Genomic DNA, 57,671 nt, shown 5'->3' with positions numbered 1-57,671 from the left:
GGCGGCAGTGTGCTTCACTGCTCCATTGGAAGTTGTCACTCTGTCAGTCGATTCTCCTCGCCCCAGACACAGAGCTGATCCAGCACAGTCATCAGCGTTTTTCCTCGTTCCGAAAGCGTATATTCCACCTTCGGCGGAATCTGCGGATACTCGGTGCGGACGATCAGTTTATCCGCTTCCAGCTCCTTGACAGTCTACATCTGCATTTTTAAAAATATGCGTTTCAAGATTTTTTGAAAGTAAGCGCAAAATAATTCGACGGATTGTGTTGCCCTAAAAATCAATTCATAATAATCATTAGAGAATGCAAGCATTTCACTTCATTTTCTCTTGCTTGAAATGATAGATGCGAGCATTTTACTCTATTCAAGTTATCCCTGTGTGTTAGGATAGTTGTCAGTGAAAGATAATTACTTTTGTGGTAGTATGTAGCTATCACAGGAAGGGAGCTTTCGCTATGAACTATGACGAAGAAGGCGATGGATAAACTGATTACAAGGAAGGAAGCAGCCAGTATACTGGGAATCAGCGTAAAAACACTGGATGCTGTAAGAACAGACGGTTTGATCTCCTATGTTCAGTATGTGGAAAACGGCTGCTGATGCAGTCAGCACAGATTAGGATGACAACGCTGATTGACTATACATCAAAAGTGAAGAACTTGGCTTTGTTGGCAGTAGTCTACCAGAATTTTTCATTACAGTGTTTTGCTAAAGGAATCCGATGGAGCTATACCCTGGATTTTTCTGTATTCTCTGGGTGACATTTTGACTATAGACTGAAAAGCGCTTGAAAATTTCCCCTGGGTTTGGTAGCCTACCTGGGAAGCAATATCCGCGATAGTGTCATTTGTTTCCCGTAATAATTTCATAGCCTGACGCACTCGAAATTCCTTCATATAGGTGGCGATAGGCTGGCCGTAGACTGCCTTGAATATCTCCTTTAGAGTGGAGGTATTTATCAAATACTGTTTGGAAAGTTCTGCGATCGTAAATCGTTGATCCAAGTGCTCTGTCAACTGTTGATGAATTTCTTTTATCAATTCGGTTTGCTGGGAGAAGTATTGAGTCAATTCTTTATGCTCCGATTTCATGTTGCTCAAATAAATCAAAATTTCCAGCACCTTCAATTTCAAGAGGGAAATTCGAACGGATACAGGAGCAGAAAAGAGTGGGGCAAAAATGTGCTCTAAATCGGAACAGGACGGGATTGCGGATGGCTTTCCGGAGCAAAATCGATCCCGTAACTGGTCTGCCTCCACACCGGCATTCTTTAAAACTTCCGGGCAAATGGAAGAGAGCTGTTTCAGATCCACGGAAATGGAAATTCCCTCTGCATATCCTAGGGGAAACATCATGGCGGAATCCGCGCAGCAGGCCATACTGTGTGCTGTCACATCACCTGTACCTAAATAGACGGCAGTACCGTCTTGCATATTCCAACCCACGCGACCACTGCGACAATAGTAAATTTCTAAAACAGAATCCGAAGCATCATGCTGAAACTTGATCTCTGAAGCAAGAAAAACATTGAAGGATACCTCTATTCCAGGAAAAGTTTCATATGCCTCCATAACCCCTTTTCCAGCGGTAACCGCTCGAAACTGTTCTCCAAAGAGTGTGGTACCCGTTCCGCCAGCACGGCAATGCTTCAAGGCGAGTGTGCCGTTTGGAATCTTTTGAAATTTTTGAGCGATAACTTTGGATTCTTCTTTTTTCATGGCGTTCCTTTTTGTTTTTCTACTTGCGACGGACAGGCGATTTTTACAAGCCACTCAATCATGTGATGGAAATTTCGGGCCTGCTCGGTATCGGCCGCTTTATAATAGACCTCTTTTCCGTCCCGGCGGCTAACGATCAGACCTGCTGATTTCAACTGCTTGAGATGGTGAGAAACTGCAGGACTGCTCATATTTACCATGGCTGAAAGATTGATAACACATTCCTCACAGTGGCAAAGCAACCAAAAAATGCGAATACGGCTGCCATCCCCCAGCTGCTTGAAAATATCAGCTACGGTTTGAAAGTTTTCTACGCGGGGCATATGTTCCAGTTCCTGCTCGATAGTTTGTCCGTGGTCGTGTGGTAAGGGGTTCTGAATCATTTAGCACTCCTCCTTAAAGTCTATCTTACCATAGGCTGAAGGAAAAAGAAACTTTACTTCTGAAATATTTCTGGTTCAGGACCAGCGTCATGGGTGTAATCCAAGATACGGACACCATCACCTATCTCTTTCTGCACCAGCTCCCGCATACGTTTGGCAAAAGGACAGGGGTAACCAATGGGAGTCATGTGATATTGTTCCAGCACATCTTTCAACGTGATTCCTTGCATTCTTTGTTCCGCTGTTTTTTGAATGTCCAAGTAAAAATCCCGCAGCACCAGTTGAATATTTACACCCACGCCACAGGCAGGATTGGTGTGGATGTCCTGATGGAGCAGGGGCTTGTTGCCCTCTACTGCCCGATAGGCATCCAGCAGAGTGATTTTCTCCGGCCCACGAGCCAGAGCGGGGCGGGGATGTCCCTTCACGCTGACCAGCAGTCCTCCCTTCCGCAGGGCGGACATGAGCTGGCGCACATAGGCAGGATTCGTCTGAATGCTCTCTGCCAGCTTGTTACTGGTCAGGTCGCAGTCTGGGTACAGAGCGATAAAAGCCAGAATATGAACAGCATCGCTAAGGCGGGTAGAATATTTCATAGCCTGATCTCCTTTTTTACTTTGATGTTATTTTTATTATAACAACATATTGACAGTGACGCAAGAGGATGCTAAAATAATTTGAAGTAAGAATAAAAATAACACCCACTTGAAAGGAATGGTGACAATGAACTTCTATGATGATCTGGTCATGCAGACCCAGATGAATTATTCCAGGCACTATCATATCTATGCTTCCGGCGGTACGCCTTATCAGCTGACTGACAAAAAGCCGCTGCCGTATAGCGAACAGATCCATCGTTTGGTACAGGAGGTAAAGGAAGCTGACTGTGTGGTAGTGGGCGGGGCCTCCGGCCTGTCCGCTGCCGGTGGTGGAGATTTTTACTACGAGGACAACGACTCTTACCGCAAATACTTCCGCCCTTTTGCCGAGAAGTACCACTTCAAAGGTGCTTTTGCAGGGATGATGCACCCCTGGAAGACAAGGGAAGAGTATTGGGGGTATCTCGCCACATTCCTTCACACCACCCAGACCGCACCTGTGCGTCATTCCTATTTGGATTTAGACGCTTTGCTGAAAGGCAAGGACTTCTTCATCCTCACCACGAACCAGGATACCCAGTTTGTCAAACTCTACCCGGAGGAGAAGGTGGCAGAGATCCAGGGAGATCACCGGTTCTTCCAGTGTGCCGCCTGCTGTACCGATGACACCTGGGATGCGGTAAAGCCAGTGGCTGATATGGTGGCCGCTATGGGGGATGGCACGAAGATTCCCACGGATCTCATTCCCCGGTGCCCTCACTGCGGCGGAGAGGCTTTCCCCTGGGTGCGAGGATATGGGAATTTCCTGCAAGGAAAGAAGTATGAAGAACAGTACGAAAAAATTTCTCGCTACGTACTGGAACACAAAGACAGCAAAATTCTGTTCCTGGAGTTGGGCGTTGGTCGAATGACTCCCATGTTTATCCAAGAACCTTTCTGGAACATGACCCTCAGCTTTCCCCATGCTCGATATATTGCTGTCAACAACAAGTATAACTTCCTGCCCAAGCAGTTGGAGGACAAGGGCATGACCATTGTGGCCGACATTGCTCAAGTGCTACGGGATGCACGGGATACCATGGACAGCGGAGATAACGATCGATGAGGGGTGGAAACCAAGCGACGCTTCAGGAACTTGCTGAGCGTATTGATCAAGCAGATGCCGTTGTGATCGGAGGCGGCTCCGGCCTGTCAAGCGCGGCTGGATACGACCACTACCATTGGTCCCCGGCACTTTCGGAGGCATTGGCTCCCTTTCGCGAACAGTATGGCTTTACCTCTCCGCTGGCTGGATTCTACCATTGCTTTTCCAGCTATGGGGAACAGTGGGGGTATTACAGTCAATATATTCGCTTCATGTGGGAAGCCCCTACTGGGCAGCCCTATCTGGACCTGCAGGCGCTTGTTGCGGACAAACCTGCTTTTGTTCTGACCACCAATGTGGATCAGCAGTTTTTTCGAGTATTTCCCCAGAAACAAATTTGCGCCTTTCAGGGAGACTTTAGCTACTGCCAATGCAGTCAGCCCTGCCGGGATGATATTGGGGAAAACCGCGAACTGGTGAAGGAACTGACTGGTTGCCTGGCAGGTGTTCGCCTGCCGGAGGAGGCTGTTCCTCGTTGCCCGGATTGCGGGCGGGTGCTGGTGCCCTGGGTACGAGATGATACCTTTCTGGAGGGAACCTTCTGGCAGGATAGTCTGCATCGCTACCATAGATTCCTGCGACACTGGATAATGGATCAGTCCGACAAAAAAGTCCTGCTGTTGGAACTTGGCGTGGGTGAGATGACACCCAGTATCATCAAATTGCCCTTCTGGGAACTTACTGCCAAAAACGAAAACGTCTTTTATGCATGTCTTAATCGAGAGGCAGCTCATAGGCCAGAGCATCTGCGGGGACGTAGCCTGTATCTGCAAGGAGATTTGGCGGAAACTCTGGCTGCCCTCCGGCAGGAGCGATCCATCGCAGCAACCATAAAATAGAAAGGAGCGAACGAATATGATTGATTGGAACCCTATTGCGAAAAAATTCAGAGAAGCGGACGCTATCCTGATCGGAGCCAGTAACGGCCTGTCCATCACCGAAGGACTGCATTTGTTTGCGGACAATGCGACTTTTGAAAGACTGTTTGGAGATTTCAAACAAAAATACGGCTTACATTGTATTTTGCAGGGCATGATGGCCGGATGGCCCAGCGAGGAGGAAAAATGGGCCTTCTGGGCCCGGCTCATCCATCGTTACTGTGGGCAGTACCAGCCTACGCCGGTGATGAACGATTTGAAGGCCATTGTAGGAGAAAAAGATTACTTTGTCGTCACATCAAACGGAGAAGGTCACTTTGAACTGTGTGGCTTCGATCCGACGAAAATCTATGAGATTGAGGGCAACTGGATTACTATGCAGTGTGCCCGCCCCTGCCACGATACCCTCTATTCAAGTTTAGAGGTGGCCGAAAAATTATCGGCTGCCGAACAGGGCGGCCATGTGCCTACAGAGTTGGTGCCGCGTTGTCCCAAGTGCGGAGGTCCCATGGACATCCACATGGGCGCGGGTCAGAGAATGATCCCGGATGCCGCTGCCCAGGCACGGTTCCAAAACTTTCTGAAAACCTACCACGGAAAGAAACTGGTGGTTCTGGAGCTGGGCATTGGCTGGCGCAATCAGCTGATCAAGGCCCCGATGATGCGCCTGGTGGCCGGCGAGCCAAACGCCACTTATGTGACCCTCAATCTTGGTGAGATCTACATTGCGGACAATATCAAAGAGAAGTCCTTCGGACTGGACGGGCGGCTGGATGAGCTGCTGCCTGCTCTCCGGGAGGCGTGTGAGGTATGACGATTTCGGAGCAGGTTCAAAATGACTATACAAATGCATAAACTCTCATGAATCAGGTTGCTTCCTGAATCCTTTGCAGCAGTAGAGAATGCATAAAAAGCCGGGAAGTTGACTCAAATTGTCAATGCCTCCCGGCTATTATCAGGCAGATATTAATATAGTTAGAATCATGGTATATATTTCATTCCCCATTGGGAAATGGCGTAAAAGACCGGCAGCAGGTCCCGCCCTTTTTCGGTGAGGGAGTACTCCACTCGCAGAGGCATTTCATTATATTGGATACGCTGAACCAATTCGTCCGCTTCCAGCTCTTTCAGCGCGTTGGTCAGAGCTGTGTTGGTAATGGGTTTGAGAACTTTTTTCAGTTCCCCAAACCGCATAGGACACTTGATGCACAGTTCATAGAGAATTTGGAGTTTCCATTTGCCCTGCAGCATTTGAACCACCGGCGTGACCGGGCAGTTTCCCTCGCCGGTTAGAATGACACTGCCAACCTTTTCTTTGAATTCTTCATAAGTCATAATTGGATCGTTCCTCGTCTTTTGCAGTATATTTTTTGATACCAGGTATAAATAATTTGCGTACTTGAACAAAAATTACTATCAGATATAATAAATATATCACTGGTTGGCCATGCAGTCAACGACTGAAATTTCTCAGAAAGGTCTGAATGATATGAAAGAACTGAACATTATGGAGGCTACTGTTCTGACCTCCCCCAATCCGCTGACATTGATCTGCTCTAAAAAGGAGGATGGTTCTACGAACCTGGCTCCCATTTGCTTTGTGTCTTACCTCTCCTTCAATCCGCCTATGGTGGGTTTCGCCACTGGCAAACAGTCCCACACCGGCAAGCGTGTGCGTGAGACCGGCAAAGTCATTGTCACTGTTCCCTGTGAGAGTCTGGCAGGCGCAGTAATGGCCTGCGGAGCATCTACCGGTGCCGAGACCGACAAGGTGGCCGCCAACAACATCGAGATGATGGCTGTGGATGGCAGTGATATCCAGATTCCGGTGGATACTCGTCTGGCGATGGTGGCCACCCTGCAGCAGTCGGTGGAAGTTGGCGACCATATCCTGCACATCTGTCAGGTGGACAAGTTCCTGGGCGATGAGGACAAGAAGGGGCTGTATGCCTGGAACGGCTTCGGGAAAGTTGCACCTGCGGCAGAAGGCTAAATCTTAAAACGGTAAGGAGGCATCAGCGGTGGCCGTTTGTATTAAATTGAGTGGATCGTCATTGGGACTGAGACCGGACATAGGAAGGGCAAAGCCGTATCGAAACCGGAATGGGTGTGGAACCTGACACATCAGGCCCATGAGCTTGGCATCCCTGTATTTATGAAGGAAGATCTGCTTCCTATCATGGGAGAGGCACAGATGGTACAAGAATTTCCCCCCGGCTTTTTACCGGGTATTGGAGGAACAGAAGACGTGGCAGAAGTGAGAGAGAGCAGCATTCTGATTCAGGATGTAGAAACCAAAAATATTATGACAAAATCCACCCTGCCGGTGGGCGGCTATTCCGTCAATCCTTATGTGGGCTGTACCCATGGCTGCAAATACTGCTACGCCTCGTTTATGAAGCGATTTACCGGGCACACCGAACCGTGGGGTACATTCCTGGATGTGAAACATTGGCCAGCAATCAAAAATCCGCAAAAGTACAAAGGGCAACGCGTAGTCATCGGTTCTGTGACCGATGGCTATCTGCCCCAGGAGGCTCAGTTTCAGAACACCCGAAAGCTTCTTGAACAGTTCCGGGGCAGCGAGGCGGAAATTCTCATCTGCACCAAGTCAGACTTGGTAATCCGTGACATCGATCTTCTGAAAGAACTGGGAAAGGTCACGGTCTCTTGGTCGATCAATACGCTGGACGAGGATTTCAAAAACGATATGGACAATGCCGTCAGCATCAAGCGACGGCTGGATGCCATGAAGCAGATCTATGATGCGGGCATTCGCACCGTCTGCTTTATTGCCCCTGTCTTTCCGGGTATCACGGATTTTGAGGCTATCTTCCATCAGGTCAGAAATCAATGCGACCTGATATGGCTAGAAAATCTAAACCTGCGAGGCGGATTCAAAAAAGACATCATGGACTATATTTGTAAAAAATATCCTGACTTGGTTCCGCTGTACGACGCTATCTACAACAAGAGAGACAGAAGCTACTTCCGTGGTTTGGAGGATCAAGCGGAACGGCTGGCGAAAGAAAACAGCTGTCCCTTCGTGGACAACGAGCTGCCCTACGGACGAGCAGAGCCTGGGCACCCGGTCATTGTGGATTACTTTTACCATGAGGAAGTGCGTGGCTCGGAAAACACCGGGCGACGCAACCCACAAAAATAATTTGTGAAATAAATGGGTTCTGACATGGAGCTGTGCTTCAATGTCAGAACCTTTTTTAGCACTGTTTACCCATTCAGAAGTTTTCTTATCCCTCTTGGAAGGACTTGTACTCCGTCCATTGTTTTTCGATTTTCCCCGCTCTACAATGTAGACAGAACGATTAAATGATAGGTGTTTATCAAGTTTTACATAAAATTATATTACCGGTAAGCATACGATGAGCAGATGTTTTTTATTGCCTTTCGAGTATAGATACGTTAAAATATACTTATTAAGCATGATGAATTTGGGAGGTATTTTTCGTGGAAATTAGAGTTCTTCGATATTTTCTGACTGTAGTAAGGGAAGAAAGTATCACAAAAGCCTCAGAAGTTTTACATATCACGCAGCCGACACTTTCACGTCAGCTTGCACAGATGGAGGAAGATATTGGTGTAAAGCTGTTTGATAGAGGGACACGGAAAATCAAATTGACAAATGAAGGAATACTTCTTCGCCGTCGTGCGGAAGAAATTTTGCAGCTTGTAGATAAGACAGAAAAAGAATTAGTGGAGCAAGAGGAACAGGTGGAAGGTAAAATTTCCATTGGGTGTGGAGAAATTGCTGCTGTACAACTTCTTCCTAAAATAATTGAGTCCTTTCGTCGGAAATATCCCCGTGTTACTTTTGACATTTTTACAGCCACAGCAGATTTGGTAAAGGAACAAATGGAGAAGGGACTACTGGATATTGGTTTGCTTCTTGAGCCGGTTGATATGGAAAAATATGAATTTATTCGCTTGAATATAAGGGAAAAATGGGTGGTTCTGATGAAATCGGATGATCCACTCTCCAAGAAAGAAACGGTAAGCGCAAAAGATTTGTCTGTACTGCCTTTGATTCTTCCTAGGCGTATGAATGTGCAGAGTGAGTTGGCAAGTTGGTTTGGCAACTACTATGAGAAACTGGATATTGTTTTTACCAGCAATTTAAGTACGAACAGCGCAATTATGGTGAATGGAGGCTTGGCATATTCATTGGTGATTGAAGGGGCTGTACCGTTCTGGAATCAATCAAAGGTTACATTCAGACCGCTTGATCCGCCACTTACAGCAACAAGTGTATTAGCATGGAAACGTGGTCAGCCGTTTAGCTTAGCAACCACAAAATTCATCAAACATATTCAATGCTTTTTAGGCATGGACAAACCATAAAAACTAAGTATTTGATATAATTCAATTAGAAAATTATAATATAGGTGTAGAGATAAAGCAAACAGCTTTAATTTCTGCACCTATATTTTTTATTGAGGAGGGAGTGCCATTTCATGAAACCGGATTATGATTCCCGTATAAACGCCGGATTAAGCAAAGAAGAAATCGCAAAAATTTCAGGATGCGAAGATCAAGAAATGCAGATAAGGATGTTGCGAAAATATCGGTACAAATTGCTTGATGAGGTACATGAAAAGCAGCAGTCACTTGATGCAATCGATTATATGATCTGTAAAACAAAAAAATAACAATAAGAGGAGGAAAAGGCGTGAATCAGCAAACAACTCTGTTTTCAAACGAGAAGTTGATGGCTATGATTATTCCCCTGTTTTTAGAGCAGCTGCTGATAATGCTTGTAGGGATGGCGGACACACTGGTGGTCAGCTACGCAGGAGAAGTGGCAGTATCCGGTGTTTCACTGGTAAATCAGTTCAATACTATTTTTATTTATCTGTTTACAGCATTGGCATCTGGAGGGGCGGTTGTGATCAGCCAGTATATTGGTAGAAAGAAAAATGATGACGCTGGAGAATCCGCCAGTCAGCTTCTTTCATTTTCTGCGATTTTTTCCATACTGATCGTAGTGATGGTTCTAATTGGAAATGAAGGGATGCTTCGTCTGATGTTCGGTAAAGTGGAAGATTCTGTGATGCACTCTTGTATTACATACCTTAGGATTTCTGCATATTCCTATCCGGCATTGGCGGTTTACAATGCTGGCGCTGCCCTTTTTCGCAGTATTGGAAAAACCAGTGTGACCATGTATTTGTCGGTAATTTCCAATATCATCAATGTTATTGGAAATTTCATTGGTGTACTTGTTTTGCGTGCAGGTGTTGCAGGTGTTGCATACCCTTCACTGATCGCTCGGACATTTTCAGCCGTGATGATTACAGTACTTTGTTTTCAGAGAAAAAATGAAGTGTTCTATCGCTGCAAGTGGATTTTCCGGTGGAATGTGGATTTCATGAAACAAATTCTAAAAATCGCTATTCCAAATGGGATGGAAAACGGTATATTCCAGTTAGTCAAAGTAGCATTAAGCGGTATCGTTGCACTTTTTGGAACATATCAGATTGCTGCAAATGGTGTTGCACAAAGTATCTGGTCATTGGCTGCGCTGGCGGGAGTCGCTATGGGTCCCGTATTTATAACGGTCATTGGACAGTGTATGGGAAATGGGGATGCAGATGCTGCGGAGCATTATTTTAAGAGATTGACAAGAATCACATTGCTGATTTCATCGGCATGGAATCTTTTGATTTTTCTTCTGACTCCATTCTTTATGAAATTTTATGCTTTGCAGCCGGAGACCAAACGGCTTGTAATCTGGCTGGTTTTAATCCATAACGTGTTTAATGCAGCAGCATATCCCTTTTCCGGTGCGCTTAGTAATGGGCTGCGGGCAGCGGGTGATGTGAAATTTACCATGTATGTTTCGGTTATCTCCACGATAGCGGTGCGTCTGCTTTTATCATGGCTCTTGGGAATTGTTTTGAAAATGGGCGTGATCGGGATTGCTATTGCAATGGTTTGTGACTGGAGCATTCGGGCGGTCATTTTCTTCTGGAGGCAGAAGTCCGGAAAATGGAAAACATTTCAGGTGATATAGATTCATTTATAATAAGTTCAATATCGGTATATTATGCCTTATGGTCTTAGCAAGTTTTGCCGTTTTGCTGTGAATGTGTGGGAGGTCAATCCTGCTGGAAAAGCTGATGAACAGGTTGCCAGAGAAGGGCTTTCCTGTATGGAAGTTTGGATGAAAGAACTGGGACTTACAATGAATCTCCATGAGTTGGGGGCAACAGAAGAAATGTTGCATGGTATTGCAAATGGAACCATCATCATGGAAGGTGGATATAAGGTGTTGAATCATGATGAGGTATTGGAGATTTTGAAGAACAGTTTGTAAGCATTCAAGTAGGAGCTTTTATAACGATAATATAATAGAAAAAGGCAAGTGCTGTGAAAGAAATTTTTCTTTGATGTTGCTTGTCTTTTTTTAATTCATCACTTGACATTGTGGCAAAGAAATCCTGAAAGGGGACGAGTAGAAAAAAGAGCAGCTGCATGAGCAGGAAGAAGAAAATAGACAGAGCAGTTGATGATGTGGAATGTCCGGTGCAGTGTGGGTGTAATGCTCATGCTACATCGGACTTTTTTCGAAAATGATTTTTAATAATGTTGATTTTCAACTACTTTTAACTCAAATATTGCATCTTAACTTAAAAAGAGTTAAGATTGCAAGTAATGACATGGAATATCTCGATAAAGTTCCTGGAGTCAAGAATCAAAGTGTTTTTAAAGAAGCTTATGTTATGGGATATTTTATTTACTAATGTTGATTTTCAACTGCTGGACGAATGGGAGGGGTGCTTCATGCCGTTGCAAATGATCAGAAACGATATTACAAAAATGAACGTTGACGCAATCGTCAATGCTGCCAACACGTCCCTTTTGGGCGGCGGCGGTGTGGACGGTTGCATTCATCGTGCGGCCGGACCGGAACTGCTTGCAGAATGCAGTACGCTGCATGGCTGCGAAACCGGCAGTGCAAAAATTACAAAGGGATACCGCCTGCCCTGCAAATATGTGATCCATGCAGTCGGTCCGCGCTGGAGGGATGGCAGGCATCGGGAGCAGGAGCTTCTGGAATCCTGTTATCGGACATCTTTGAATCTGGCGAAAGAAAATGGCTGTCAGTCTGTAGCTTTTCCGCTGATTTCTTCCGGTGTTTACGGCTATCCAAAAGACCAGGCTCTGAAGGTTGCAGTCGATACCATCAGCGAATTTCTGCTGGAAAACGAGATGATGGTCTATATCGTTATTTTTGACCGAAAGACATATCAGATTAGCGGAAAGCTGTTTGATGACATCGCAGTGTACATAGATGACAGGTATGTGGAAGAACATACCGACAGGAGGGCAGAACAGAGTCGGTGTTCCGAAGCATGGCAAGAGGAATCCTGCTTTGAAGCTGCATCTGTCCCGCTGCCGCCCGAAGCAATCTGTAAATCCTGCAGCAGTCAGTCTCTGGAAGAGGCGCTGGGACAGATGGATGAGAGCTTTTCAGAAATGCTGCTTCGAAAGATTGAGGAAAGCGGTATGACGGATGCACAGTGCTACAAGAAAGCAAATATTGACAGAAAGCTCTTCTCAAAAATCCGTTCGGATAGATTCTATAAGCCATCCAAACCTACGGTGCTGGCATTTGCCCTCGCTTTGGAGCTGCCGCTTGCCCAGATGCAGGAGATGCTCGGCAAGGCAGGATTCACATTGTCCCATTCGAGTAAATTCGACATCATTGTAGAATATTTTGTTGAACGGGGAAACTATAATGTGTATGAAATCAATGAAGCACTGTTTGCCTTTGACCAGAGTCTGATCGGAGCATAAGAACAAAGAAATGTCGCTTTCCATGCGACCACTCCACAAAAGAAAATCGCTATACTATGACTGTAAGGTACAAAACCGAGCAGCCATATGCGCGTGTAATGAGCCAAAGTTCGAGCTTGCTCGAAACCTTGGCGAATACCGCGACAGCGAGCCCGCAAGGGCGAGATCTTTTTGGAGGAGGACAAGCATATGAGAAAGAATTTAACAGAGATCGTTTTTATCTTAGACCGTAGCGGTTCCATGAACGGACTGGAACGGGACACCATCGGCGGATTCAATTCTATGATTGAGCAGCAGAAAAAAGCAGAGGGCGAAGCATTGATCTCAACGGTACTGTTTGACAATGTGAGTGAAGTCCTGCACGACCGTGTAGATGTAAAGAAAATCCGACCGATGACCGACCGGGATTATACAGTTCGCGGATGCACAGCGCTCTTAGATGCCATCGGCGGTGCGATTCATCACATTGGAAATGTTCATAAGTATGCACGACCGGAAGATGTCCCGGAGCATACCATGTTTGTAATCACTACGGACGGAATGGAAAATGCCAGCCGCCGGTATGACAGCGAAAAAGTGAAGCAGATGATCGAGCGTCAGAAAGAGAAATACGGTTGGGAGTTTTTGTTCCTCGGTGCCAATATTGACGCGGTAGAGACCGCAAGCCAGTTCGGAATCGGTGCAGACCGTGCAGTCAACTATCAGTGCGACAGTGAAGGAACCGCGTTGAATTATGAGGTGGTCAGCGAAGCAATCAGCTCTGTCCGGTGCAGTGCCCCGTTGAATGCAGACTGGAAAAAACGTATAGACGAGGATTATAAAAAACGTGGAGGAAAATAGAAATATGCAGGCGTATACCTACGTTTCAAAAGGAAAATTCGAATTAAGAGAGAAGCCAAAACCGACCCTGATGCAGGAGCGGGATGCTATTGTCAAAGTGACACTCGCCAGCATTTGCTCCAGCGATCTGCATATCAAGCATGGCAGCGTTCCGCGGGCAGTACCCGGGATCACGGTTGGCCATGAGATGGTGGGGATTGTGGAAGAGGTTGGAAAGGCAGTTACCAAGGTAAAACCGGGAGACCGGGTGACAGTAAACGTGGAGACCTTCTGCGGTGAATGCTTTTTCTGCAAGAAAGGGTATGTGAATAACTGTACAGATGAAAATGGCGGTTGGGCGCTGGGCTGCCGGATCGATGGCGGCCAGGCGGAATATGTGCGTGTACCCTTTGCAGATCAGGGACTGAATAAGATTCCGGATGGCGTTACGGATCGACAGGCATTGCTGGTGGGTGATGTTCTGGCTACCGGTTACTGGGCAGCGCGTATTTCAGAGATCTCAGAGCAGGATACGGTGCTGATCATCGGAGCCGGCCCCACCGGTATCTGTACCCTGCTTTCGGTAATGCTGAAAAAACCAAGACGGATTATTGTGTGTGAAAAGGATAAAAATCGTCTGCAGTTTATCCGACAGCATTATCCGGAGATTTTGTTGGTTTCTCCGGAGAAGTGTGAAGCGTTTGTACGGGCAAACAGCGATCATGGGGGAGCTGACGTTGTGCTGGAGGTTGCGGGGGCGGAAGCTACCTTCCGTCTGGCCTGGGAATGCGCGAGACCCAATGGTCTGGTGACGGTGGTTGCTCTTTATGATCAGGCACAGATCCTGCCGCTTCCGGATATGTATGGAAAAAATCTTACCTTTAAAACCGGAGGAGTGGATGGCTGTGACTGTGAAGAAACATTACGGTTGATTGCAGAGGGAAAACTGAACACAGAGCCGCTTATCACCCATACCTATTCCTTAGAAAGGATAGAGGAAGCCTATGAACTCTTTGAAGGTAAGCGGGACGGTGTAATTAAGGTAGCAGTAGAATGCTAAAAGAAGATATAGATAATTCCAATCATTAATGTACTATATATGGTATGATAATGATTGGAATTTTGTTATAACAGGGGGATTTCCAACCATTAGTATATACGATTCATGAAAAATCAGGTAAAATTATGTATAGGTAATTAAGGGATCGGTTTTATGAATCCGCTGGGTCCGGATGTGGCGACAATCCGTACTTCTGGCTGTATCGTCTTTTCGCATGGAGGCAATGGCTGCCGGAGGATTTGCCGGAGAATATGAACGATGGATGGATATGGCAGATCTGCCGACCGAAGAGGAAGAGAAGGAATTAATTGCCACGCTGTTTTCTCTGAACTAAATGATCTGACGGCTGAAGCGAGGAATAAATTTACGGAAGAGGAAAACGGTTAATGCAGTGCTTTTGAGGGGCAAACTTTCGTGCATTCATAGCAGAGAATACACTCTGTTCCATTTTTCCGCCTGCGGGTTTCCTTATTAACCTCCACGTTCATGGGGCAGATCTGCAGACACTTCCTGCAATGGACGCACTTATCCTCATCGCAGTGGACACGCAGAAGAGAAAAATAGCTCATGGGTTTGAGAAAAACCGTAATGGGACACAGATACTTGCAGAACGCCCGATTATCTTGAAACAGGAAGGCAAACACAATACCGACAATGTAATAAAGCGCATTCCCGGTAAGGAAAAGCCAGAACATGATTTGTTCCAAATGCGCCACCTGCATCAGAAACAGCCCGGACACCAACGCCAGAGACAGAAGAAACATCACATAGCGAAGGAAGCCCAGCTTTTCTTTTCGTGGCTTCTGCGGCTGATTGTAGGGCAGAAAGTCCAGCACCATAGCTGTCCAGCAGGCGTAACCGCACCAGCCACGCCCAAAAAGCAACGGTCCGAAAATTTTTGCAACCGCGTAGTGGATAGTTGCTGCTTCGAAAACGCCGAGAAACAGGTAGTACCAGAACCCTTCGATCTGCATATTTTCACGGGAAATCACGCCAAGGTACAGCAACATATAGCTGCCCACCGCCAACTGGACGAAATGCCGGGCATACCGTTTCCCGGCGGTAAACAGTGCCGTTCCAAGCCCAAGGCAGGCTCCGATGTAGCTGAAATTCAGCAGATAGAAAAAATTGTCCTTTGTGAGCCACAGCGTAACTGCCACTGCTTCAAACAGCAGAAACAGCAGCATAGATGGCACGTATTTGTGAAGTCTGTTTGGGATTTTCGTCATCTCTTTGATCCTCTGCTTTCTTATTTTTTCTCAATGCACGGACTGCCAGGCCGGTGCAAGAGCGTGTCTGGTATCTTAGCATAAGTATAGCAGAGAAATAAAAAAATAGTAATCAGATTCTTATAAAACATCTGCAAAAAAAGTGAAACGACTACAGGCGCAGACGGTTATGACCGCCTGCGCCTGTAATCGTTTGGAGTCATGCCAGACTGTTTTTAAAAGCTGTCTGGAAATGGCCTGGACTGGAAAAGTTTGATGTATTCCTATGCATAGGGTATAATGTCTTTAGAAAAAAAGATATGATTACGAAAACAAAATATTCCGCAAACATGATAGAGAAAGTAGGTATGCTATGAAAAGAAAAATTATGATTGCTGCAGTGGCAGCTGCTGTGATTTTTGCGGTGATTGCGATCCTTTCCGTTTTGGCGCAGACACCGGCATTAATCTGAGAAATCGAAATGATCTGCTGTGAAATTTCCGGCGGATCATGGAAGGATGGGAAAACTGGCGTTTCGCAAATGATTTTGGCTACTTTCATACAAAAAAATACTTTGAATATCAAGAAATCTATGCTACACTGATACTGCATGACAAAATAAAAGAAAGTGGGGATTGGAGTATGAGTGGTCTGTTTCGTGCTCTTCATCGGACAAAAGTGTTTCGAAATCTGACGGAGCAGGAGTTTGCATGGGTTTTATATGATGTGGGAAATTCGGCATTTATTATGCTTGCCTGTTCGCTGATTCCGATCTGGTTTAAGAGTCTGGCAATCGGTACAGGGCCGGGAAAAATCAGTTCGGATCAGGCGACGGCGTATTATTCGATTGCCATTTCCATTGTTACGGTGGTGGTGGCACTGATCGGTCCTGTCTGCGGTGTGCTGGCGGATCGTAAGGATAAGAAAAAGATCTTTTTTACCACAACGGCAGGTCTTGGCATCACAGGATGTGTGCTGAATGGCGTTGCGACGAGCTGGGTGCTGTTTCTGGTCATTTATATTGTGACAAGAGTCTGCTATAATGCATCGCTGACGATTTACGATTCCATGCTGAATGACGTGACGACGGAGGAACGTATGGATGAGGTATCCTCCTATGGCTATGCGTGGGGATACCTGGGATCCTGCATTCCGTTTCTTGTAGCACTGATTGCTTACGTGTTGGGGCCGGATATGGTCGGGGTGCTGCCGGATTTTGTCTCTAAGATGATTGGCTTTTGCGTGACGGCTCTCTGGTGGCTGGTGGTGACGCTGCCGTTGCTGAAGGAGTATCGGCAGAAGAATTACGTGGAAATGAGAACGGTTACCGTCGGTCAGACATTTGGAAAAATATTCAGAACCCTGAAAAAAATCGCAGTTTCGGACCGGAAAGTATTTTTCTTTCTGATTGGATTCTTTCTCTATATTGATGGGGTTGGAACTATCATTGACAACTGCATCAACATCGGAACCGATCTGAATCTGAATACGGTCGGACAGGTTGTTTTCCTGCTTGCCACGCAGGTTGTCGCTTTTGGAGGATCTCTGTTTTTTGCAAAATTGTCGCGGAAAAAAGATACGGTATCCCTGATTCTGATCTGTATCGCAGGCTATTTTGTCATCTGCCTCTATGCGCTGACACTGCGGACGCTGGTGCACTTTGCGATTCTGGCATTTGGAGTGGGATGCTTTCAGGGATCAATTCAGTCGTTGTCGCGGTCGTATTATTCCAAAATTATTCCGGCGGAGAATTCGGGAGAATATTTTGGCATCTACGATATTTTTGCCAAGGGCGCTTCCTTCCTTGGATCTGTAGTCATTGCAGTTGTAAAGCTGGCGGGAGGAACGATCAACGTAGCGGTTGCATGTCTGGCGGTTTTCTTTGCGCTTGGATTTGTTTTTCTGAAAATTGCAGACCATCAGCCGATGGCGGGTGAAAAATAAAAGATACACAGCATAAAAAATCTCAAAACCAGGAGAACAAGAGCAACTGGTTTTGAGATTTTTTGTTTTTGACTCCGGGGTTTCACAAAGAGAGGTTACGTGTTACGATAATCAGTGAGTCGGGCTGCCGGGAATGTGGCTGCCTGAAAAAAGCGCAGACAGGCCAGATCCGGAAAGCCGGAAGAGTCGATCACAAGGATGCGTTTCTGGACACCGAGGAGCTGCACATTGGTACCAGACCCCATTACACTTCTATCTGCAGACCCCGATTGCACAGATTCATGATTACAGCATGGCGCAGTTTGAGCATTGGACGAAAGAAACATTCTCTGCCAATTTTCGCAAAATGCTGACGCTGGAACAATACCGCGATCCAAAACTTGCGCAGCTTCATCATGATTATCTGGCGGGCGGACCATTGGAATATATGGCGGCGATTTTTCGTAAGCTGGCGGATTCTGATCTGTGAGAAGAACCCGGAAGCTTTTGAAAAATTTGAAGCCGCATTCCCCAAAAAGGAAAAGCTGAAACTGCTGGGGCAGCTGTTCTGATTCGAGCGATAAAGTTTGGCAGCAGAACGATGCTGAGGGGTAAGCAGGTGTGTGATAAAAGGAGAACAGGACAATGGGGGAATCCCGTGTCCTGTTTTTTTGCCCCTGAAAAGTGGAAATTTCCTATCCCCTCTGCATACAATACAGGTAGAGTATCTTTTCAAACCCGTTCAGAAAGGATGATCATTATGACGAAAGGCATTGTAAAAATAAAGAAAAACCGTGCATTTGTAGAGCAGCAGAACGGCGAGGTGGAAGTGGCTTCCGGGCAGTATGTGTATCTGAAAGTGGAAAATTGCTGGATTCCGGTGGTGGTGCGGTATTCGGCGCGGAGGAAGAAGTGGTATTTTAAGTATCTCGAGGAAATCCCGGTCTGCGGGCAGAAGGTGCTGCTGAAGGCGTAGCCGGTAAAGGGCGTTTCACGTATGTTTAACATGTGTTTAATCTTTCTGAGTCAGAAATTCATTATGCAGCTCCTGGATTCTGCGCTGTTCGGCAGCTTCCTGTTTTTCACGCTCCGATCAATACGAAGATCCCGCAAGCAGAGCGCAGATCAGCGTCAGACCGAAAACAAGAAGAAAAGAATAAAGATATGGATGACCGGGATGATTTTCATGATTCATAGGAAGCCTGGCTTTCTGAATGTAAAATTCGTAGATAAGGATTTTCTGTGTCTAAAATTCAGTATAGCAAACGGAATTTTTTGCGTCAATGGAAAGGATTGGTTTCTCGATTTCCAAATTCATCATTTACGCCGTCCCCAAAGTCTGCTAAGATAAAGAAAACTTGTTACCAAACGAGAAAACAGGAGTGATTTACATTGAAAAAGATTTTATTTATCGCAACCGGCGGCACAATCGCTTCGAAGAAGACGGAAAATGGTTTGACTCCGCAGATTACGCCGGAGGAGTTATTGTCTTCTATTCCGGAGGTGGAAGGCCTCTGTGAGATTACGGCGGTGAATCCGTTCAATCTGGACAGCTCGAATGTGGTTCCGGAGAACTGGAGCACGCTGGTGAAAGTGGCGAAGGAGCATTACGAGGATTACGACGGTTTCGTCATCGCGCACGGAACTGATACGATGGCGTACACCGCGGCGGCGCTTTCCTATATGATTCAGAATTCGGAAAAGCCGATCGTCATCACCGGAGCACAGCGGCCGATCAATTTGGATATCACGGATGCAAAGACAAACCTGTCCGACAGCTTTTATTACGCCTGTGATGATGCATCCCAGGGTGTACAGATTGTGTTCGACGGAAAAGTCATCGCGGGAACGCGCGCGAAGAAGGTGCGGACGAAGAGCTACAATGCCTTTTCCAGCATCGATTTCCCGTACCTTGCGGTAATACAGGACCGCCGGATTCTGCGGTATCTGCCGATGCTGCCGTATGAAAAGCCGGTTCGTTTTTATGAAAACTTAAGCGATAACGTTTTTCTCTTGAAACTGATCCCGGGAATCAGCCCGGTATTGCTTCCGGCGATTTTTGAGCACTACGATGCGATCATTGTGGAGAGCTTCGGTGTCGGCGGTATTCCGGCGAGCATCAAGGAGCCGTTTTACGAGCTCTGCCAGAAGTACCCGGAAAAACTCATCATCATGTGTACCCAGGTTTCTCACGAGGGAAGCGATATGACCGTCTATGAAGTCGGCCATGAGATGAAAACCCTGTGCAACATTCTCGAGTCATACGATATGACCCCGGAGGCAGTCGCAACTAAAACCATGTGGCTTCTCGGCAACCGTCCGGATGATCATGAGAGCCGGGAAAAAGCATTCTATAAACCGATCAACTACGATACGGTCTGGAAATAAGAAAAAGAAAGACGGCAAAAAGGCTGTCACGGTCCGCAGGAAAGAAATGTTTCTGCTGGCTGTGAACGCCTCTTTTTCTTTTTGAGGAAAAAGAAATTTTCCACAAAATTTTCAGATAGTACGGACGCAAAATTGATTTTTATTGGAAGAATTGTGCAAATTTCATAGAAAAATCAGAAACAGGTTGACATCTTTTGAACATTTTAGTAGAATTGAATTCATGATGCAGTGCGGAAAACGGCGGATTTTGGATGACGAATCCAACCGCTGGTTACAGTTACAACATATGTGTGAACGATAACGATTTCGGAGGTGCATGCATGAAACGGTTAAGGTTTACAGCAGATATGACAAAAGAACAGAAGCGAAACACCGTTGCAAAGCAATGGTTCAGAACGTCCGCGAACACGGCCTTCCGTGCCACGTATCCTTCACCGCAGGCACCTACGTATGCAACTGTGTCATGTACAATGTGCTTCACCTGTGCGCAACGAAATATCCGAACATCCGCGCAGGCTTCATCCACGTACCGTTCGCATGCGAGCAGGTAGTCGGAAAAGCAAGCACCATGGCAAGCATGCCGCTGGAAACGATTGCAAAATCTCTGGAATACTGCATCGAGGTAGTCGTAACCAACAAAGAAGAAGTAAAAGAAGCAATGGGAACTACCCACTAAAACAGACTTTCAGACCGTCGTACCGGAATTTTGGTGCGGCGGTCTGCTTTTTTTGCTATTTTCTCTTTTGCAAACCATATTTTTTGTGATACAATAAGATTCGTCAGAATTTTTATGCGAAAGGAACGAAAGAAAATGGAACAGGGTAAAATTTTTAAATTTCATAATGACCTTGATACAGACCAGATCATCGCATCCCAGTATCTGCTTCTGCCGAATCTGGATGAGATGAAAGGTCATGCGTTTGAATCGTTAGATCCGGACTTTGCAAAAAAAGTAAAATCGGGAGATTTTGTCGTAGGAGGAGAAAACTTCGGCTGCGGTTCTTCAAGAGAGCAGGCACCAGGCGTCTTAAAAGCACTCGGCGTGCAGGCCGTCATCGCAAAATCCTTCGCCAGAATCTTTTTCCGCAATGCCATCAACATCGGTCTCCCGGCGATTGTCTGTAAAGACCTGCCGGATGCCGTAGAAGACGGGGACACCATGGTCCTCCATATGTCCGAGGGAACCGCAGAGGTGAACGGCAAAACGTACACCTGTACCAAACTGCCGGAATATATGCAGAACATACTGAATCAGGGAGGCTTGATTGCTTCTTTGAACCGCGAGGAGGAGTAAGAACCATGGGAATGACAATTGCAGAGAAAATTATCGCCGCTGCAGCCGGCGTTCCGGAAGTAAAGCCGGGAGATATCCACACCGTAACACTGGATCGTCTGATGAGCAACGACGGAACCACCCATCTGACGGTTGATATGTACCGCAACAAATTAAACCACCCGCACATTGCGGATCCGAAAAAGCTCGTTTTCATCGTCGACCACAACGTGCCGTCCGACAGCCCGAAAACAGCAGCATCCCAGAAAAAGATGCGTGATTTTGCAAGAGAGAACAACATTGACTTCTGGGAAGGAAAAGGTGTATGCCATCAGGTGATGATTGAGAACTATGTCCGCCCGGGCGAGCTGATCTTCGGCGCTGACAGCCATACCTGCTCTTACGGAGCACTCGGCGCATTCGGCACCGGTGTCGGCTGTACCGATTTCCTGTACGGCATGGTAACGGGAACTTCCTGGGTACTCGTACCGGAAAGCGTAAAATTCAATCTTGTAGGAAAACTGCCGGAGGGCGTTTATGCGAGAGATCTGATCCTCACCATCATCGGCGAGGTCGGCGCAAACGGATGCAACTACCAGGTGATGGAGTTTACCGGTGAGGGTGCAAAGACTTTAAGCATCAGCGACCGTATGGCACTTTGCAACATGGCAGTTGAGGCCGGCGCCAAGACCGGTATCTTTGAGGCAGATGAGAAAGCCATCGAGTACCTGAAAGAGCACGGAAGAGAGCCAAAAGAAATCTTTCACAGCGATCCGGACGCAAAATACGTCAGAGAGTACACCTTTGACCTTTCCAAAGTCCGCCCGGTTGTTGCAAAACCGGATTTCGTAGACCGCGTTGTTCCGGCAGAAGAGACCTGCGGAACGCCGATCAATGAAGCATTCCTTGGATCCTGCAACAACGGAAGAATCGAAGATCTCCGCGTCGGCGCAGAGATCATCCGCGGAAAGAAAGTCGCAGAGGGCGTCCGTTTCCTCGTTGTTCCGGCAAGCCAGACGATTTACCGCCAGGCATTAAAAGAGGGTATCATCGATACCTTCATGGAGGCAGGAGCTATTGTGATGAACCCGAACTGCAGCGTCTGCTGGGGAAGCTGCCAGGGTGTCATCGGTGAGAACGAAGTGCTGATCAGCACTGGAACCCGTAACTTCAAGGGACGTGCCGGTCATCCAAGTTCCAAAGTATACTTGGGCTCTGCCGCAACCGTAACCGCATCTGCAATTGCCGGAAAGATTGCGACCGCAGACCAGATCTGACCATTTTCTTTGAGGGATACATAATATTTTTGGGAGAATAAACATATGGAAGCATTTACAGGAAAAGTATGGGTGCTTGGAGACGATATTGATACCGATATCATTATCCCGACCGAGTATCTTGCTTTAAAGACAATTGACGATATGAAACAGTACGGCTTTTCCCCGCTCCGCCCGGAACTGGCCGGACAGATTGAAAAGGGCGACATCATCGTGGCAGGAAAGAACTTCGGCTGCGGCTCCTCGAGAGAGCAGGCACCGGAGATCATCAAGGCGCTCGGCATTTCCTGCGTTATCGCGAAATCCTTTGCTCGGATCTTTTTCCGCAACTCCATCAATAACGGCCTTCTTCTGATCGAGCAGCCGGATCTGCACGACGATATCAAAGAGGGCGACACCATCACCGTCAAGATGAATGAGCATGTTGATTACAACGGAAAAACATACCCGATCGCAGCTCTGCCGGAGAACCTGATGGATATCATTCAGGCAGGCGGCCTGGTAAAGGCAATGCGCAAGCGCAACGGATTGGATTAAGAGCGGGAGGAAGAAACGATGGGCAATACAGTAATTGAAAAAATCATCCGCCACAACACCGGAAAAGACGTAAAACCGGGCGACATTGTGACGGTCAACGTGGACAGAGTCATGATTCATGATATCTTCATCCCGTTTGTCGGCGATAAATTCGAGGAGATGGGCTTTACCAAACTGTGGGACCCGGATAAAGTCGTTCTGATCTACGACCACCTCGTTCCGGCAAGCCAGGTGGACGATACGAGACATTTCCACAAAGGCGATGAATTTGCAAAGAAATACGGCATGAAAAACGTACACAGAAGCGACGGAATCTGCCATCAGTTAATGACAGAGGCAGGTTACGTAAAACCGGGCGACGTTGTTTTCGGAACCGACAGCCACACGACGACATACGGCTGTGTCGGTGCATTCTCTTCCGGAATCGGCTACACCGAGATGGCGAGCATCCTCGGAACCGGTACGATGTGGATCAAAGTGCCGGAGACGATCAAAGTTGTCATCGAAGGCGAGCTGCCGAAAAATGTGATGTCAAAAGACATTATCCTGCGTCTGATCGGTGACCTCGGTGCAGACGGCGCAACGTACCGCGCACTGGAGTTCTCAGGAAGCACCGTAGAAAATATGACCGTGGCAAGCCGTATGACGATTGCCAACATGGCGATCGAGGCAGGTGCCAAATGTGCACTTTTTACCCCGGATGAGAAGACCGCAGAATACTGCGAGATCGAACTCAATGACTATCAGAAGAGCTTAAAAGGCGATGAGGATGCAAAATATCTGTGCACCATCACCTACCGCGCCGAGGATTTTGTGCCGGTTATGGCATGCCCGTCCCAGGTAGACAAGATCCGTGATACCAGCGTTCTCGAGGGAACCCCGATCGATCAGGTCTTCATCGGTTCCTGTACGAACGGCCGTCTCGAGGATCTGCAGGCGGCAGCCGAGGTTTTAAAAGGCAAAAAAGTAGCCGACTACGTAAAACTGATCGTAACACCGGCAAGCCGCAAGATTTATCTGCAGGCAAGCAAAATGGGCATTCTCGATACACTGGCAGAGGCAGGCGCCATGATTACACATCCAGGCTGCGGTCTGTGCTGCGGAAGAGCGGGCGGAATCCTCTCTGACGGCGAGCGTGTTGTAGCAACGAACAACCGAAACTTTCTTGGAAGAATGGGTACTTCTAAAGTTGAAATTTATCTGGCATCTCCAAAGACAGCGGCAGCATGTGCAGTAGCTGGAAAAATTGTGACGCCGGAAGTGTAAACGAACTTAACAGCAGAAAGGGAAAACAGACGACATGAATGGTTCAATGTTTATCGGAACCTGGTGGGCACTCGTCCCGCCGCTGCTTGCAATTCTGCTTGCATTTGTAACAAAAGAAGTTTACAGTTCCCTGTTCATCGGATCGGCAGTCGGTGTCCTTTTGTACACCGGCTTCCATCCGTGGGATGCGTTCACAAGCTTCTTTGAAATTTTACGGAACAGCATGAACATCAACATTCTGATCTTCGATATCCTGCTTGGCATGGTTGTCGTGCTGATGGCGAAATCCGGCGGCTCGGCGGCGTATGGAAAATGGGCGGGGACGAAGATCAAAACGAAGCGGAGTGCGCTTCTGGCAACGATGGGGCTTGGTGTTCTGATTTTTGTGGATGACTATTTCAACTGTCTGACAGTCGGCTCTGTCATGCGCCCGGTCACGGACAGCCACAAGGTTTCCCGCGCGAAACTCGCATACATCATCGACTCCACCGCAGCGCCGATCTGCATTATCGCGCCGATCTCAAGCTGGGCGGCAGCCGTCAACTCGTATGTGCCGGCGGATGCGGGAATCAGCGGATTCCAGCTGTTTCTGCGGACAATTCCGTATAACCTGTATGCGATCCTTACAATTGCGATGGTCTTTTACATCTGCTACACCGGCTTTGATTTTGGTCAGATGAAGCTCCACGAGGATAATGCCGCCAAAGGTGATCTTTTCACGACCGGAGGCGAGGAGTTTGAGCAGGTTTCCGAGCAGGAGGTCAATCCGAACGGAAAAGTCATCGACCTCGTGCTCCCGGTTGCCGTACTGATTGTATCAGCGATCGGAGCGATGGTTTACACTGGCTTCCTCGGCGGCGCGGACAATGTGATTTCCGCGTTCGCAGGATGTGATGCAGAGACGAGTCTGATTTTTGCCTCTGTCGTGACGATCCTGTTTATGATGGCGCTGTATCTTCCGCGGAAGGTCATCACCTTCAAGAGCTTTATGGACAGCCTGTCCGAGGGCTTCAAGCTGATGGTTCCGGCGGTTACGATTCTCGTCTTTGCGTGGACCTTAAAAGGCGTCGGTGATGCGATGGGCCTGGCCCAGTTTGTCGGAAGCGTCGTGGGAGACCATGCATCCGCAAGTATTTTTATCCCGGTGGTGCTGTTCGCCGTGGCGGTGTTCCTTTCCTTTTCGACGGGAACCTCCTGGGGAACGTTCGCGATTCTTGTGCCGATTGCAACGGGCATGTTCGCAGCCGGAACAAATCTGGAGATGATGATTATCTCGGTATCCGCCGTCCTGGCAGGGGCGGTCTGCGGTGACCATATTTCGCCGATCTCGGATACGACGGTTATGTCAAGTGCGGGTGCGCAGAGCAACCATCTGAACCACGTATCGACGCAGATGCAGTATGCGGCCGTTACGGCGTGTGTCTGCCTGGTGGGATATCTGATTGCAGCCGTGACCAGAACGTGGTGGATCACACTTGGCGTCAGCCTTCTTCTTCTTTTGGCTGTTTTAACCGGAATGCGCAGATTTTGCGCAAAAAAAGCGGAAAACGGCAAAAAATAAAAAAGAAAACAGAAAAACGCGTGAAATGCTTGACGGGAGAGAAAAAGAACCGTATACTAAAAAATAGAACAAACATTCACAGGACAACGGTGTCCTGCAAAGAAGAAGCGGAACGCTTTTGGAGCAGGAATGTGAATTGGAACAGAAGGAATTGGATTTTTCAAAGTCCAGTTCCTTCTGTTTATCTCTGTTAAAATTGCATCGGAGCTGTGAAATGCAGGAGAAGAAAGGAGGCATTCCGGGGCGAAAACGCTTTGGAAAAGGGAAGGACTGTTATGGTCAGAAAGATCATAGCAGACAATGGCAAAAACAAAAAGAGGGAGAAAATATATGATATTTGGAAAGTACATTAACAAATACTACCTGAAGAATGCGCCCATTCTGATTCTCGGTCTTGCAGCGCTGATTCTCGTAGATTATTTCCAGCTTTTCATACCGGAGCTGTACCGCATGGTCATCAACGGCATGAACGGCGACCCTGTTCTGGTCAACGGCCAGGCGGCGGTGTTTGATATGGAATTTCTGCTGGATCAGGTCTGCCGGCCCATGATTATTACCATTATCGTCATGGTAGTCGGCCGTTTCCTGTGGCGAGTCTGCTTTTTCGGCTCCGCGATCCGCGTGGTGACCGATCTTCGTACCTGCATGTTCGCGCACAGCAAGGAGCTGTCCCAGGAGTATTATCAGGTCAACAAAGTCGGAAACCTGATGAGTCTTTACACGAACGATCTCGATACCGTGCAGGAGTGCTTCGGCGACGGTATTCTGATGTTCTGCGATGCGCTGTTTTTAGGCCTGCTTGCCGTGATCAAAATGTGGCGCATGAACCACTTCCTGACTGGCCTTTCCATGATCCCGATGGCATTTCTGATGGCCGCCGGCACAACGCTCGGCAAATACCTGATGAAAAAGTGGGAAGAGCGCCAGGCGGCCTTTTCCGAGCTGTCCGATTTCGCGCAGGAAAACTATTCCGGTCTTGCTGTCATCAAAGCATTCGTCAAAGAGACGAAAGAGCTGATGATGTTCCGTAGACTGAACCGCGAGAACGAGGACATCAACGTAGAATATACCAAAATTTCCACACTGCTGAACATTATGGTAACGCTGTTCGTCGAGTCCGTCATCTGTGTAATCTTAGGCTACGGCGGCTATCTCGTTTACTGCGGAAGCTTCGACGCCGGCCAGCTTGTTGAGTATATCGGCTATTTCTCGGCCGTTGTATGGCCGATCATGGCGGTCTCCATGCTGATTGAGAAGACATCCCGTGGAAAAGCGTCCTTAAACCGTATTACGGAACTGCTTGACGCAAAAGTCGATGTGAAGGACCGCGGCGGTGTGCAGGATCTGCCGTCCATCCATGGAAAAATCGAGTTCCGCAATCTGACCTTCCGCTATCCGGACGGGGAGTACGATGTGCTGAAAAACGTATCGTTTACCATTGAGCCGGGCGAGAGTGTCGGCATCGTCGGAAAGACCGGTTCCGGAAAAACGACCATCGTCGATCTGCTGCTCCGCACCTACAACGTGCCGGACGGAACGCTGTTTATTGATGACCACGATGTCAACACCGTTTCCATTCACTCCGTGCGTGAGGGCTGTGCCTACGTGCCGCAGGACAACTTCCTGTTCTCCGACACGATTTCCGGCAATATTTCCTTCGCCTTTGATGACGAAAACCAGGAGGCCATTGAGGATGCGGCGATGATGTCCGATGTCCATGACAATATCGCAGAGTTCAAAGAGGGCTACCGCACCGTTCTTGGCGAGCGCGGTGTGACGGTTTCCGGCGGACAGAAGCAGCGAATCTCGATTGCGCGTGCGCTGATGAAACACGCACCGATTCTGATTCTCGACGATTCCGTCTCTGCGGTCGATACCAAAACAGAGCGCACGATTCTCGACAATCTCAAAAAACGTGAGGGACTGACGACAATTCTGATCGCACACCGGATTTCAACGGTGGAGCAGATGGACAAGATCGTGTTCGTCGAGGACGGAGAAGTCCATGCAGTCGGAAAACACGAGGATCTGTACCGGACCTGCACGGCGTACCGCAAGATGGTCGATCTGCAGAAACTTGAAGAGGAAGCGGGGGAGGAGTAGAAATGCACAATTATTATCCGATTCTCTGGGTCGGCGCGATCATCGGCGTGATTTCCACCCTGCTGATTGTGGCCGCGTTTGTAGTGAAAGATGGAGAAAAAGAAACCGGCTTTGAGCGGAACATGAAAGACAGTGAAATCATGCAGCGTCTGATGGATTACGCAAAGCCGTTTTACCGCCAGTTTATCGTTGTTGGTTTTCTGATGCTGTTTTCGATCGCGTACGATATCATTTCGCCGCTGATCGTCGGCAAAATTGAGGAGCTCGTCGTTGGAAAATTCGCGCTGAATACCCTGTTTCTGTGGGTAGCGGGCTATGCGGCAATCCTTCTTGTCTCGATGGCGTGCACGTATTTCCAGGCCGTGATTCTGCAGAAGACGGGTCAGAAAATCATTTCCAATATGAGGGAGGATCTGTTCGTCCACATCGAGCGCCTTTCCCACGAGCAGTTAAATGAGATTCCAGTCGGAAAGCTTGTCACGAGAACGACAAACGATACGAACGCGATTTCGCTGATGTTCACCAATCTTCTGGTCAATCTTCTGAAGAACTTCTTCGTGATCATCGGTATTCTGATTGCGATGCTGTTTCTGAACTATGAGCTGACGCTGATGGTGCTCTGCTTCGTGCCGTTTATCATGCTGTTTTCGATTATTTTCCGCAAATTCTCGCGAAGAGCACACCGGAAAGTAAAAGACTGTACTACGGACATCAACACGTATCTGTCGGAGAACCTTTCCGGTATGAAAATCACACAGATCTTCAACCGCGAGGATGCCAAGATGCGCGAGTTTACCGACAAGAGCAACGCACTCGGCCGCGCACAGCAGGAGCAGATTTTCGTGTTTGGTATTTTTCGTCCGCTCGTCTACATGCTGTATATCAGCTCCGTGCTCTGCCTTTTGTATTTAGGCGGCAAGGGCTATCTGGAGGGAACGTCGTTCCTCGGCCAGACGCTTACCAGCGGTATGATCGTCAGCTTTTACATGTATATTTCAAAATTCTTCAACCCGATCCAGAACCTGGCGGAGCAGTTCAACTGGCTGCAGTCTGCATTTGCATCCGCCGAGAAAGTATTCTCGATTCTGGATCTTGAGCCAAAAATGCAGGATGCGCCGGATGCGATCGAGCTTACCGGCATCAGGGGCGAAATTGAGTTCCGCGACGTATGGTTTTCCTATATCCCGGGCGAGTGGGTGTTAAAAGGCGTTTCGTTCCACGTCAATCCGAAAGAGACAATCGCATTTGTGGGTTCCACCGGTTCCGGAAAATCGACGATTCTTTCCCTGATCTGCCGGAACTACGAGTTCCAGAAGGGTGAGATTCTGATCGACGGCATCGACATCCGAAAGATCAAGATCGATTCCCTGCGGAAAAAATTCGGCCAGATGCTGCAGGATGTCTTTCTGTTCTCGGGAACGATCCGTAGCAACATTATTCTCCGCGAGGAGGGGATTTCCGATGAAGAGATCATGGACGTCTGCCATTACGTGAATGCTGACCAGTTTATCAACAAGCTGGATCACGGCCTCGACGAGCCGGTGCGGGAGAGAGGAAACAACTTCTCCGCCGGACAGCGCCAGCTTCTCTCGTTTGCGCGTACCATCATCCATAAGCCTTCGGTCATGATCCTTGACGAGGCGACGGCGAACATCGACACCGAAACCGAGCTTCTGATCCAGGATTCCATGGAAAAGATGAAGAACATCGGAACGATGCTGATCGTAGCGCACCGTCTTTCGACGATCCAGCATGCGGATGAGATTATCGTACTGTCCCACGGAAAAATCGTGGAGCATGGAACGCATCAGGAGCTTTTAGCAGCGCAGGGAAGATATTACCAGCTCTACACGCTGCAGTACCACCGCGAGCAGAGTGAGAAACAGAGAGGAAGAAAGTAAGAAAATTTTAGAACAATAAAGACAATTTACAAAAAGGGAGAAATTTTGTTTGTGCAAAGTGACAAAATTTCTCCTTTTTTTACGGTGTATCATATTAAAATGATTTTAAATCAATATAGTCATATGAAAAATATATGAGCATAATACGATATCCGTTTTTCCATCTCAAAAAGCGGGCGGTTATAATAAGGGAAGCAAAACGGCAGGCACCAAAAAGCCGGGCCGTCTGTTGAAAGAAAGGGAAAATTTATGGAAAAGAAAGCAAGCCTTGTAGGACGCCTGCTCTCGGAAAATCAGATGTCGGAAGCATTTATCAACAGTATGTTTCTGGCGCTGTCCGGCGGTTTTCAGGATGCCTACACGTACAATTGCAGAGATGAAGTATTCTCAAATGCCCAGACGGGAAACGTTGTGCTGATGAGCCAGAACTTTCTGGAAGGAAACTTTACGGCAGGTCTTCGGTATCTCTTCCCGATCCTCTTTTTTGCGATGGGTGTATTTCTGGCAGAAAATTTCCAGGAGCATTACCGGTATGCAAAGAGGCTGCACTGGCGGCAGGTACTTCTCGCGGCGGAAATTGTGATCCTTGCGATCGTCGGATTTATTCCGTCTTCTTATAATATGCTCGCGGCGATGCTTGTATCGTTTGCGTGCGCGATTCAGGTACAGACCTTCCGCAAGGTCGGCGGTTATTCGTATGCAAGCACCATGTGCATCGGAAACCTGCGAAGCGGAACCGCAGCGCTGTCTATGTATATGCGGGATAAGAAAAAAGAACAGCTCCGTCAGGCCGGATACTATTTCGGCGTGATTCTGGCTTTCGCCATCGGCGCCGGAATCGGAGGCGTGTTCTCCATGCTGTATGGAATCCATGTAATCTGGATTTCCTGCGGACTTCTTCTGGTGAGCTTCCTTCTGATGTCACTGGAAAAGTACCGCTGAGAAATAAGAGAGAGTGAAGAAAGAAGGCTGAAAAAATGGAAGTATTTCTGGAGTGCTGTATGACACTATTCTTTTCAGCGGCCATGCTGCTGCTGATCGTCCGCCTGGCAAAGGGTGAGGAGAAAAACATGATGTTTGCGCGTGTGTTCTCCCTGGCGTCCAACGTCGGTTTCTGGATTGGAATTGTCCGCATCGCTGTGCTGAACCGGAGCGGATTTCTGATGTTCTTCTACATCACAGGCGCAATGCTTTCCTACACGGCGATGGTATTTGCCATGCCGCATAAAAAAGAGCAGATTGCCGGACAGCAGGCATAAATAAAAAAGAGACCCTGTATACGGGAAGGATGGAGCAGCGATGTTCCGTCCGCCGGTAGACAGGGTCTTTTTCTGTTTCAAACAAAAGTTCATAAAATCTTATACGCGTTCCAGAAGCTCCTCGATCAGCTCTTTTGCCGCCGCGTTCTGGTGCTGCCGCGGGTTGATGATAAGACAGATTTCACGTTTGGGGGCCTCCTCGATGAGCGGAATCCGACAGACGGTACGGCTCTTTAAGGCATCGCGTGCCAGCTCCTCCGGATAAAATCCGATGCCGAGGTTATACTCGACCATAGGAAGAATCTGATCCGTTGTCGCCGCCTCCATATCGGGGTGGAAGGCGAGGTTGTGATTCAGAAAGTACTCGGCGTACAGCTCCCGCGTGCCGGTGTCTTTGGCAAGCGAGATAAAAGGATATTCTGACAATTCGCCGAGATGATGCGGCTCTGCGGAAAGGGATGCATATTTCGATCCGCCGATCAGAATTTCCTGGAATGGGAAAATCGGGATCTTGTGCAGCGGTTTGCGGATTTCCACCGGGCTTGTGACGACTGCGAAGTCGACCAGACCGTTTTCGAGCGCCTGGATGGCCTGCGGCGTCGAGTGGTTGGAGATGCGCAGGCGGACGTGCGGATAGCGGGTGTGGAAGTGCTCCAGGCGGGAGAGCAGCATCAGACGAAGTGCCGTCTCGCTCGCACCGATTGTGATAAGGCCGCTCTCAAGAGACCGCTCAAGAGCCAGCTCCTCCTCAACCGTGCGGAGCTGTTCGTAGGCAACGGCCACACGCTCATACACCTTTTCGCCCTCCGCTGTCAGTGTGACACCCTGGTGGGAACGGATAAAAAGTTTGCAGCCAAGCTCACTTTCCAGATTGTTCATGCACCGTGTGATGTTGGGCTGGTTGTTTTTCAGAATTTCCGCGGCTTTTGTAAAGCTGTGATATTGTGCTACGAAGTAAAAAATGCGATAATAATCATATGTAATCATAAAAACCTCCGAAGGATGAAGAAGAAAAAATCATCCATGATTGCTTCAATATAAAATACATGCGCCGGGTTGTCAAGGGATTTCTGAGGATGGTCCGGCCGGATTGTGCGGGGGATGGCAGAAGAGAAGTGGAAATTTTTTGAAAAAACACTTGCAAAATACCCGGACAGGGTATATAGTGTAGAAGAAAACAAGATACCCCATTAGGGTATATGAAATAGAAAATCCAGAACTACAGAAAGGAAGACATACGATGGAACAGTACAATGTAACCGGCATGAGCTGCGCCGCCTGCCAGACCCGTGTCGAAAAAGCCGTGTCAAAGGTACCCGGTGTCACATCCTGCGCAGTCAGCCTTCTGACAAATTCCATGGGCGTGGAGGGAACGGCCTCCCCGGCAGAGATTATTGCCGCCGTGGAAAATGCAGGCTACGGTGCGTCGAAAAAAGGCGAGAAGGGAAGCACATCACAGTCGGCTTCCACAGCAGAATACGAAGAGATGCTGAAAGACAAGGAAACACCGGTCATGAAACGCCGTCTGTTGAGTTCAGTTCTTCTTTTGATTCCGCTCATGTATTTCTCCATGGGCCATATGATGTGGGGATGGCCGCTGCCGAAATTCTTTGAAGGAAATCACATCGCAATGGGACTGGTACAGCTCCTGCTTACCATTGCGGTCATGGTCATCAACCAGAAATTCTTTATCAGCGGTTTCAAGAGTCTCTGGCATAAAGCACCGAACATGGACACGCTGGTAGCGCTTGGTTCTACCGCATCGTTTGTATACAGCGTCTACGCCCTGTTTGCCATGACGGGAGCGCAGGTACAGGGGGACATGGATGCAGTCATGAGCTATATGCATGAATTTTACTTCGAGTCCGCAGCCATGATTCTGACCCTGATTACCGTCGGAAAAATGCTGGAGTCGATTTCCAAAGGAAAAACGACCGATGCGTTAAAGAGTCTGATGAAGCTGGCTCCGAAGACCGCCGTTCTCTTAAGAGACGGAAAAGAAGTGGAAGTCGGCATTGATCAGGTGAAAAAGGGCGATCATTTCATCGTCCGCCCGGGCGAAAATATTCCGGTGGACGGCGTTGTCCTGGAGGGAACGAGTGCCGTCAACGAATCCGCGCTGACTGGCGAGAGTATTCCGGTGGATAAAGAGGCCGGCGGCCGCGTATCGGCGGCGACCTTAAACCAGTCCGGTTTCCTGACCTGTGAGGCGACGAGAGTCGGAGAAGACACAACACTCTCCCAGATCATTCAGATGGTCAGCGATGCGGCAGCGACAAAAGCGCCGATCGCCAAAGTGGCCGATAAAGTTTCCGGTATTTTTGTGCCGGCCGTTATCTGCATTGCACTTGCTACGATTGTGATCTGGCTGTTTGCAGGAGAGAGCGTCGGCTTTGCTCTTGCAAGAGGTATTTCCGTTCTCGTTATCAGCTGCCCGTGTGCGCTCGGCCTTGCAACACCGGTTGCGATCATGGTCGGAAACGGAATGGGAGCAAAACACGGAACGATGTTCAAAACCGCAGTTTCTCTCGAGGAGACAGGAAAAACACAGATCGTTGCACTCGATAAGACTGGAACCATCACAAGCGGAGAGCCGCAGGTAACCGATCTTGTCCCGGCGGACGGTGTAAGTGAGGAGGAGCTTTTAAAAGGTGCCTTTGCACTGGAGCAGAAAAGTGAGCATCCGCTGGCCCGTGCGATTCTTGCACTTGCAGAGGAAAAAGGCCTGGCCCGCGAAGAAGTCAGTGATTTCTCTGCGCTTCCTGGAAACGGCCTTGTGGCAAAACGGAACGGAAAAGAGCTCTGCGGAGGCAACCGCGCACTGATTACGAAAAAAGCGGTTCTCTCGAAACAGATGGAAGAGCAGGCAGCAAAACTTTCCGAAGAAGGAAAGACACCGCTGTTCTTCAGTGAAGACGGAAAGATGCTCGGTATGATCGCGGTTGCGGATGTCATCAAAGAGGACAGCCCGCGTGCGGTGAAAGAGCTGCAGAATATGGGAATCCGTGTCGTGATGCTGACCGGAGACAATGAGCGCACCGCGCGTGCCATCGGCGCACAGGCAGGTGTGGACGAAGTCATCGCAGGCGTTCTGCCGGATGGAAAAGAAGCGGTCATCAGCCGCCTGAAAGAAAAAGGAAAAGTAGCGATGGTAGGAGACGGCATCAACGATGCACCGGCTCTGACCAGTGCGGATATCGGTATTGCCATCGGAGCAGGAACCGATATCGCGATCGATGCGGCAGACGTTGTCCTGATGAAGAGCCGCCTCTCCGATGTACCGGCAGCGATCCGCTTAAGCCGTGCGACCCTCAGGAACATTCACGAGAATTTGTTCTGGGCCTTCATTTACAATATCATCGGTATTCCGCTGGCTGCGGGCGTATGGATCCCGCTGTTCGGCTGGAAGCTGAACCCGATGTTCGGTGCGGCGGCGATGAGCCTTTCGAGCTTCTGCGTTGTGACAAACGCCCTGCGTCTGAATCTGTTTCGGATGCACGACGCGTCAAAAGATAAAAGAATCAAAAACGAAATTCTAAAGGAGGATCTGAACATGACAACAGAACAGGGAATGGTAAAAACCATGACAATCGAGGGCATGATGTGCGGCCACTGCGAGGCAAGAGTGAAGAAAACACTTGAGGCAATCGAGGGTGTTGCATCCGCAGAAGTAAGCCATGAAAAAGGAACAGCCGTTGTAACACTGACAGCTCCGGTATCAGACGATGTGCTGAAAACAGCCGTAGAGGCACAGGATTACACCGTAAAAGGAATCCAGTAAAACAGGAAACGTTGAGAAAAGGGAAACGCGCCTGGAATGAAAATTTCCGGGCGCGTTTCTTTTTTTTACCAGATATAGCAAAAATATTGCAATTTGTTCGGAATTTTCGTGACAAAAGGACAAAAATCCGTTAGGATAGAGAAAAAGAAGAGCAAAAACAAAAGGGTTTTTAGGATCAGGAGGTTTTTACATTATGACAGAGTACAGACTTGCAAAGCCGGAAGAGTGGGAGGACTGCATCGAACTTGCAAACTACGTGTTCAGCACGGCACACCGTCCGCACGACTTTGAGCAGTTAATTCCAAGGGTTTATCAGGCAGGACCGGAAATGGCACGGATCCACCGCGTCGCTGTTGCGGAAAACGGCAGACTCCGGGCCGAGATTGCGGTGCTTCCGCAGCAAATGGCGGCAGGGGGTAAGCTGCTCCGCGCAGGATATGTGGGAAGCGTTTCCGTGCATCCAAAGGCAAGGGGCGAAGGCCACATGAAGCGTCTTCTTGGCGACTGGATTACGGATCTGGAAGGAACGTGTGATCTTCTGGCACTGGACGGCCAGAGACAGCGGTATGCCTACTTTGGCTTTACGCCGGGAAGTGAAAAATACACGTTTTACCTGGATGTGGCAAATGTGCGCCATACCTGGAAAAACGGGGAACTCTCCGCTTACACCTTTGCGCCGCTGTTTCCGGAAAACGGCGAAGCGGACGAAGAGGCGGCAGCCTTTGCAAAGAAGCTGAATGAGGAAAAACCGCTTTACGTGGTAAGAGAGGATGTGAAAGCCTGCCTGAAAACGTTCGGCGAGCAGGCAATTGCAATCTGGAAAAACGGTGAGAGGATCGGATATCTGGCACTTTGCGGCGGAAACCAGGTTGTGGAAGCAGAAGTGTTGGAGGAACAGGATTTCGTTCCTGCACTTGCCGCTTATTTAAAAGAAAATGCGCTTGACTCTCTTTTCATTTCCATTCCGGTGTATGAGACCGGAAAAGCAGCAGCGTTATCGGAAGTCTGCGAAAGCTTCACAAAAGAGCGCTGCGGTTCCGCGATGTACCGTATTTTCCGATTTGCAGACGTCATCGAGGCAATGCTGACCATGAAAGCAGAGACGATGGGCATCAGCGATGGAACGTGGTTCGCCGTACTGGAGGGACAGCCGCTGACCGTGACGGTAAAAGATGGAACTGTGACCGTGACACGGGAAGCCCATCCGGGGGCAGATGTACTCAACCGGGAGCAGGCGCAGGAACTGCTTCTTTCACCGCTGGCAAGTAAGGGAAGCAAGGTTCCATCTGAAATCTGGAAGAACATTCCATCCGACTGGTTCCCGCTTCCGCTGTACTGTGCGACGGCAGACGAATTTTAGGCAATGACTGTTGGGAGGCAGAGAAATATGAACGAGACAGCGAAACGAGACAGAAGGGACGAAAAAGAAGAAATCCGGTACCATGTGATTTTCTACGGCCAGGTGCAGGGCGTGGGGTTCCGTTACCGGGCGTATTATGCTGCCTACCAGCTCGGACTGACCGGCTGGGTGAGAAACTGCTGGGATGAGACGGTGGAGATGGAGGTGCAGGGTGATGAGGAGACGATCACGGAGATGATCAAAAGGATCCGCACCTCCAGCTACATCGAAATCACGGATGCAAAATGGACGAAGATTCCGCTGGAATCGGAATTCGGTTTTCATATCCGTTGATCAGGGCTGTTTTTTCTCTTTTTCCGGAATTTCGACGAGAATGATATCGTTGCCGATCTGGCAGATGCGGTCCCATGGGATCACAAAATCCTCGCCGTGGCAGAAAAAGCCGCAGAATTTCACAGGACCCGGAAGAACGAGTCCGGTAAGATGTCCCGTTTTTGGATTGAATTCCACATCAATCGGACAGCCGAGCGTTTTGCAGGTGCAGATATTGATAACTTCTTTCTGGCGGAGATCTACAACGCGCATGCGGTGCTCCTTTTTACAGATTCCTATGGAAAAACATATGCGAAAATGTTGCTGCAGTTGACTTGAATTTCACGGAAAAATGCGTATACTGTAAAAGTAGAAAACTTTCCGAAATACTTATTTAGAAACGAGGACGAAAGATATGAGATGTCCATTTTGTAATCAGGATAATACCCGGGTTGTGGATTCACGCCCGATTGAAGACAGCAATGCGATCCGCCGCCGCCGGATGTGCGATGTCTGCGGCAGACGCTTTACGACATACGAAAAAGTGGAGACGATCCCTTTGATCGTCATCAAAAAAGATATGAACCGCGAGCAGTATGACCGCTCGAAAATCGAGACCGGTATCCTGCGCGCCTGCCACAAACGGCCGGTGTCCGCCGAGAAGATCAACGAGATGGTCAACAAGGTGGAGACGGAGCTTTTCAACGGCGAGGAACGCGAGATTCCAAGCTCTGTGATCGGAGAGAAGGTCATGCATTACTTAAAAGACCTGGATCAGGTGGCGTACGTCCGTTTTGCGTCGATTTACCGTGAGTTCAAGGACGTCAACACGTTCATGGACGAGCTGAAAAAGATGCTCGACAAATAGCGGGAGGCAAAAAAATGGAAGTGTCGAACTATATTAAAATGCGTGATCAGATGCAGGAACGTTTTCTGACATACGATCAGAAGGAGATCGAAGGAAAGTATGGCTTTGCGTTTGATGACGATTATTTCTATGTGCCGTATCTTTTTGAAGAATGGAGAGTGAACCGCCATACCGGCGTTGTGGAGGGATCAAAAGACCATTTTCTTCATGTACATCAGGGCAGTTTCAATGAGACGCTGACGATTTTCGACCTGCTCTGCTGCGGAAAGAAGGAGATTGTGCTCGCCGGCACGTATGCGCGTACCAATTCCTTAAAGGGAACGATCAAAGGCCGCACGATTGCGTCCGGCGTTCACGACAGCCGCGCCGCACGGTATGACGGGCATGTGGAACAGCTGAAAAAAGCATGCGTTTCCCTTGGCGGAAAACCATATTTCCCGGGAGACGCTGCTTTTGTTTTTCATGTCTTTCCGTTTCTGCCGCTCGTCTTCCAGTTCTGGGAGTCCGATGAGGAATTCCCGCCGGTGCTGAAGTTTATGTGGGATGAAAACGTCCTCGATTATCTGCGGTTTGAGACGCTGTATTACGTGATGGGAGATTTCCTGGACGCACTGGATCAAGCCTTCGATGCATGTAAAACAGAAGCCTGATACCTTTTGTGAGACAAAATCTTACGAAAATTTTTCGAATGTTTATAAAAATTTCAGTATACGAATCCCCTGGTTTAATGCTATAATGAGCGAAAGTGAGTAAAAAAGAGAAGAGAAAGGGGAATGCATATGGCTTTTAGCATGAAAGTAACACCGGAAATAGAGGAACTGACAAACATCTGTCTGGATAACTCCAAAATGGATGTTTCGCTGTATGGGCAATACGATGTAAAACGCGGACTGCGCGATGTCAACGGCGTTGGCGTCCTTGCGGGACTGACACAGATTTCAAACGTTGTGTCTTCGGATATCATTGACGGCGTCAAAACACCGTGTGACGGACGTCTGTACTACCGCGGCATCAACGTGGAAAAACTGACCCAGGGATTTTTGAGTGAAAACCGTATGGGATTTGAAGAAGTCGCTTATCTGCTCCTGTTTGGAAATCTGCCGAATGAAGAGCAGCTTAAGCATTTTAAGACGATTTTAAAACAGCAGCAGTCCCTGCCGAAGAACTTTGTGCGTGACGTTGTTATGAAAGCGCCGACCAAGGACATGATGAACACTCTGTCCCGAAGCGTTCTGACCCTGTACGCGTACGACAACCACGCAGATGATACCTCCCTTCCGAATGTGCTTCGCCAGTGCATTAACCTGATTTCTGTTTTCCCGATGCTGTCCGTCTATGGCTATCAGGCGTACAACCATTATATCAAGGGAAAAAGTTTATATATCCACAATCCGTCGAAGAAGCTTTCCACCGCAGAAAACATTCTGCTGATGCTCCGTCCGGATCAGAAATACACCCCGCTGGAGGCGAAGATCCTCGATCTTGCCCTCGTCCTCCACATGGAGCACGGCGGCGGTAACAACTCGACCTTTACAACACATGTTGTTTCTTCTTCCGGAACCGATACGTACTCCGTAATTGCAGCGGCGCTCGGCTCCTTAAAGGGACCGAAGCACGGCGGTGCAAACATCAAGGTTGTGCGGATGTTCGACGATATGAAGTCACACGTCAAAGACTGGACGGATGAGGAAGAAGTATCGAATTACTTAAGAAAGCTGCTGCACAAAGAGGCGTTCGACCAGAAAGGTCTGATTTACGGTATGGGCCATGCGGTTTACTCCATTTCCGACCCGCGTGCGCGCATCTTCAAAACCTTCGTTGAGCAGCTGGCAAAAGAAAAACACAGAGAGAAAGATTACCGGCTGTACGCTATGGTCGAGGAACTGGCTCCGAAGATCATCGGCGAGGAGCGCCATATTTACAAAGGTGTATCCGCAAACGTCGACTTCTACAGCGGCTTCGTTTACAGCATGCTGGATCTTCCGCTGGAGCTCTACACCCCGATGTTCGCCTGCGCGCGTATCGTCGGCTGGAGTGCACACCGGATGGAGGAACTGATCAACACCGACAAGATCATCCGCCCGGCGTACAAGAGTGTCAAAGATGAAGTGGACTATGTTCCGCTGGAAAACAGATAAAACAGGCAGAAGGGCCGGAGCGTGTCGGGATTTTCCGATCTGCTCCGGCATTGCTCTGTGCGGGAAGTAATGTGTCATTGTGAAAAATAGGAGAGTGCAGGAGAATGAATGAGACAAAAAATTACAGCATAACAAAATCCGGAGCAGTCATACTGGAAGGAGGGGCCAATCGCGGCGTCTTTACAGCAGGAGCGCTGGACTTTCTGATGGAGCAGGAGTATTATATCCCTCATGTGATCGGCGTTTCCGCCGGAGCCTGCAATGCGCTGGACTATGTATCGCGCCAGATTGGCAGAACGAGGGACTGTATGATTGTCACGGATGAGAAAAACCGCTACGTCAATAAGAATATCAAGACAATCGTTGAGAAAAAAGCACTGCTCGACATGGATATGGTGTTCGAACGGTATCCGTATGAGGTTTTTCCATTTGATTTTGATACGTATTTTGCATCGCCGCAGACGTGTGAGCTGGTTGTGACAAACTGTGAGACGGGACGCGCGGAATATCTGGATGACCGCGAAAATAAAGAACGTCTGCTTGCAATTGGCCGTGCATCATCGAGCATGCCGATCGCCTGCCCGATGGTGGAGATCGACGGAAACGAGTACGTCGACGGCGGTGTTGCCGATTCGATCCCGATTATTCGTTCCTTAAAGACGGGACACCGAAAAAATGTCATTATTCTGACACGGAATTTCGGTTACCGCAAAAAAGAGGGGACGAGAGGCTGGGAGCTGTATGTGGCGGCATTCCGCAAATACCCGAATCTCGTGCGTGCGCTTGTAAACCGCGCGAAACATTATAACCAGGTGCTCGAATGCATCGAAAAATGGGAAGAAGAAGGCTCCGTCTTTGTGATCCGCCCGGAGATACCGGCGGTATCGCGTCTCGAAAAGGACGAGGAGAGGCTGCGGGAATTTTACCAGCACGGCTATGACCAGATGAAAGCAAATTTTGAGGCTCTGCAGGAGTTTCTGAAAGAAGAATAAAGTTACTGTATAAACGAAAAGAGGATTGGAGAAAGAAGATGAGTGGAAAAAACCAGAAGAACCGGGGAACTATACTGATGCGGATGTTTTACCCGGACCGGAGAGAAAAAAGTGCCTATACGATCGATTACGCGGATCTGTACCGGAAAGGATACCGGGGCGTGATTTTTGATATCGATAATACGCTTGTTCCGCACGGTGCGCCGGCGACGAAGGAGGCGGCTGCGTTCTTTGCGTCTCTCCGGGAGACTGGTTTTTCCACCTGTCTGCTTTCCAACAATCAGAAACCGCGCGTGGCTCCGTTTGCCGATGCGGTCGGTTCTATCTATATCGAAAATGCGCACAAGCCTTCGGTGAAAAACTACCAGGAGGCATGCCGGAGAATGGGGATCAAAGAGGAGCAGGCGGTCTTTGTCGGGGATCAGCTTTTCACCGATGTGTACGGTGCAAAACGGACCGGACTTTACAATATTCTGACCGAGCCGATCGATCCGAAAGAGGAAATTCAGATCGTTCTGAAACGGTATCTGGAACACATTGTACTGTTCTTTTATGAGCGTGATCTGGCCCGCGGCAGGATTACGAAAAAAAACAGTTGAAAAATCGGGAAAAATATTATATTATAAGATAAGCCTATGGTGCGCATTTGGCGCATCGTACTATGTTAAGGAGGAAAAATCAGAATGATTTCAGCAGGAGATTTTAGAAACGGCGTTACCCTCGAGATCGATGGTCAGGTCGTTCAGATTCTTGAATTTCAGCATGTAAAACCTGGTAAAGGAGCTGCATTCGTAAGAACCAAATTAAAAAATGTCATCAACGGTGGTGTAGTAGAGCGTACCTTCCGTCCGACCGAGAAATTCCCGCAGGCTCGTATCGAGCGTGTAGACATGCAGTATCTGTACAGCGATGGCGATTTATTCTACTTCATGAACGTAGAAAACTATGAGCAGATCGCTCTGAACGAAGAGACCATCGGAGATGCTCTGAAATTCGTAAAAGAAAACGAAATGGTTAAAGTATGTTCCTACAACGGAAATGTATTCGCAATCGAGCCGCCTCTGTTTGTAGAGCTTGAGATCACCGAGACTGAGCCAGGCTTCAAGGGAGATACCGCACAGGGTGCTTCCAAACCGGCTACCGTTGAGACTGGTGCTACCGTAAGCGTTCCGCTGTTCGTAAACCAGGGAGACAAAATCAAAATTGATACCAGAACAGGTGAATATCTGTCCCGTGTATAAGTAAGAATGTTCCCGCCGTTGTCCGTCACAACTTTCTTTGTGGCGGACATGGTTTTCTAAATAAATAGAATATTCGTCTGAAAAATGGCTGATAAAGGCTGTCGGAAGCAGCCCGGGCCCGTTTTTCTCATCGTTCGAAGTTCCGCGAACCAACGAATCTCTGGCATATACAGATTTGTACAGAGGTTTTTAAGTTGTGTTTTCCGGAGCTTTTTTTGTTCCGTAAAGCAAAAATACAAAAGGCAATCAAACAGGAAAGGTGGGAAAAAATGGACTATCAGATGTTCAAAGAGCAGCTTGCCGCGCTGCTGAAAAGAAAAGCCGGCGATGATTTTGAGGTGAAGGTAGAATCGGTGCAGAAGCTGAACGGTATCGAAAAAGAGGCGTTTGTCATCAGCAGAAAGAAGGACTGGATTGCACCGACGATCTACGTGGAGCTTCTGTATGAATGCTGTCTGCAGGGCGTGCCGCTTTCTCAGATTGCAGAAAAGGTACTGGAGCAGTACCGGAAAGTGGAAGCGGAGGCGAGAAGACCGGAGAAAGCTGCCTTTTTTACCAACTGGAAAAATGCTGCGCCGCAGATCTACTGCGAGCTCATTCATGCGGAGAAAAACCGTACGCTGCTCTCCGAAGTTCCACACAGAAAATTTCTCGATCTCGCGGTCGTGTACTATTACCAGATGCGGGGAAACCGCGTGCCGGATGCGACAATTCTGATCCACGAGACGCACCGGGAGCTGTGGGGAATTTCGGCGGAGGAGCTGGATGCCCGTGCCTGGGAGAACACCCTGCGGGATCTGCCGGTGCGCACAGACAGCCTTATGGTGTATTTGAAAGAGGAGTACGGAGTAACGTTTCCCCTGTTCGAGCTTGGTCCGCTGGCGGAACAGTTTTACCTGGTCAGCAACCGCAGAGGAAAGCTGGGTGCAATCTGCATGTGCTATCCCGGCGTGCTGGAGAGTCTTTCGCAGCGCTTTGAGGCAAGTCTTTATGTGATTCCGAGCAGTATCCACGAGTGCATGGTGATTCCAGATTATGATGTGTTCCCAGAGGAGTGTCTTTCCGACATGGTACGGGACGTGAATGAAAAGACGGTCAAGCCGCAGGAGATTCTGTCGGATCACGTTTATTATTACCACCGGGAAAGCGGGGAACTGACGCTGTGTGAGAAAGAAACGTAAGCTGCGTGGCAGAATAGTCTGCGAATAATTTAAGAAAAAAATGGGCGGCTGGGTGGGAAAAATACTTTACAATTGCAGGAGTCTGTGGTAAACTGTCATAGTGTGGTTGAGAAAACAGATCACATCAGCGTCTGTAGCTCAGGGGATAGAGCAACGGTTTCCGGTACCGTGTGTCGGGGGTTCGAATCCCTCCAGACGCGTTTTTGCTACATGGCATGCTGCGGCGGGCAGGACCGGCGCAGGACAAGGAAAGCCCCTGCTTCGGTGTGAAGTAGAGGTTTTTTTGCTTACTGAGCATATCAATAACTGATCCGGCGGATCAGTTTTGATGAAGGAGGAAAAATATGGCAAAACCAATGACAACAAAAGATAAAATCCGGGAATGGATTTCCGATAATCTGCGCTACATGCTTCTGATCGGAGCAATTCTCCTGATTGTGGCAGCGGTTCTTCTCATCGTTCATCTGGTATCACCAAAAAACGATGGAAAATCGAGCGGCGGAACCGTAACAAGCAGCAGCACCGGAAGCAATGTGCCGGATAAAAAGACACAGGTAAAAGCAGACAGCAAAGCAGATTCTGAGGACAGCACAGGCATTTCATCGGACGTTTCGGATTCCGCGAATGATTCCAGTGCAGATGCTTCCAGTACCGATACCGCCAGCGCGCCGGATGCAGAGGCTGAGCCGACAAGTGAGCCGGAAGCGGCAGACGATACCAGCAATACAGAGAATACCGATAATACGGCTGTCTCCTTTGCCGCGGACAATGTCCCGGAAGTAAGCACCGTTCTGGAGCAGTATTACACCGCGCTCGGTGCAAGGGATATCAACGGTCTTTTTGCAGTAACAGATAATCTGACCGCGGAGGAGCAGGCGCAGATTGAGGCAGAAAGCGACGTGGAGTCATACGGAGATGTAAAGGCCTACACGATCAGCGGTCCAAATGACGGAACGTACATCGCGTTTGTCAGCAGCAGATGCAAATATCTGGGAATCAACCAGACCCTGCCGATGCTTTCGGAGTATTATCTCTACACGACAGAAGACGGCGGCCTGAAAATCATGGATGATACTGACAGCGATGCGGCCGTAACCGAGGCTATGAAAGCGGCGCTCGAAAACGAAGAAGTCAAAAATCTGATCGAACAGGTTCAGAACGATTATCGGAATGCACTCGATGCAGATGCTTCCCTGAGAGTATATGTAGAGAGCATTCAGTAGGAACAATAGAATAATACAAAACAAAAAAAGCAGTTTCTGGTTTTTATGAAACTGCTTTTTTGGAAGGATAAAACCATGCGCTTAAACAAATACTTAAGTGATGCGGGCGTCTGCTCGCGGCGGGAGGCGGACCGTCTGACAGAAGCGGGCGAGATTACGGTAAACGGAAAACGCGCGGAAACCGGCATGCAGGTGGAGTCTGGCGACGTTGTTGTCGTGAAAGGCAAAACCGTTGTCCCGGAGGAGAAAAAAGTCTATCTCGCCTTCAACAAACCGCGCGGCATCGTCTGTACTGCGGAAAAACGGGAGAAAAACAACGTCATCGATTATCTGTCCTACCCGGTGCGGATTTACCCGGTGGGAAGACTCGATAAAGATTCCGAAGGCCTCCTTCTGATGACGAACGACGGTGCGATCGTAAACGGTATCATGCGTGCCAGAAACCGCCACGAAAAAGAATACCAGGTCGAGGTAAACAAAGAGATTACACCGGAATTTCTGAAAGAAATGGCATCCGGCGTGCCGATTCTCGATACCGTGACGCGCTCGTGCCGGATCCAGAAAACGGGAGAGCGCAGCTTTACGATTATTCTGACGCAAGGGCTGAACCGTCAGATCCGGCGGATGTGCGAAGCATTAGGATATCGTGTCACAAAGCTGAAACGTGTGCGGATCATGAATATTCACTTGAAAGACCTGAAAACAGGGGAGTACCGCCCTTTAACGGAAAAAGAATTAGCAGAACTGAAAAAGCAGATCGGGGAGGAAAAGCGATGAACGAGACAGAACGGATGAAGGAACTGGTCAAAAAGCTGAACGAAGCGGCAAAAGCCTATTACCAGGAAGACCGGGAGATCATGAGCAACCTGGAGTACGACACGCTGTATGACGAACTGCAGGTATTAGAGGAAAAAACAGGCGTAACACTCGCCGGAAGCCCGACCACAAAAGTCGGCTACGAGGCGATGGACGAACTGCCGAAAGAAGCGCACGAGTCGCCGATGCTTTCCCTTGATAAAACGAAAGATGTGGAAGTGCTCCGCAGCTTCATCGGGGATCACAAAACGCTGCTATCCTGGAAGATGGACGGTCTGACCGTCGTTCTGACGTACCGCGGCGGTACCCTCGCAAAGGCCGTCACCCGTGGAAACGGCGTGATCGGAGAGGTTGTCACGAACAATGCAAAAGTGTTTGAAAATATTCCCTTAAAAATCCCGTACCAGGGAGAGCTGGTTCTGCGCGGCGAGGCGATCATCCGCTATTCCGATTTTGAGAAGATCAACGAGGAGATTGAGGATGTCGATGCGAAATACAAGAATCCGAGGAACCTCTGCAGCGGTTCTGTGCGCCAGCTGAACAATGAGATTACGGCAAAACGCCACGTTCATTTTATGGCATTTGCGCTTGTGAGCGCTCCGGAACAGGATTTCGAAAATTCCAGAATCCGTCAGATGGAGTGGCTGAAAGAGCAGGGCTTCGAGGTGGTGGAATACAAGGTTGTCACCAAAGATAACCTCGACGAGGCGATGCAATATTTCTCCACGAAAATCGAGACAAACGATTTCCCGTCCGATGGCCTTGTCGCGTTGTATGACGATATCGCCTACGGAGAATCACTCGGCACAACCGCGAAATTCCCGCGGAACGCTTTCGCCTTCAAATGGGCGGATGAACAGAAGGAGACCACTCTGCTTGAAATTGAGTGGAGCCCGTCGAGAACCGGTCTCATCAATCCGGTTGCGGTTTTTGAGCCGGTCGAGCTGGAAGGAACTTCGGTTTCCCGCGCAAGCGTCCACAACATCAGTATCATGCGTTCGCTGGATCTCGGTGTGGGTGATAAAATCCTTGTCTACAAAGCAAACATGATCATTCCACAGATCTCAGAGAATCTGACGAGAAGCGGTGTGCGCGATATTCCGGAAACGTGTCCTGCCTGCGGCGGTGCCACCCGGATTCAGATGATGAACAATGTCGAGACCCTCTACTGTACGAATCCGGAGTGCCCGGCAAAATTCATGAAGGCATTCACCCTGTTTGTAAGCCGCGACGCGATGAACATCGACGGCATGTCGGAGGCAACGCTCGAAAAATTCGTGGGCCACGGCTTCATCCGTGAGTTTGCCGATATTTTCCGTCTCGACCGCTACCGCGACGAGATTGTGGAGATGGACGGTTTCGGTGAAAAATCATACCAGAATCTGATCGACAGCATCGAGCGCGCGAAAAACACAACGCTGCCCCGTCTGATTTTCGGACTTGGCATCTTAAATATCGGTCTTGCAAACGCGAGAATGATCTGCAAAGCCTTCGATTTCGATCTCGACCGGATCCGGAATGCATCGGCGGAGGATTTCGCGCAGATCGACGGTGTCGGAGAAGTGATTGCAAAAAGCATCGTGGATTACTTTGCGGATGAGGAAAATAAAGAACGCCTTGAGCGCCTTCTGTCGTATCTGACGATTGAGAAGCCGCAGGCAAGCCAGGAAGAACAGAAATTAGCCGGTCTTACCTTCGTCATCACCGGAAGTGTGGAACATTTCCCGAACCGGAATGCATTAAAGGCAAGAATCGAGGAGCTCGGCGGAAAAGCCACCGGAAGTGTAACGGGAAAGACGAGCTATCTGATCAACAACGACACGACATCCAGTTCCTCCAAAAACCGGAAAGCGCGCGAACTCGGCGTGCCGGTGATCTCAGAAGAGGAATTTCTGAAGATGACAGAAGAATAACGAAATATCTGCAAAGGCGGTTTGCATCCCGCGCGGGAATCTGCTATAATCGGAAGCAGACGGCAGAAATTCCTGCCGGAAAAAGCAAACCGCCTGTCTGCGCAGAGAAAAGCGCGGCAGATCAAGAAGAATAGAAACGAGGAAAAAGAATATGCCGGTTAAAGTTCAGGCAGATTTACCTGTAAAAGAAATACTCGAAAGCGAAAATATATTCGTCATGGACGAGACAAGAGCGGTTCATCAGGACATCCGTCCGCTGAAGATTATGATCCTGAATCTGATGCCGCTCAAAGAAGATACCGAGCTGCAGCTTCTGCGCTCCCTTTCCAACACCTCCCTGCAGGTTGATGTCACCTTTCTGATGGTGGCAAGCCACGAGGCGAAAAATACATCGACCAGCCATCTGAACACGTTCTATGTGAAATTTGAGGATGTGCGGAAAAATTATTACGACGGTATGATCATCACCGGTGCACCGGTCGAGCAGATGGAATTTGAAGAAGTTGACTACTGGGATGAACTGACAAAGATCATGGACTGGACGAACACACATGTTACCTCCACGATGTTCCTCTGCTGGGGAGCCCAGGCGAGTCTGTATCATTTCTACGGACTGAAGAAACGGATGCTTCCGGAGAAGAAATTCGGGCTGTTCTGGCACAAAGTCAACAACCGCAAGATCCCGCTTGTGCGAGGCTTCGATGACGAATTTCTGGCACCGCATTCCCGCCACACAGAAGTACCGATCGACGATATCCGTGCCTGCAAAGATGTCACGATTCTCGCAGAGTCCGACGAAGCCGGATTCTATCTTGGCATGGCGGAAGAGGGAAGAAAGATTTTTGTGATGGGTCATCCGGAGTACGACCGTATGACGCTCGACGGCGAGTACCACCGCGATAAAGACAAAGGACTCCCGATTGAGATTCCGAAGAACTATTATAAAAACGACGATCCAAATACAAAACCAGTGCTTTTATGGCGGTCACATGCGAACAATCTGTACACGAACTGGCTGAACTACTATGTATACCAGGTGACCCCGTATAATCTTGACGGAACTCCGGATTTTTCGGGAAAATAAGAGAGAAAAAGCCCCCCGCACCGGGCGCACACCGGCTGCGGGGGGTTGCTGTAAAAATCTGCTATAAAAAACGGAAAGCTTTCCGGGCTTACCGTTTGAAATCAAATAATGTTTTCAGCGGAATTTCGAGTGCTTCCGCAATATCCATCAGCTTGTTTAGAGACAGAGAGGTATGACTGTTTGGCGCTTCGATGTTGCTCATATGTGTACGGCTGATCTGGACAGCTTCGGCAAGCTCACTTTGCGTTAATCCGCGTGCTCTGCGATAAAAAGCGATGGTAAGACCGAGGAGGCGCATCTCCTCCGTATGACGTTCTCCCATTGCTGCGGCTCCTTTCTGAACAGAGTGATACAAAGACTTATATAATATTTATCTTAAACGATTAAATACCAAAAAGAAACAACTTTAAATTTTTATAATGCACATGTAAATTGTGCAAAATATAGAAATTATCCATCAGAATAATAGAAAAACAGGAAAAAGAGTTCTTTTGACAAATGAGAGGTTTTTGTGTATGCTGTAGAAAGCACCAACAAATAAAATCGGAGGTTTTTGCATATGAAAGAGTCGATCCATACCATTCCGCTGATGGATGCATTTAAGGCGGAAGATGAGTGCCCGTTCTGCTATCTGGAGCGGGAAGCAGAGCAGCATGCGATTTCGTTTGCGCTTGGTTCCGGCGCATCCTACATGGAGGATGATGTGCGTGCGGAAACAGACGCGATGGGATTCTGCCGCCACCACTATAAAATGATGTACGATTACGGAAACCGTCTCGGAAGCGGTCTGATTTTATCCACCCATCTGAAAAAACTGAACCAGGAGCTTGCCGCACAGATGGATCTGTTTGCACCGGGAAAATCCTCGGTGTTCAAGCGGATGCAGAAGACATCCCTCGACAAACAGGGCCGTGAGACTGCGATCGGCCAGTGGATTGATGAGAAGACGCATTCGTGCTACGTCTGCGATCACTTCAAGGCAAACTATAACCGCTATCTTGATACGTTCTTTGATCTCTACAAAAAAGACGAGGAGTTTGCAAGACTGTTCCGCGAGGGAAAAGGCTTCTGTCTGCCGCATTTTGCGGATCTGGTAGAAACGGCGGAGAAAAAGCTGAATGATAAACAGAAAGCGGAATTTTACCCGACTCTGTTCAAAATCATGAAAGAAAATTACCAGCGGCTGCAGGAAGAGGTAACATGGTTTACTGACAAATTCGATTACCGCAACAAGGATAAGGACTGGGGAAATTCAAAAGATTCCATCCAGCGCTGTATGCAAAAATTAGGCGGCGGCTATCCGGCGGACGAGCCGTTTACGGAAGGATTATAATTCTTGTTTATAAAAGGAGCATAAAGTTTCGATGCAGAAGTTTTATCAGAGATTAAAAGAGAATCAAAAGGAGCGCGCCCGGTGCGCGTTTCTTGTTTTGTATTTCGGCGTGCTGGCGGTGCTGCTGTTTCTGGCGCGCCCGCTGCTGGATACGACGGCGGCAGACCGGGAGTGGAGTATTCACTTTCTGTTCCCGTGCCTGCTGGCGTGTATCATACTGACGACAGTTGTCAGTTTCTGCCGGTTTGCTGCAAAGCCGGACCAGAAACCAAAACCGCGCTATGTGGGATGGAAACAGCCGATTCTGATGCTGGCAAACGCAGCCTATCTGTTTGCCACACTGGAATTTGTCACAAACAGCCAGTTCCGGGAGATGAAATGGTATTATGCGTTGTTGAATATCGGTGTCATTTTCGTACTTTCCATTCTCATTTCCCTCTTTCTGAACTCCATCCGCCGCGCGATGATTTTCATGAACATCTTTTATTTCTGCATGAGTCTGGTATTCTACTATGTTTATCTGTTCCGCGGAGAAGCGTTCCAGCTCATTGACCTGTACAGCATTGCGACGGCGGCGGACGTAGTCGGCGGTTACAAATTCGAGATCACAGGTGAAATCGTGACTTCGTTTATCACGATGATGCTCGTTGTGCGCCTCTGGCTGCAGAGCCAGGAATACCGTTTTGCACGGAAAACGAGAAATAAAATTCTGCTCCGCGTGGCTGCTGCTGCGCTGACGCTCGGAACATACCTGGCGTACATGAATCTGAACTGGAACGCCGAGTTCGGTGTCATCAGTGACCTCTGGAATCCGGCGAAGACATACCGCCAGTACGGAACGACAGTCGGTTTTACCGCGGTCGCCAAATACATGCGCCTGACACCGCCGGACGGCTATTCGAAAGACGAAGTGACAGCGATTGCCGATACGAGCGAGAAAGAGACGAAAACAGAAGATCTTCGAAAAGATAATGCGGATAGCGTGACACCCGTCAACATCATCGCGATCATGAACGAGTCGTGGTTTGACTACCGTTCCGTCGGCGATCCGCAGACGAGCGAGAGCTACATGCCGTTCCTCGATTCGCTGACCGAAAATATCATCAAAGGGCACACGCTGACGTGTACCAAGGGCGGCGGAACAGCAAAAACGGAGTATGAGTTCCTGACCGGAAACTCCTGCAAGCGGTTCCCGGGCATGGTGCCGTACGTCAGCTACTTTACGCACAGCCAGTATTCCCTTGTCACGACGTTAAAAGACCAGGGTTATCAGGCAATTGCGATGCATCCGAACAAGGCGACAAACTGGAAGCGGAGCACGGCATACCGTTTCCTTGATTTTGATGATTTCATCTCGATTGATCAGTTCTCCGATACGGCCAAGCGGTACCGCGGCATGATCAGCGATCAGGCGAACTATGAGAAGATCGTGGAAACCTACGAGAACAAGGAGCCGGGCAGCCCGTTCTTCCTCTTTGATGTGACGATGCAGAACCACAGCGGCTACACGAACCGTTATTTCCAGGCGGATATCAACTGCAACGGCTACGACAGTGATGAGGCCGATCAGTATTTCTCCCTGTTAAAGCTTTCCGATGAGGCAATTTCCTATCTGATCCGGTATTTCCAGCAGGTAGACGAGCCAACGATGATCATTATGTTCGGCGATCATTCCCCGAAGCTGCCGGATGCGTTTGAAACATGGATTGCCGGAGACGCCTATCAGAATCTTTCGGTCGAGGATCAGGAGAAGTTCTATGGAACCCCGTTCTTCATCTGGACCAACTACAGCATGAAATCCGAGAGCAATGTCTGGATCAGCACAAACTATCTCTCAAGCTATGCGTTAAGTCTTACCGGCCTGGAACTAACGCCGTACAACGAGTATCTGCTTGACCTGCGCGAGAAGATGCCGGCGCTCAATCACCTCGGCTTTTTAGCAAGTGACGGAACCTGGTACCGCTGGAACGACAGCGATGCGCCGGAGGAGGATCTCGAGTACGAACGGCAGTATGAATGCCTGCAGTACAATGAACTGATCGACAAAAAAGACCGGGATGACAGCTTTTTTACAATTTCCGGTGAAAAAGACGAAGAATAAGGGCTTTCCCTACTTGCCAGAAAACGGAAACCTATGGTAGACTATACTCCGTATGACCGGGAAACCCCGGCGGTAACTTCACGTTTACAATTAAGAATAAGAAAATGAGGTTTTAAAAAGTATGATTGCAGCAAATAATGTGACACTTCGTGTCGGAAAAAAAGCGTTGTTTGAAGATGTCAATATCAAATTCACCGAGGGAAACTGCTACGGCATGATCGGTGCAAACGGAGCAGGAAAATCGACGTTCCTGAAGATTCTGTCCGGCCAGCTTGAGCCGACCAACGGAGACGTAACCATCACACCGGGTCAGCGTCTTTCCTTCCTCGAGCAGGACCACTTCAAATACGACAGCTATCCGGTGCTCGACACCGTTATCATGGGAAATGCCCGTCTCTATGAGATTATGAAAGAGAAAGAGGCACTGTACGCAAAAGAAGACTTTACCGACGAAGACGGTATCAAAGCGAGCGAACTCGAGGGCGAATTTGCAGAGATGAACGGCTGGGAAGCTGAGACGGACGCAGAACAGCTTTTAAACGGTCTTGGCATTGAGCCGGAACTGCATTACGCACAGATGGCGGATCTGACCGGCAGCCAGAAGGTCAAAGTTCTTCTTGCAAGAGCCCTGTTCGGAAACCCGGACATCCTTCTTCTCGACGAGCCGACCAACCACCTGGACCTCGATGCGATCGAGTGGCTTGAGGAGTTCCTGATCAACTTCGAGAATACCGTTATCGTCGTATCCCACGACCGTTACTTCCTGAATAAAGTCTGCACCCAGATCGCAGATATAGATTACGGAAAAATCCAGCTCTATGCCGGAAACTACGACTTCTGGTTTGAGTCCAGCCAGCTGCTGGTAAAACAGATGAAAGAGGCGAACAAGAAGAAAGAGGAGAAGATCAAAGAGTTACAGGACTTCATCTCTAGATTCAGCGCCAACGCATCGAAGAGTAAACAGGCTACTTCCCGTAAGAAAGCCCTGGAGAAAATCCAGCTCGACGATATCAAACCGTCCAGCCGGAAATATCCTTACATCGATTTCCGTCCGAACCGTGAGATCGGAAACGACGTTCTGCAGGTAGAGGGACTGACCAAAACCGTAGACGGCGTGAAAATCCTGGATAACTTAAGCTTCACCCTCGGAAGAGAAGATAAAGTTGCTTTCGTCGGAAGCAACGAGCAGGCGATCACCATGCTGTTCAAGATTCTGACCGGAGAAGAAGAGCCGGATTCCGGTTACTACAAATGGGGCGTAACCACTACACAGGCTTACTTCCCGAAGGACAACACCGCAGAATTCGACTGCGACCTGACGATCGCAGACTGGCTGACCCAGTATTCCGAGATCAAGGACGTAACGTATGTCCGCGGATTCCTCGGAAGAATGCTTTTTGCCGGTGAGGACGGCGTGAAACGTGTCAGAGTCCTTTCCGGAGGAGAGAAAGTGCGCTGCCTGCTCTCCAAGATGATGATTTCCGGTGCAAACGTTCTCGTTCTTGACGAGCCGACCAACCATCTGGATATGGAGTCCATCACTGCACTGAACAACGGTCTGATCAAATTCCCGGGCGTGCTGCTGTTCACCTGCCACGACCATCAGTTTGTACAGACCACAGCAAACCGTATCATGGAGATCCTTCCGAACGGCGCGCTGATCGATAAGATGACCACCTACGACGAGTATCTTGCAAGCGATGAGATGGCAAGAAAACGTCATGTCTACACAATGACAGAGGAAGATAATTAAAGATGAGCAAAAAGACGACAGTTTCCGGCATTCTGCTGGTGTTGCTTGTGCTGGCCACAACGCCGCTTCTTGGAACGGACAACGTTTCGTTCCTGAAGTGGTGGCTTATGACCCTGGTGCTCGGTATTGGATTTTATCCGGCTGCCGCAGCGCTGTTTCCGCGGTTTCATGACCGGGGATGGATGTTTTCTAAAGTGCTTGGCATCGTTGTTTCCGGTTTTGCTGTATTTGCTCTTGGAAGCTTCGGACTGGTTCCGTTTACCGCACCGGTCTGCCTGATCACAGTCGGTGTACTGATCCTGGCTTCTTGGATTTTCGGATGTTTTAAGGTACGCGTCCATGCGCCGGAAATCGACTTCCTGATGATGGAAGAAGTGTTGTTTTTCGCCTTTTTCCTTCTCTGGACCTATCTTGCGGGCTTTCACCCGGAGGCACACGGAACCGAAAAATTCATGGATTATGGTTTTATGAAGGCCATGATGCGCAGCACCGCCGTTCCGGCAGAGGATCTCTGGTACAGCGGAAGCGGTATTAACTACTATTACGGCGGCCAGTTCTATGCCGTATTTCTGACGAAGATTACCTTCACGGATGTAAAGCAGACGTACCATCTGATGCGTACGATGGTAGCATCGTTCGCGTTTGTTCTGCCGTTTTCGATCACCTACCATCTGGCAGAGTCGCGTGCGTGCCACCGCATCCGGAAAGAGGGCGGCAATAAAAGCCAGATTGCACCGGTGATTGGCGGTCTTCTTTCGGGAGGAGCCGTTTCCCTTGCCGGAAATATGCACTATGTGATTTACGGCTGCATCCGCCAGTGGCTGGGACTGAACGAATCGGCTTACTGGTTCCCGAGTTCGACCCGCTATATCGGGTATGACCCGCTTGTGGAAAATGACCGCACGATTCATGAGTTTCCATCGTATTCCTTTGTGCTCGGCGACCTGCATGCCCATGTGGTGAATGTCATGTTCGTCCTGCTGGTGCTGGGCCTTTTATATTCCTACGTGAAAAATACCTGCCGTGATCCGGAAAAAGAGTGGAAATGGTCGTTAAAAGGCGTTCTGCTTCAGCCGCAGATCATCGCGGCGGGCTTTCTGATCGGTGTGTTCCACTGGTCCAACTACTGGGATTTTGTTATCTATTTCGTCGTGATTGCAGGCTTCTCTCTGTACGGTGCGCTGTACCGGTATCATGCGCGGGCGAAAGAGACGATCGGAACGGTTCTCCTGCAGGCTGCAGAAGTTTTTGCAATTGGAACGATTGTCGCCCTTCCGTTTACAATGAAGTTTGAGACGATGGTTTCCGGTGTCGGCATTGCCAAGCACCATTCGATGCTGTATCAGCTGGCGATTCTCTGGGGCCTTCCGACGGTGCTCGTTGTTCTGTTTATCGCAGCCGTTCTGCTAGCATGGCGGAAAAACTGTCATCTTCCGGGCATGGAGCGGCAGGGACAGATTGTACTTGCCGATGGAAAGACGCAGGAAGAGGTAGAAGAGCAGGCCGTTGCCCTGATTCTGGGAGAGAAAAAACCGGAGCCGGGCGAAAAAGAAACGGCGGAAAAGCCCAAAAAAGTTTCTGCCTTCTGTAATTTCTGGAGAGAGATTGCGGTGAGCGATATGGTGATCGGTATTTTAGGCCTCTGTGCCATCGGCCTTATCATCATTCCGGAACTCGTCTATGTGCGCGATATCTACGAAGAATCGTATGCGCGCTCCAACACGATGTTCAAGCTGACGTATCAGGCATTTATCCTGTTCGGCATCTGCATGAGCTACATCATCACGCGGTTCCTGCTCTGGAAAAAAGAGCGGATTCTGCAGGTGTTCGGCGGAATCGGGCTGGTACTGCTTTTATGGACCTTCGGCTATTTTGGAACGAGCGTGTACTCCTGGTTCGGAAATATTTTCGATCTGTCCGAGTACCGCGGACTCGATGCGACAGCGTATCTGGAAAATGTCTTTTCCGAGGACGCAGGTGCCATCCGCTGGCTGGATGAAACAATAGAAGGACAGCCGGTTGTGCTTGAGGCGAACGGCGACAGCTACAGCGATTACGAGCGCGTTTCCGCAATGACCGGTCTTCCGACCGTGCTTGGATGGTATGTCCATGAATGGCTCTGGAGAGGGGATCCCGCAGACTTAAATGTCCGCGCCGAGGATGTGAAACAGATGTACACCTCGACCGATACGAATGAAGTGCTGCGCCTGCTGGAGCAGTATCATGTGACCTACATTTTTGTGGGAAGCAAAGAAAAGGAGAAATATGGCGATGCGCTGAACGAATCGCTGCTGCAGTCCATCGGAGATATCGTTTACCAGGATACTGCGTCCGGTACGTATATTCTTCAGGTACAGGATACATAAAGAACAAAAACAGGAGAAAAGAACCGCCGGGTGCGGCATCTTTTCTCCTGTTTTTCATATAATACAGAGAATGCAGAAGAAAGTGCGAAGGGCAGACCATGCGGAGATTCCGAAAAGTGCGGCACGTTCCTCTGCCGCTTCTGGCTGTGATAATGGCGGCTATTCTGTTTGCAGAGCTGGCACGGTGTGAAAGAGAAGGCGCGAAAGAGACAGCGGCGGAAGTAGAAAAAAGTGTGCCCCGCCGTGCGGCGCTGACATTTGATGACGGGCCGAATGCGTGCTATACGCCGGAGGTGCTTGAAATTTTAAAAGAAAATGAAATTCCGGCAACGTTTTTTCTGCAGGGGCAGTGTCTTGCCGGAAACGAAGAAATCGTCCGCCGGATGCATGCGGAAGGCCATCTGATCGGAAATCATACGTTTCATCATGTTCAGCTTACGAAAGTATCAGAAGAGGAAGCGAGGGAGGAGGTCGTGAAAACAAGCAATGCAATCTACGAGATCACAGGGGAATATCCCGTCTATATCCGTCCGCCGTTCGGGGAATGGAGAGAGGGGCTGGACCTTGCAGTGACGATGATCCCGGTACTCTGGGATGTGGATTCCCGCGACTGGGAGAGCCAGAACACTGCGTCGATCTGCAGCGCGGTGCTTCCGAATGTGAAGGATGGCAGCATTATTCTCATGCATGACGGCTACCGCGCGACGGTGGAAGCGCTGCGGCGGATCGTAAAAGAATTAAAAGAAGAGGGATACACGTTTGTGACGGTGCGTGAGCTGATTGAAGAATAGCTTCCGCGGATTCCATCGAACATAGTTGCGGAGAATCCGAGATTAAGGGGTTGAGGATACCCGCCAAAATGTGATAAGATAAATGGCAGGAAGAAAAATGGGGTGAAAAATACATGGATTTGTTTGATTATATGAAAGAAACCACAATGGAAAAAGAGTCCCCCCTCGCATCGCGCATGCGCCCGACAACGCTGGACGAGGTGGTTGGACAGGAGCACATCATCGGCCCTGGAAAGCTGTTGTACCGTGCGATCAAGGCGGATAAACTCGGCTCCGTCATTTTCTACGGCCCTCCGGGAACGGGAAAAACGACGCTTGCCCGCGTCATCGCCAACACGACAAGCGCAGAGTTTACCCAGCTGAATGCCACGACAGCCGGCAAAAAGGATATGGAAGAAGTCGTAAAAGAAGCGCAGCAGCGGATCGGCATGTACGGCAAAAAGACGATTCTTTTTGTCGACGAGATCCACCGCTTCAACAAGGGGCAACAGGATTATCTGCTTCCGTTTGTGGAGGACGGCACACTCGTTCTGATTGGCGCGACGACGGAAAACCCGTATTTCGAGGTCAACGGGGCGCTGATTTCGCGTTCCATTATCTTTGAATTAAAGCCGCTCGAAAAAGAGGACATCGAAAAACTGCTGGAGCGCGCGGTGACGGACCCGGTAAAGGGGCTCGGGACGTACAACGTTGTGCTCGATGCGGATGCAAAAGAGTTCCTCGCCGACATCGCAGGCGGTGACGCGAGAGCGGCCTTAAATGCAATCGAGCTGGGCGTCCTCTCGACGGAACGTCAGGCGGACGGAAAAATCCATATCGATCTCGAAACGGCATCGGAGTGCATCCAGAAGCGCGTCGTGCGGTACGACAAGACGGGCGATCAGCATTACGATACGATCTCTGCATTTATCAAGAGCATGCGCGGTTCTGACCCGGATGCGGCGGTCTTTTATCTGGCCAAAATGCTGTATGCCGGGGAGGATATCAAGTTTATCGCCCGCCGCATCATGATCTGCGCGGCGGAGGATGTCGGCCTTGCCGATCCGAATGCCTTAAATGTAGCAGTTTCCGCGTCCCTTGCCGTGGAACGCGTCGGCATGCCGGAGGCGCAGATTATTCTGGCGGAGGCAGCCACGTATGTTGCCTGTGCACCGAAGAGTAATTCTTCGTGCGAGGCAGTCTTTGCGGCGATGAAGACGGTCGGAAGTGTGCGGACGTCGGTTCCGCCGCATCTGCAGGACGCCCATTACAAAGGTTCTGCCAAACTCGGCCACGGTCAAGGCTATCAGTATGCACATGAT

General features: G+C 48.9%; 56 protein-coding genes, 1 tRNA gene and 1 pseudogene (1 of these 58 only partly in view). 49 read left to right on the top strand and 9 right to left on the bottom strand.

Features of this window, described 5'->3' with window-relative positions; genetic code table 11:
• Window positions 1-35: 35 nt before the first annotated feature.
• Window positions 36-191: pseudogene (locus DW769_RS01620) on the bottom strand (winged helix-turn-helix transcriptional regulator); the annotation flags it as partial.
• A 273-nt stretch (window positions 192-464) separates the two neighbouring features.
• Between DW769_RS01620 and DW769_RS01610 the strand changes: the two are divergent.
• Window positions 465-602 carry a hypothetical protein gene (locus tag DW769_RS01610; RefSeq protein ID WP_442857661.1) on the top strand — a complete coding sequence of 46 codons (138 nt, stop codon included), beginning with the start codon at window positions 465-467 and terminating at the stop codon, window positions 600-602.
• 95 nt (window positions 603-697) lie between these two features.
• On the opposite strand, the gene DW769_RS01605 is transcribed toward DW769_RS01610, so the two are convergent.
• The 3 genes from DW769_RS01605 to DW769_RS01595 are packed head-to-tail and all read right to left on the bottom strand — an operon-like array spanning window position 698 to window position 2,699.
• On the bottom strand, window positions 698-1,720 hold the full coding sequence (locus DW769_RS01605; protein ID WP_118666326.1) for a helix-turn-helix domain-containing protein: 1,023 nt from the start codon (window positions 1,718-1,720) through the stop codon (window positions 698-700).
• A complete protein-coding gene (locus DW769_RS01600) occupies window positions 1,717-2,103 on the bottom strand; it encodes an ArsR/SmtB family transcription factor (protein WP_118594675.1) in 387 nt (128 codons plus the stop codon). The genes DW769_RS01605 and DW769_RS01600 overlap by 4 nt, the downstream gene beginning before the upstream one ends.
• Before the next feature lie 53 nt (window positions 2,104-2,156).
• Window positions 2,157-2,699 (bottom strand): Rrf2 family transcriptional regulator, encoded by a 543-nt coding sequence (locus DW769_RS01595; protein WP_243105400.1) that lies wholly within the window; start codon window positions 2,697-2,699, stop codon window positions 2,157-2,159.
• A 127-nt stretch (window positions 2,700-2,826) separates the two neighbouring features.
• On the opposite strand from DW769_RS01595, the gene DW769_RS01590 reads away from it, so the two are divergent.
• The 3 genes from DW769_RS01590 to DW769_RS01580 are packed head-to-tail and all read left to right on the top strand — an operon-like array spanning window position 2,827 to window position 5,538.
• Complete coding sequence (locus DW769_RS01590; protein WP_199688462.1) at window positions 2,827-3,807, top strand: NAD-dependent protein deacetylase; 981 nt, start codon at window positions 2,827-2,829, stop codon at window positions 3,805-3,807.
• Entirely contained in the window at window positions 3,804-4,685 is an 882-nt protein-coding gene (locus DW769_RS01585) for an NAD-dependent protein deacetylase, SIR2 family (RefSeq protein ID WP_118749872.1), read from the top strand. Before DW769_RS01590 ends, DW769_RS01585 begins: the two co-directional genes overlap by 4 nt.
• Before the next feature lie 16 nt (window positions 4,686-4,701).
• Window positions 4,702-5,538: an NAD-dependent protein deacetylase, SIR2 family gene (locus DW769_RS01580; protein WP_118749871.1), complete on the top strand. Its 837-nt coding sequence runs from the start codon at window positions 4,702-4,704 to the stop codon at window positions 5,536-5,538.
• 167 nt (window positions 5,539-5,705) lie between these two features.
• Here DW769_RS01580 and DW769_RS01575 read toward each other — a convergent pair whose 3' ends face one another.
• Window positions 5,706-6,059, bottom strand: a complete 354-nt coding sequence (locus DW769_RS01575; RefSeq protein ID WP_055187091.1) for a winged helix-turn-helix transcriptional regulator — start codon at window positions 6,057-6,059, stop codon at window positions 5,706-5,708.
• Between the two features lie 154 nt (window positions 6,060-6,213).
• Between DW769_RS01575 and DW769_RS01570 the strand changes: the two genes are divergently transcribed.
• From DW769_RS01570 to DW769_RS16340, 10 genes are all read left to right on the top strand, one after another.
• The gene (locus DW769_RS01570; RefSeq protein WP_118639930.1) at window positions 6,214-6,717 is read left to right on the top strand and encodes a flavin reductase family protein; all 504 of its coding nucleotides are present in this window, start codon (window positions 6,214-6,216) and stop codon (window positions 6,715-6,717) included.
• A gap of 255 nt (window positions 6,718-6,972) precedes the next feature.
• Window positions 6,973-7,890 carry a radical SAM mobile pair protein B gene (locus DW769_RS01565; RefSeq protein WP_118749879.1) on the top strand — a complete coding sequence of 306 codons (918 nt, stop codon included), beginning with the start codon at window positions 6,973-6,975 and terminating at the stop codon, window positions 7,888-7,890.
• Between the two features lie 302 nt (window positions 7,891-8,192).
• Window positions 8,193-9,083, top strand: a complete 891-nt coding sequence (locus DW769_RS01560; RefSeq protein ID WP_022462480.1) for a LysR family transcriptional regulator — start codon at window positions 8,193-8,195, stop codon at window positions 9,081-9,083.
• A 113-nt stretch (window positions 9,084-9,196) separates the two neighbouring features.
• Window positions 9,197-9,391, top strand: a complete 195-nt coding sequence (locus tag DW769_RS01555) for a DUF4224 domain-containing protein (RefSeq protein ID WP_022462481.1) — start codon at window positions 9,197-9,199, stop codon at window positions 9,389-9,391.
• A gap of 20 nt (window positions 9,392-9,411) precedes the next feature.
• Window positions 9,412-10,755 carry an MATE family efflux transporter gene (locus tag DW769_RS01550; RefSeq protein WP_055218315.1) on the top strand — a complete coding sequence of 448 codons (1,344 nt, stop codon included), beginning with the start codon at window positions 9,412-9,414 and terminating at the stop codon, window positions 10,753-10,755.
• Between the two features lie 138 nt (window positions 10,756-10,893).
• Window positions 10,894-11,058 carry an oxidoreductase Fe-dependent alcohol dehydrogenase family gene (locus DW769_RS17125; RefSeq protein WP_022462483.1) on the top strand — a complete coding sequence of 55 codons (165 nt, stop codon included), beginning with the start codon at window positions 10,894-10,896 and terminating at the stop codon, window positions 11,056-11,058.
• A gap of 467 nt (window positions 11,059-11,525) precedes the next feature.
• Window positions 11,526-12,542 carry an O-acetyl-ADP-ribose deacetylase gene (locus tag DW769_RS01540; protein WP_117800771.1) on the top strand — a complete coding sequence of 339 codons (1,017 nt, stop codon included), beginning with the start codon at window positions 11,526-11,528 and terminating at the stop codon, window positions 12,540-12,542.
• A gap of 189 nt (window positions 12,543-12,731) precedes the next feature.
• On the top strand, window positions 12,732-13,382 hold the full coding sequence (locus tag DW769_RS01535; RefSeq protein WP_118749870.1) for a vWA domain-containing protein: 651 nt from the start codon (window positions 12,732-12,734) through the stop codon (window positions 13,380-13,382).
• 4 nt (window positions 13,383-13,386) lie between these two features.
• Window positions 13,387-14,421 (top strand): alcohol dehydrogenase, encoded by a 1,035-nt coding sequence (locus DW769_RS01530; protein ID WP_117760425.1) that lies wholly within the window; start codon window positions 13,387-13,389, stop codon window positions 14,419-14,421.
• Window positions 14,422-14,593: 172 nt separating this feature from the next.
• Window positions 14,594-14,755 carry a hypothetical protein gene (locus DW769_RS16340; protein WP_158568531.1) on the top strand — a complete coding sequence of 54 codons (162 nt, stop codon included), beginning with the start codon at window positions 14,594-14,596 and terminating at the stop codon, window positions 14,753-14,755.
• 49 nt (window positions 14,756-14,804) lie between these two features.
• On the opposite strand, the gene DW769_RS01525 is transcribed toward DW769_RS16340, so the two are convergent.
• Window positions 14,805-15,641 (bottom strand): 4Fe-4S binding protein, encoded by an 837-nt coding sequence (locus DW769_RS01525; protein ID WP_442857759.1) that lies wholly within the window; start codon window positions 15,639-15,641, stop codon window positions 14,805-14,807.
• Window positions 15,642-16,271: 630 nt separating this feature from the next.
• Here DW769_RS01525 and DW769_RS01520 point away from each other — a divergent pair.
• The 14 genes from DW769_RS01520 (at window position 16,272) to DW769_RS01445 (ending at window position 31,117) form a co-directional block, all read left to right on the top strand.
• Complete coding sequence (locus DW769_RS01520; protein WP_117760423.1) at window positions 16,272-17,573, top strand: MFS transporter; 1,302 nt, start codon at window positions 16,272-16,274, stop codon at window positions 17,571-17,573.
• Window positions 17,574-17,706: 133 nt separating this feature from the next.
• Window positions 17,707-18,042: a hypothetical protein gene (locus DW769_RS16715; RefSeq protein ID WP_243105399.1), complete on the top strand. Its 336-nt coding sequence runs from the start codon at window positions 17,707-17,709 to the stop codon at window positions 18,040-18,042.
• A gap of 270 nt (window positions 18,043-18,312) precedes the next feature.
• On the top strand, window positions 18,313-18,528 hold the full coding sequence (locus DW769_RS01505) for a hypothetical protein (protein WP_022462490.1): 216 nt from the start codon (window positions 18,313-18,315) through the stop codon (window positions 18,526-18,528).
• 416 nt (window positions 18,529-18,944) lie between these two features.
• Window positions 18,945-19,940 carry an asparaginase gene (locus DW769_RS01495; RefSeq protein WP_118749867.1) on the top strand — a complete coding sequence of 332 codons (996 nt, stop codon included), beginning with the start codon at window positions 18,945-18,947 and terminating at the stop codon, window positions 19,938-19,940.
• Between the two features lie 316 nt (window positions 19,941-20,256).
• Window positions 20,257-20,616, top strand: coding sequence for a pyroglutamyl-peptidase I family protein (locus tag DW769_RS01490; protein WP_238033056.1), 360 nt, complete (start codon window positions 20,257-20,259; stop codon window positions 20,614-20,616).
• A gap of 135 nt (window positions 20,617-20,751) precedes the next feature.
• Window positions 20,752-21,234 (top strand): LeuD/DmdB family oxidoreductase small subunit, encoded by a 483-nt coding sequence (locus DW769_RS01485; protein ID WP_118699910.1) that lies wholly within the window; start codon window positions 20,752-20,754, stop codon window positions 21,232-21,234.
• A gap of 5 nt (window positions 21,235-21,239) precedes the next feature.
• On the top strand, window positions 21,240-22,490 hold the full coding sequence (locus DW769_RS01480) for a 3-isopropylmalate dehydratase large subunit (RefSeq protein ID WP_055218299.1): 1,251 nt from the start codon (window positions 21,240-21,242) through the stop codon (window positions 22,488-22,490).
• A 45-nt stretch (window positions 22,491-22,535) separates the two neighbouring features.
• A complete protein-coding gene (locus tag DW769_RS01475; RefSeq protein WP_022462500.1) occupies window positions 22,536-23,027 on the top strand; it encodes a LeuD/DmdB family oxidoreductase small subunit in 492 nt (163 codons plus the stop codon).
• An 18-nt stretch (window positions 23,028-23,045) separates the two neighbouring features.
• Window positions 23,046-24,293 carry a 3-isopropylmalate dehydratase large subunit gene (locus tag DW769_RS01470; protein WP_055218295.1) on the top strand — a complete coding sequence of 416 codons (1,248 nt, stop codon included), beginning with the start codon at window positions 23,046-23,048 and terminating at the stop codon, window positions 24,291-24,293.
• Between the two features lie 34 nt (window positions 24,294-24,327).
• The gene (locus DW769_RS01465; RefSeq protein WP_055267079.1) at window positions 24,328-25,854 is read left to right on the top strand and encodes a Na+/H+ antiporter NhaC family protein; all 1,527 of its coding nucleotides are present in this window, start codon (window positions 24,328-24,330) and stop codon (window positions 25,852-25,854) included.
• A 330-nt stretch (window positions 25,855-26,184) separates the two neighbouring features.
• The gene (locus tag DW769_RS01460) at window positions 26,185-27,957 is read left to right on the top strand and encodes an ABC transporter ATP-binding protein (RefSeq protein ID WP_055218289.1); all 1,773 of its coding nucleotides are present in this window, start codon (window positions 26,185-26,187) and stop codon (window positions 27,955-27,957) included.
• A 2-nt stretch (window positions 27,958-27,959) separates the two neighbouring features.
• Window positions 27,960-29,858: an ABC transporter ATP-binding protein gene (locus DW769_RS01455; RefSeq protein WP_117800814.1), complete on the top strand. Its 1,899-nt coding sequence runs from the start codon at window positions 27,960-27,962 to the stop codon at window positions 29,856-29,858.
• Window positions 29,859-30,107: 249 nt separating this feature from the next.
• On the top strand, window positions 30,108-30,800 hold the full coding sequence (locus DW769_RS01450) for a YoaK family protein (RefSeq protein ID WP_242991102.1): 693 nt from the start codon (window positions 30,108-30,110) through the stop codon (window positions 30,798-30,800).
• Window positions 30,801-30,835: 35 nt separating this feature from the next.
• Window positions 30,836-31,117: a hypothetical protein gene (locus tag DW769_RS01445; RefSeq protein ID WP_022462506.1), complete on the top strand. Its 282-nt coding sequence runs from the start codon at window positions 30,836-30,838 to the stop codon at window positions 31,115-31,117.
• Between the two features lie 99 nt (window positions 31,118-31,216).
• Here DW769_RS01445 and DW769_RS01440 read toward each other — a convergent pair whose 3' ends face one another.
• The gene (locus tag DW769_RS01440; protein ID WP_117509122.1) at window positions 31,217-32,104 is read right to left on the bottom strand and encodes a LysR family transcriptional regulator; all 888 of its coding nucleotides are present in this window, start codon (window positions 32,102-32,104) and stop codon (window positions 31,217-31,219) included.
• Between the two features lie 253 nt (window positions 32,105-32,357).
• Between DW769_RS01440 and DW769_RS01435 the strand changes: the two genes are divergently transcribed.
• From DW769_RS01435 to DW769_RS01425, 3 genes are all read left to right on the top strand, one after another.
• Complete coding sequence (locus tag DW769_RS01435; protein WP_118749866.1) at window positions 32,358-34,898, top strand: heavy metal translocating P-type ATPase; 2,541 nt, start codon at window positions 32,358-32,360, stop codon at window positions 34,896-34,898.
• Window positions 34,899-35,091: 193 nt separating this feature from the next.
• Complete coding sequence (locus DW769_RS01430) at window positions 35,092-36,258, top strand: GNAT family N-acetyltransferase (protein WP_118601194.1); 1,167 nt, start codon at window positions 35,092-35,094, stop codon at window positions 36,256-36,258.
• 27 nt (window positions 36,259-36,285) lie between these two features.
• Window positions 36,286-36,591 carry an acylphosphatase gene (locus tag DW769_RS01425; protein ID WP_022462510.1) on the top strand — a complete coding sequence of 102 codons (306 nt, stop codon included), beginning with the start codon at window positions 36,286-36,288 and terminating at the stop codon, window positions 36,589-36,591.
• Here DW769_RS01425 and DW769_RS01420 read toward each other — a convergent pair whose 3' ends face one another.
• Window positions 36,592-36,843, bottom strand: coding sequence for a YlmC/YmxH family sporulation protein (locus tag DW769_RS01420; RefSeq protein WP_022462511.1), 252 nt, complete (start codon window positions 36,841-36,843; stop codon window positions 36,592-36,594).
• A gap of 142 nt (window positions 36,844-36,985) precedes the next feature.
• On the opposite strand from DW769_RS01420, the gene nrdR reads away from it, so the two are divergent.
• From nrdR to metA, 12 genes are all read left to right on the top strand, one after another.
• A complete protein-coding gene (gene nrdR / locus DW769_RS01415) occupies window positions 36,986-37,438 on the top strand; it encodes a transcriptional regulator NrdR (protein WP_022462512.1) in 453 nt (150 codons plus the stop codon).
• Window positions 37,439-37,452: 14 nt separating this feature from the next.
• Window positions 37,453-38,088, top strand: a complete 636-nt coding sequence (locus DW769_RS01410; protein ID WP_117760416.1) for a DUF3786 domain-containing protein — start codon at window positions 37,453-37,455, stop codon at window positions 38,086-38,088.
• A gap of 129 nt (window positions 38,089-38,217) precedes the next feature.
• A complete protein-coding gene (locus tag DW769_RS01405; protein ID WP_118749878.1) occupies window positions 38,218-39,576 on the top strand; it encodes a citrate/2-methylcitrate synthase in 1,359 nt (452 codons plus the stop codon).
• Window positions 39,577-39,680: 104 nt separating this feature from the next.
• Window positions 39,681-40,568: a patatin-like phospholipase family protein gene (locus DW769_RS01400; RefSeq protein WP_022462515.1), complete on the top strand. Its 888-nt coding sequence runs from the start codon at window positions 39,681-39,683 to the stop codon at window positions 40,566-40,568.
• A 74-nt stretch (window positions 40,569-40,642) separates the two neighbouring features.
• Window positions 40,643-41,167 (top strand): YqeG family HAD IIIA-type phosphatase, encoded by a 525-nt coding sequence (locus tag DW769_RS01395; protein ID WP_117801204.1) that lies wholly within the window; start codon window positions 40,643-40,645, stop codon window positions 41,165-41,167.
• A gap of 84 nt (window positions 41,168-41,251) precedes the next feature.
• Window positions 41,252-41,809 carry an elongation factor P gene (gene efp, locus DW769_RS01390; RefSeq protein ID WP_022462517.1) on the top strand — a complete coding sequence of 186 codons (558 nt, stop codon included), beginning with the start codon at window positions 41,252-41,254 and terminating at the stop codon, window positions 41,807-41,809.
• A gap of 269 nt (window positions 41,810-42,078) precedes the next feature.
• Window positions 42,079-42,990 carry a DUF5688 family protein gene (locus DW769_RS01385; protein WP_022462518.1) on the top strand — a complete coding sequence of 304 codons (912 nt, stop codon included), beginning with the start codon at window positions 42,079-42,081 and terminating at the stop codon, window positions 42,988-42,990.
• A gap of 127 nt (window positions 42,991-43,117) precedes the next feature.
• Window positions 43,118-43,190, top strand: a tRNA-Arg gene (locus DW769_RS01380).
• A gap of 144 nt (window positions 43,191-43,334) precedes the next feature.
• Window positions 43,335-44,213: a hypothetical protein gene (locus DW769_RS01375; protein WP_118749865.1), complete on the top strand. Its 879-nt coding sequence runs from the start codon at window positions 43,335-43,337 to the stop codon at window positions 44,211-44,213.
• Window positions 44,214-44,288: 75 nt separating this feature from the next.
• The gene (locus DW769_RS01370) at window positions 44,289-44,990 is read left to right on the top strand and encodes a pseudouridine synthase (RefSeq protein ID WP_117509172.1); all 702 of its coding nucleotides are present in this window, start codon (window positions 44,289-44,291) and stop codon (window positions 44,988-44,990) included.
• Complete coding sequence (gene ligA, locus DW769_RS01365; RefSeq protein ID WP_055228463.1) at window positions 44,987-46,942, top strand: NAD-dependent DNA ligase LigA; 1,956 nt, start codon at window positions 44,987-44,989, stop codon at window positions 46,940-46,942. Before DW769_RS01370 ends, ligA begins: the two co-directional genes overlap by 4 nt.
• Window positions 46,943-47,093: 151 nt before the next feature.
• Window positions 47,094-48,026: a homoserine O-acetyltransferase MetA gene (gene metA / locus DW769_RS01360; protein WP_055228462.1), complete on the top strand. Its 933-nt coding sequence runs from the start codon at window positions 47,094-47,096 to the stop codon at window positions 48,024-48,026.
• 88 nt (window positions 48,027-48,114) lie between these two features.
• On the opposite strand, the gene DW769_RS01355 is transcribed toward metA, so the two are convergent.
• Entirely contained in the window at window positions 48,115-48,348 is a 234-nt protein-coding gene (locus DW769_RS01355) for a helix-turn-helix domain-containing protein (protein ID WP_022462523.1), read from the bottom strand.
• Window positions 48,349-48,585: 237 nt separating this feature from the next.
• On the opposite strand from DW769_RS01355, the gene DW769_RS01350 reads away from it, so the two are divergent.
• The 6 genes from DW769_RS01350 to DW769_RS01325 form a co-directional block, all read left to right on the top strand.
• A complete protein-coding gene (locus DW769_RS01350) occupies window positions 48,586-49,359 on the top strand; it encodes a DUF6062 family protein (RefSeq protein ID WP_117509116.1) in 774 nt (257 codons plus the stop codon).
• 31 nt (window positions 49,360-49,390) lie between these two features.
• A complete protein-coding gene (locus DW769_RS01345) occupies window positions 49,391-51,460 on the top strand; it encodes an LTA synthase family protein (RefSeq protein WP_117509115.1) in 2,070 nt (689 codons plus the stop codon).
• Between the two features lie 121 nt (window positions 51,461-51,581).
• The gene (locus tag DW769_RS01340) at window positions 51,582-53,213 is read left to right on the top strand and encodes an ABC-F family ATP-binding cassette domain-containing protein (RefSeq protein ID WP_022462526.1); all 1,632 of its coding nucleotides are present in this window, start codon (window positions 51,582-51,584) and stop codon (window positions 53,211-53,213) included.
• A 2-nt stretch (window positions 53,214-53,215) separates the two neighbouring features.
• On the top strand, window positions 53,216-55,579 hold the full coding sequence (locus DW769_RS01335) for a DUF2298 domain-containing protein (RefSeq protein WP_118749864.1): 2,364 nt from the start codon (window positions 53,216-53,218) through the stop codon (window positions 55,577-55,579).
• 98 nt (window positions 55,580-55,677) lie between these two features.
• A complete protein-coding gene (locus tag DW769_RS01330) occupies window positions 55,678-56,370 on the top strand; it encodes a polysaccharide deacetylase family protein (RefSeq protein ID WP_117509113.1) in 693 nt (230 codons plus the stop codon).
• 113 nt (window positions 56,371-56,483) lie between these two features.
• Window positions 56,484-57,671, top strand: partial view of a replication-associated recombination protein A gene (locus DW769_RS01325; protein ID WP_022462529.1) — the 5' portion only. 135 nt of this gene lie beyond the right edge of the window; the window shows 1,188 of its 1,323 coding nt (coding positions 1-1,188); it begins with the start codon at window positions 56,484-56,486; its stop codon lies beyond the right edge, outside the window.

The sequence above is a fragment of the Blautia sp. AM29-29 genome, from assembly GCF_003480555.1.
In the GTDB taxonomy this organism is placed as follows: domain Bacteria; phylum Bacillota; class Clostridia; order Lachnospirales; family Lachnospiraceae; genus Fusicatenibacter; species Fusicatenibacter saccharivorans.
Note: the sequence above shows the minus strand (reverse complement) of the source record. Positions and strands in the feature narration are given on the sequence as shown.

Excerpts from the sequence above, each read along its gene's own strand:
- DW769_RS01610 (WP_442857661.1), top strand. The coding sequence starts at position 465 with ATGACGAAGAAGGCGATGGATAAACTGATTACAAGGAAGGAAGCAGCC.
- DW769_RS01605 (WP_118666326.1), bottom strand. The coding sequence starts at position 1,720 with ATGAAAAAAGAAGAATCCAAAGTTATCGCTCAAAAATTTCAAAAGATT.
- DW769_RS01600 (WP_118594675.1), bottom strand. The coding sequence starts at position 2,103 with ATGATTCAGAACCCCTTACCACACGACCACGGACAAACTATCGAGCAG.
- DW769_RS01595 (WP_243105400.1), bottom strand. The coding sequence starts at position 2,699 with ATGAAATATTCTACCCGCCTTAGCGATGCTGTTCATATTCTGGCTTTT.
- DW769_RS01590 (WP_199688462.1), top strand. The coding sequence starts at position 2,827 with ATGAACTTCTATGATGATCTGGTCATGCAGACCCAGATGAATTATTCC.
- DW769_RS01585 (WP_118749872.1), top strand. The coding sequence starts at position 3,804 with ATGAGGGGTGGAAACCAAGCGACGCTTCAGGAACTTGCTGAGCGTATT.
- DW769_RS01580 (WP_118749871.1), top strand. The coding sequence starts at position 4,702 with ATGATTGATTGGAACCCTATTGCGAAAAAATTCAGAGAAGCGGACGCT.
- DW769_RS01575 (WP_055187091.1), bottom strand. The coding sequence starts at position 6,059 with ATGACTTATGAAGAATTCAAAGAAAAGGTTGGCAGTGTCATTCTAACC.
- DW769_RS01570 (WP_118639930.1), top strand. The coding sequence starts at position 6,214 with ATGAAAGAACTGAACATTATGGAGGCTACTGTTCTGACCTCCCCCAAT.
- DW769_RS01555 (WP_022462481.1), top strand. The coding sequence starts at position 9,197 with ATGAAACCGGATTATGATTCCCGTATAAACGCCGGATTAAGCAAAGAA.
- DW769_RS17125 (WP_022462483.1), top strand. The coding sequence starts at position 10,894 with ATGGAAGTTTGGATGAAAGAACTGGGACTTACAATGAATCTCCATGAG.
- DW769_RS01540 (WP_117800771.1), top strand. The coding sequence starts at position 11,526 with ATGCCGTTGCAAATGATCAGAAACGATATTACAAAAATGAACGTTGAC.
- DW769_RS01535 (WP_118749870.1), top strand. The coding sequence starts at position 12,732 with ATGAGAAAGAATTTAACAGAGATCGTTTTTATCTTAGACCGTAGCGGT.
- DW769_RS01530 (WP_117760425.1), top strand. The coding sequence starts at position 13,387 with ATGCAGGCGTATACCTACGTTTCAAAAGGAAAATTCGAATTAAGAGAG.
- DW769_RS16340 (WP_158568531.1), top strand. The coding sequence starts at position 14,594 with ATGTGGCGACAATCCGTACTTCTGGCTGTATCGTCTTTTCGCATGGAG.
- DW769_RS01520 (WP_117760423.1), top strand. The coding sequence starts at position 16,272 with ATGAGTGGTCTGTTTCGTGCTCTTCATCGGACAAAAGTGTTTCGAAAT.
- DW769_RS16715 (WP_243105399.1), top strand. The coding sequence starts at position 17,707 with ATGTGGCTGCCTGAAAAAAGCGCAGACAGGCCAGATCCGGAAAGCCGG.
- DW769_RS01505 (WP_022462490.1), top strand. The coding sequence starts at position 18,313 with ATGACGAAAGGCATTGTAAAAATAAAGAAAAACCGTGCATTTGTAGAG.
- DW769_RS01490 (WP_238033056.1), top strand. The coding sequence starts at position 20,257 with ATGCATGAAACGGTTAAGGTTTACAGCAGATATGACAAAAGAACAGAA.
- DW769_RS01485 (WP_118699910.1), top strand. The coding sequence starts at position 20,752 with ATGGAACAGGGTAAAATTTTTAAATTTCATAATGACCTTGATACAGAC.
- DW769_RS01480 (WP_055218299.1), top strand. The coding sequence starts at position 21,240 with ATGGGAATGACAATTGCAGAGAAAATTATCGCCGCTGCAGCCGGCGTT.
- DW769_RS01475 (WP_022462500.1), top strand. The coding sequence starts at position 22,536 with ATGGAAGCATTTACAGGAAAAGTATGGGTGCTTGGAGACGATATTGAT.
- DW769_RS01470 (WP_055218295.1), top strand. The coding sequence starts at position 23,046 with ATGGGCAATACAGTAATTGAAAAAATCATCCGCCACAACACCGGAAAA.
- DW769_RS01465 (WP_055267079.1), top strand. The coding sequence starts at position 24,328 with ATGAATGGTTCAATGTTTATCGGAACCTGGTGGGCACTCGTCCCGCCG.
- DW769_RS01460 (WP_055218289.1), top strand. The coding sequence starts at position 26,185 with ATGATATTTGGAAAGTACATTAACAAATACTACCTGAAGAATGCGCCC.
- DW769_RS01455 (WP_117800814.1), top strand. The coding sequence starts at position 27,960 with ATGCACAATTATTATCCGATTCTCTGGGTCGGCGCGATCATCGGCGTG.
- DW769_RS01450 (WP_242991102.1), top strand. The coding sequence starts at position 30,108 with ATGGAAAAGAAAGCAAGCCTTGTAGGACGCCTGCTCTCGGAAAATCAG.
- DW769_RS01445 (WP_022462506.1), top strand. The coding sequence starts at position 30,836 with ATGGAAGTATTTCTGGAGTGCTGTATGACACTATTCTTTTCAGCGGCC.
- DW769_RS01440 (WP_117509122.1), bottom strand. The coding sequence starts at position 32,104 with ATGATTACATATGATTATTATCGCATTTTTTACTTCGTAGCACAATAT.
- DW769_RS01435 (WP_118749866.1), top strand. The coding sequence starts at position 32,358 with ATGGAACAGTACAATGTAACCGGCATGAGCTGCGCCGCCTGCCAGACC.
- DW769_RS01430 (WP_118601194.1), top strand. The coding sequence starts at position 35,092 with ATGACAGAGTACAGACTTGCAAAGCCGGAAGAGTGGGAGGACTGCATC.
- DW769_RS01425 (WP_022462510.1), top strand. The coding sequence starts at position 36,286 with ATGAACGAGACAGCGAAACGAGACAGAAGGGACGAAAAAGAAGAAATC.
- DW769_RS01420 (WP_022462511.1), bottom strand. The coding sequence starts at position 36,843 with ATGCGCGTTGTAGATCTCCGCCAGAAAGAAGTTATCAATATCTGCACC.
- nrdR (WP_022462512.1), top strand. The coding sequence starts at position 36,986 with ATGAGATGTCCATTTTGTAATCAGGATAATACCCGGGTTGTGGATTCA.
- DW769_RS01410 (WP_117760416.1), top strand. The coding sequence starts at position 37,453 with ATGGAAGTGTCGAACTATATTAAAATGCGTGATCAGATGCAGGAACGT.
- DW769_RS01405 (WP_118749878.1), top strand. The coding sequence starts at position 38,218 with ATGGCTTTTAGCATGAAAGTAACACCGGAAATAGAGGAACTGACAAAC.
- DW769_RS01400 (WP_022462515.1), top strand. The coding sequence starts at position 39,681 with ATGAATGAGACAAAAAATTACAGCATAACAAAATCCGGAGCAGTCATA.
- efp (WP_022462517.1), top strand. The coding sequence starts at position 41,252 with ATGATTTCAGCAGGAGATTTTAGAAACGGCGTTACCCTCGAGATCGAT.
- DW769_RS01385 (WP_022462518.1), top strand. The coding sequence starts at position 42,079 with ATGGACTATCAGATGTTCAAAGAGCAGCTTGCCGCGCTGCTGAAAAGA.
- DW769_RS01375 (WP_118749865.1), top strand. The coding sequence starts at position 43,335 with ATGGCAAAACCAATGACAACAAAAGATAAAATCCGGGAATGGATTTCC.
- DW769_RS01370 (WP_117509172.1), top strand. The coding sequence starts at position 44,289 with ATGCGCTTAAACAAATACTTAAGTGATGCGGGCGTCTGCTCGCGGCGG.
- ligA (WP_055228463.1), top strand. The coding sequence starts at position 44,987 with ATGAACGAGACAGAACGGATGAAGGAACTGGTCAAAAAGCTGAACGAA.
- metA (WP_055228462.1), top strand. The coding sequence starts at position 47,094 with ATGCCGGTTAAAGTTCAGGCAGATTTACCTGTAAAAGAAATACTCGAA.
- DW769_RS01355 (WP_022462523.1), bottom strand. The coding sequence starts at position 48,348 with ATGGGAGAACGTCATACGGAGGAGATGCGCCTCCTCGGTCTTACCATC.
- DW769_RS01350 (WP_117509116.1), top strand. The coding sequence starts at position 48,586 with ATGAAAGAGTCGATCCATACCATTCCGCTGATGGATGCATTTAAGGCG.
- DW769_RS01345 (WP_117509115.1), top strand. The coding sequence starts at position 49,391 with ATGCAGAAGTTTTATCAGAGATTAAAAGAGAATCAAAAGGAGCGCGCC.
- DW769_RS01340 (WP_022462526.1), top strand. The coding sequence starts at position 51,582 with ATGATTGCAGCAAATAATGTGACACTTCGTGTCGGAAAAAAAGCGTTG.
- DW769_RS01335 (WP_118749864.1), top strand. The coding sequence starts at position 53,216 with ATGAGCAAAAAGACGACAGTTTCCGGCATTCTGCTGGTGTTGCTTGTG.
- DW769_RS01330 (WP_117509113.1), top strand. The coding sequence starts at position 55,678 with ATGCGGAGATTCCGAAAAGTGCGGCACGTTCCTCTGCCGCTTCTGGCT.